The sequence below is a fragment of the Hymenobacter citatus genome, from assembly GCF_014333615.1.
GTDB lineage: Bacteria > Bacteroidota > Bacteroidia > Cytophagales > Hymenobacteraceae > Hymenobacter > Hymenobacter citatus.
Genome location: NZ_JACSCY010000010.1, coordinates 1 through 57,671, shown reverse-complemented (window position 1 = coordinate 57,671; position 57,671 = coordinate 1). Strand labels below are relative to the sequence as shown.

Sequence of the window (57,671 nt, the reverse complement as noted above, 5' to 3'; positions counted from 1 at the left end):
CACGCAGTGAGGGTAGCAACGGCGGCGGCCAGCTCCTCGTGCGAGGCTTTGCGGGCGGTGCAAACAATAGCTACCCGGTTGCCGGGGCGTAAGGCAGGAGGTAGGGTAGACATGGCATAGTGGCTGATTCGGCACAAACCTACTCAACAAACCAGGGATGCGGTCCGAAAAGTTAGTTGAAATTCTACGCCAGTAGCCCGACGTTCATCTCGTAAAGCTGCTCCAACAGGCTCACCTCCACCTGTTGGTTGAGCGCTATAAATTCTACATCGGCTACCAAGCCTTTGTTGAAAATGGACTGTTGAGCGGCTTGCTTTCTGGCTGCTGTCAACTCATCATGCTGGGCATATTCTTTCCGTAGCCGCTGGGTAAACTCTGTTCGGTTGATGGGCAGCGGTGCACCAGGCTGCTGACGGATTTCTTCCAGCAGCAACAACAGCTGAAAGGCCTGCAGCTGGCAAGTAACCGGAAAGAGAAACAGTTTCGGCAACGTACTGGTCACTGGCTGCCCATCCGGAGCTTGCGTGTTGTTGCGGACCAGCGCGCACAATTGACTGTGCTGCACCCGCGCCCTGCTATTAAACCGCTTGATCTGACGCGGTGCCATACCCAGGCGCTTCTGCATCTGTTGGTGCGCTTCGAGTTTGAGAAGTGCGTTCAGTATCTCCGATTCTATCACCTGAGGAACCGGCGCTTTGTCGGGTTCGTGGCGGTACTGCCACCAAGCGCTACCACCGGCCGTTAGGGCGGCGGTTAGCGTAACAAGCAGCAGGGCCTGCCACACTGGCCGGCTAAGGCTCGAGGCTAGGGTAGGCACAGGGCCGGCCAGCTGTGTCAGGCGGGTTGGTTCCGGGCGGGCAGTAGGAGCAGGCGAGGCTTGCTTCGGTGACATTTCGGTGGGCGTTGACTCAGGAGTGGCAGGCAAGGTTTGGACAGCAGGGGTAGAAGTCAGGGTGAGCAGCTCTTTTTGCAGTCGGGCTTCTGTAACTTGCTGCGTCAGCTCAGCAATTCGCTCGTCGGCCTGTTCCTTTTTCTGCCGCCTTACCACTTCCTGCGCGTGCTGCGCAACGCGCTGCTGGATGCCGGGTTGAAGGCCAGCGTAAAAAATAACAGCCAGCATGGCCCCCGCCAGCAAACCAGCCAGACACTTCCTGTATCGGCCAAGAAATAGCGCACCGGCACGCAGCGCATCCAGCAGCCTTTTCAAGGCTGCTTTTCTTGTCTTAAGAAGCAGAAGTAGCTGTTTCATACAAGGAATTGATATTGCGGCCCTGCAGACTAGGAATATTTACCGTCAGATCAACCAGCTTGGATAAGTAGTTGGCGGCCAGCAGTTGAGCCACGGCGGGAGCCAGCTGCTGGGTAGGGTCGAGGGCGGGGCCGAGCACCCGCACCACTTCAGGCACATTCATGGCCAGCACGAAGTAAAGTTTCGCGCCTGACGCGCCACCGTTGCGGTAGTCCACGGCGCTGGTGACAATAAAATTGAGGGTTTCAAGCAACTCCAGCACCCGCGAGCCGGAAATCCGGTCAATGTCATCCACAAAAATGAGTAGTGTTTCATCGGCCGCATCCTGGATGATGGTTCTAAAATCCCGCTGATAGCGCTGCCGCAAGCCTGCCGGACCTTGAGCCATTTCGTACTGCTGCTTGTACGGAACGAGTTGCAACAGCGGCTTCATTAGCTCGGGCATACTGCGTAGAGCCGCCACCACCGAGCCCACTACCGTGAAGATGGCAAACAACCCGGCCGGGTCGCCCCAGGATTTGCTCGTGCTTTGCTTGTCGCTGGGCAGTGCGTCGGGTAGGTGGCGGAGCACGTAAAAAGGGGCGTGCAGCGCCGCCGCCAAACTTTGTCCAATTCCCGATTGCCGAAAAGCCAGCAGCAGCGCATCAAGCCCCAGATACTGGCTGGCGTCGCGTACCAATACCCACAGCGTGAGTAGCAATACGGGTAGGGCAAGGCCCAGCAAACCGGCTCGGTAGAAGGTAGTCCAGAAGCCTATTCCGCGCAGGTTTTTTCGAATTTGCTTCCACCGGAAGCGCCAATCATTAAGCTCTTCCAAAATCTTCTGCAAAAACGCAGTCAGCAGCTGGTCCTCCTGCTGGAAGTGCCACACATTGATATCCACGGCTTTGAACCGGACCTTCTTTATCCGCAGCTCTTCTTCGATCTGCTGCATCACGGAGCTTTTGCCTGAGCCCCACCCGCCCGACAGCGCAATCGTATAGGGCTCTTTGGTGCGGGGGTGCGTGAGTAAGTTCACCAGCACCGGGGCTATACCTAGTTGCAGGCTGTCTATTTTCGAGGGCTGGTCAGGCTGGCCGGCAGCGGCCTCAACCGCCGCCGCGTCCTGTTGCTCAGATAGGGCGTTGCTTTGTCGGCGCACGCGGCGCAGCTGCCGTGCCAGCCATGTCGCGTAGCCAGCCCACACCAGTAGGGCGACCACCAGGCAATAGAGGAGCAAAGGCGGTGAAGGCGCTTCGATCTGAAAAACGGGTAGAGCAACCATAAGCTTATTTACATAGCTGTGGTGGAGCGCCCAGTGTCTTGCCTGCTACTGCGGCGCGGCTTTTTGGAAACGGGCTGTTGACTTACCGGATTGGTTTCTTGTTGCGCCTGCTTTACAGGCAGCTGTTGACTTGCTGGAGTATCGCGCCGTTGCCGCTGACTGCCGGGTACTGTATCCGCTGTCGTCTGGTTGGGTCGTTTAGTTGGTAGCGCTTCTGGCAACTTCGTGGGGCGCGAGTTGGTATCCGCCGTTTTTTTGCCGGCCGCCGGATTCTTTGCCGCCCCGCGTGGGGTGACACCTACCTCACTGGACTTGCTAGTAGGGGGCTTTATGGCCGATTTTGGCAATAATTCCAACTTCGGAGTAACCGATTTGCCGGTACTGCTGCCAGCGAACGGGCGTGCGGCGGCAGCCAGCAGCTTTACGCTCTGCTGAAACAGTTGCGTTGGGCTAACGCCCAGGAAGGCGCCTGTGCTATCGAGCTGCGCCGCTGACGTGATGTTGCGGAAGAAAGCCCGCGCTCCTATATCAGTGCCAGAGGTATCATGGCCTACCCAGTTGCCAAGCCGGTCTACTGCCAGCAAACTCCCGGTAGCCCCCAGGCCGCACCAAACCGCGGATGCTCGCAAAGGAGTATGCCACGGATAAAAAAAGCCGTTCTGCGCCGACTCATCTATAAACTCCCTGTTTGTGGTATCTGCAGTAGGAATAAAGATATGATACGCCCCCTGGCGCGTAACGAAGCGAAACTGGGCAAATGCGCTGTCTGAGCTAACATATACTCCCGTCTCAATGGGCTCCCTGGCAATGGATAGGGCAGATGCCGGAAAAGACGCTGGCAGCACGGGCAACGGCCTTCGTACCCAGTCCCGGCCGCCGTTGTTGGTACGGTATACCTGCCCAGCTTCTGTAATAACAACCGCAACCTGGCCCCGCTTGTCGACTACCACGCTAGGCCGCTGCCTCGATACTAGCTGGGGTTGCTGCGCCGGGTCGGTGGGCGGCGGGGGTAGCGCGCGCGGCAGCGCCTCCACCGGCCGTAGCAGCGAGTCGTAGACCTGTACTGTGCCGTTGTCGCCCACCAGCAGGACCTTGCCGCCCCAGTCCAGGGCAATAGCGCGGGCGCGGGCCGAGTCTACGCCCAGCGCGTGGTGCTGCCAGCCGTGGCTGGTGTCGGCAGGCTGAAACAGCAACTCCGCTTGGCCGTCGGCGGGGCGGTAGGCCAATATCCAGCGCAGGGTGCCGGGCCGCACGCCTACCTGCCGAAAGCGGTAGCCAACTAGGGGTGCGCGCCGAGCTTGGGGCCGTCGTAGCTCTTGGTACAGCAGCGCCGGTAGTAGCAGCACCAGCAGCAAGGTACCTACGCCCAGCAGCCAAGGCACCCGCCGCCGTAGGCGGTCGTGTTCTATTACTAATTCCCCAACAGTTTTTGAGGTGGGAGCATATTCAGAGACGGGAGCAGCGGCCATACAACGTGATACTAAAGCAGACGCAAAGCAGCAGTTAGCCCCACCATTCTTCCAGAAACTGCCGTCCGTTGGCGTAGAAGAGCTGTTCCAGCACCAGCTCCACATCGGGTACACCATTGGAGCGGGGTAGTAGCTCGCCTACCTGGGGGCGCAGCTTGCGGTAGGCTTTTTCGGCTTTCGGGAAATACTCGTGCAATTCCTGCCGGAAGCCCGGTAGCTGCTCCACGGTGCGAGCGGCTTTGATGGAGTCGATGAGCCCGTCGTAGTCAGAACCCAGGCACACGTAGTCCCAGGCCGGACGCGGCGCGGCCGGGCGCATGGCCTGCACCACGGCTACTACGTGCAGCACGTTGAGACAAAACAGGTACAGCTCACGAGTGCGGCGGCTGGCCTGCCCCAGTACTTCCTGCCCCGATAGCGCTACTTCCACGCCGGGGGGCGTGGCCGCTTCTTCCACCTCCGGCAAGGGGGGTAGTGCTGGGCTCAGGTCGGGAAAGTAAGCCGCAAAGTCCTCCCGTGAGAAGTAGTCGTAGTCGCGGTCGGGGCCGGCGGCATTGCGCTGTGTTAAGCTTTGGTAGCCTAGAATGCGGGCATCTAGGCTGATACCTATCAGGCCGTCGCTCCCAGCAATTTCTTCAATGTCCTCATCAAACAGACCAATACTGGCGGCGTTAAAAAACACGTTTTCCTTGAGCAACCCTTCCTTGAACTGCCCGGCCCTCACCCGGTTGAAGCGTAGCCGGACACTGAATGGATTAGCCGCCTCTACCCCATACTCAACCAACTGGCCGCGCAGCTGCCGCCGCCGGAAGCCCGTTACGCCCATGTGCGTTGCCACAATGGGCCAGGTAGTGGGCGGCGCGAATTCCGCGGCGGGTGGCTGGGCCAGCAGCTCACGGCGGTAGGCGTAGAACTGCTCCCGGCCACGGGCGCTCATGTGCTTTATGTCGATAAGAATAGGAAAGTCATTGGTTTTTAAGTTTATGCAGGCTCGCACCACGTCTTTGCCCAACTGGGTGAGGCCCCCAAACTGAGGCCGCGCCGCGGGCATGTTCTTCACTAGCTTAAAGCCGAAGGCGTGGCTGCACAGCGGCTGCTCCGGAATGTGGGAGAGATGCGTTAGAGTGAGATAGAGGAAATCGAGGGTAGGGTCTTGGCGGTATTTTTCCACCTGCGCCACCGGGCTAAGCGAGCCCACCAGTTGCCGAATGCGGCGCTGGCTCAGCGAATGGCCGCCCTCAATGGCCAGCACCAGATTCAGCTTGTTGGGGTCCAGTTGGTTGGCTACCGGCTGCTGCGCTTTACGGGTTAGCAGGTGGATGGGGTGGCGCAGCCCCGGTTCTTGTACCACCCACTGATAGAAAGCAATTTCTTTATCGAGTAGCTGGGCGTAGCTGCCCTCACCTTTGTTGACAAACTCCACGAAGCGGCTGTCGAGCATGGCCACTACGTCGCGGTGCAGCACTTCCAACTCCAGCAGCTTCAGCAGGCCCTGGCGACTAGCAAATACGTACTCCATAGCCAGCACGGCCGCCACGCCCAGCCGGATGGCCTGGGCAGGCTTGCCGGCCAGCGTCTGCGCCACGCTAGCCTGATTTTCCAGAATGTGACCCACCAGCGCGTCCAGCACACGGCCAGGCCCCGGCAGCCGCACCGGCAGCGTACAATTGCTATTGTGCCGGGCTGCATCGTCAAATTGAGTCACGTACCGCTTAAAAAGCGGATGAAAGTGAAAGTCGAATGTATGCATGGGAAACAGAATGAGACTTTCTGAGGCGAACGTGAGGTCATCTTACCTGCTTAGCGCATGACTGCCTATTTGCGGCTTTGAGCATAGCTTAGCGGGACTTTAGCTAATAATTGGGTTTTGGGCGCTGCTGCATCTCCTGCAGGGCACACAGGCGGGTGTAGGCCGCGTTGGGGGTAGGGTCGGGACCGGAGGCGGTTTCTAAGGCACTGGTAGCCCGGTGCAGCCCGCTATAGCTTTCCAACGTTTGGGCCCACTGTTGGGCTGGGGCGCTAAGTGTAGGCAGGCTAGCCGCTGCTACCTCTTGCGACCGGCCGGCTACACTGGGGCCAGCCGTGGGCAGCTCGAGCGTACTGCCTAGCCACTGCTGCCAGTCCCGGTATTCCAACTCTCTTACAGCTAGTGGCTGCTTCACAGTGGCTTTTTCCAGACCCGGTGCCCCTGTGTAGGCGTGGCGTAGCTCGCCCGGATCGGGCAGACGCAGTTTGAGGAGCGCTCCAATATGGAGAATGCCCGCCCCGAACTGCCCAGCCGGTAGGTTGGGTGCAGGCCGGGCCGAGCGCTGCACACTTAGCCGGAACGCCTCTACCCGCTGCCAGGCCTGAGGATATTTTTCCCCAATCTCCTGTTCGTTTTTGGCCAGCCACAACATAGCTGCGGCGGCCACATGCGGGGTGGCGTAGCTGGTACCGTTGCCGTAGCCCATGTCTTCGCGGCCGTCGCCGGTGAGGATGGGCACGTACACGTCGCCGCCCGGCGCGGTGATGTCTACTGCTGGCCCGCGGCAGCTACCGGGCCAGGGGGCATCGGCGGGGTTGGAGGCGGCTACGCAAATGACGCCGGGGTACTGGCCGGGTGCTACAACCAGCTTTACTTGGTTGCCGGCAGCACAAGTCCAGATAATGCCCCGCTCGTACACTGTGCGAGCTAAGTCAGCCAGGATGGCGTTGCCCAGCGTGCCCATGCTCATGGTTAGCACGTGGCAGCCATGGTCGAGAGCGAGTTGCACAGCTCGCGCCACCCGCTTCACGCTGCCCAACAAGATAACCGACCGTGCTACCCGGAAGGGAATTAGGCGCACACGGGTTGTGTAGCCGCCAGCACACAGTTCATGCAATAACCCAAAATTGCCTTCGTGGGCGGCGTCTACCTGGCTATCGGCGGCGCCTATTAGCAGGCTACCCGTGCGGGTGCCGTGGCCCGGAAAGTCGGCAAAACCGCGCTGGAGTGGGTCGCGGGCGTCGTTATCGTCGTCGATGGCGTCGTAATCGGCGTCGAGATTGTAGCCAGTTCGCACCTTAGAGTGGTCGGAGTAGCCGGTGTCGAGCTGCACCAGTCGCAGGCCGGCCAGGGCCCGCAGCCCTTCTGCCTTGAGCTGCGCAGCCACCGAGCTGACATCGTAGCCCGCAGCCCGCTGGCTCCAGCGGCGGATTTCGAGCAAGTCGGCGGGTTGGCTGGGGTTTAAGTTTTTCAGCCATACGCTCTTTTTCAGCCAGGTAGCCAGAAACCGACTTTCATCCCACTCACTTCGGCCGCTGCTGCTTTCCCAGGTTTTTAGCCCCTGCGTCGTGCGTAGGTCAGCGGCTACATCGGTGGGACTGGCGGCCAGGTAGCGCGGCAGGTCAGGTACGGCTTCTTCTACGCCATCGAGCCCTTCCAATTGCGCTGCTATCGTCCAGGGTTGCTGCATGCCCGGCACGGTCACTACCAAGTAGGCACGCAGGCGCGACGCCGTTTCTTCCGCTACCAGCTCTTCTATCTGCGCCCCCGGCAGTCGTTGCTGGAGCGCGGCCCGCACGTGCGCCCGTACCGGTTGCTGGCTGCTTACCCGTACCAGGAAATCCACGGTTTCGCCGGCCGCAGCTGGCCGGCTGGTCGGGGGAATGGTCCCGCCAACCAGAGGTGGGAGCGTAACAGGTAGTACTCCACTGTCAGCCGGCAGGGTAGGCAGCTGGGCGGTCTGGCGCTGTATGGCGGCTACCAACTGGTTTTTGCGGCCACTCATAGCAGGCGGCACCGAAGCCTGGGTGATGAAATCGACCAGCCGGCTGACGCGTACGCCCTGATTGGCAATCCAGTCTACGGCATCGTCGCCGTCGGCCTCCTGCCAGGGCTGACCGTCGCGGCGTAGCACCCGGCCCTGCTCGTTGAGACGGGGCACGCTGGCGCGGTGTAGAGCAATGGCCTCACCAGTGCCCAAGCCAATCACCAGTCCACCGCTGGAGCCTTCGAGCGTATCGCTTTCGTAAAATAGGTGCTTGTCGGCGTCGGGCTGGTTGGTGACGAGCAGCAGCCGGGTGTCGCGCAGGGTTATCTTTTTGTAGTCGCCGCGCGGGTGTTGTATCACTAAGCAGTTTTCTGACTCTATCACTTTGCCGCCACCTCCATCCAGTGGCACAAAGCCGTAGTCGCTCAACGGCTTGCCTTCCTCACTTACGCTTTCCACGGCCACTACGGCAAAGTCCAGTTCCACTTCCTCTTCTGCAGAGGTAGTTTCGCGCGGAGTCAGGTAGAAGAGGTCGGGGCGCAGGCCAAACGTCTGGCCATTTTGAGGTTTGCCCTCAGCGCTACGCTCGTAGCCCAGCATCAGGCTGCTCCCCTGGGCCACGGCGGCATTGGGCAATACGTGGTGGTTGGTTAGTAGTAGTCCATCGCCAATCAGCCAGCCAGTGCCCAGGCCCTGCCCAGCTGGCAGCACCACGCGCCCCACAGCTTTGGAAAACTTCACCAGCTTTTCCAGCAGACAGGCTTCCTGCAAATCCAGCTGACTACCCATCATGCGCTCCTGGGCGCGGCTAAAAGCGGCGGTCCGTCCGCCGGGCAGCCACGCTTCGTGGGCTATTTCCCGGCTCAGGCGGGCCCGCAGCCGTGCTGGGTCGGGCGATACTTCCTCCAAGGATGCCAACCCCTGCCGATGCAGCCGAGCCATATGCCGGACCTGATCGATTTCTGGAGCAAAACGCTGGTATTCCGCGGCGGCCGACTGCGCAATAGCCCAGCTAGAACGAATGATTGCCATAGAAAAAGAAATAGAGCCTAAACCATCAAGCTAGTAGTGTGTAATGTGTAAGAGCATAGTGCCACTTGCTCGCATTGGGGTATTATGCGTCTTTTGTCACAACTCAGAGCAGCCATCAGAAGCATAATAGGTAGCGTAAGATTCGCTATTTGAAAGAGATATGAATGCGTGCCAGCACTGAATCTAGTGCCTCCTTTCGGCCGGCAGCGTACGCACAAAAGCGGGCGCACCCGCACCTATGTTGTTTTGAGAATAAGCCATTCCGAAACAACATAGGTGCGGGTGCGCCCGCTTTTGTGCGTACGCTGCCGGCCTTTTAGCTCGCTAATGCAGTAGCGTAAAACTGCGCCAGGTGATGCGCAATCTGCCCTACCTCAATCAAAAAACCATCGTGCCCGTAGCGGGATTCCATTTCGGCGTAGGTAGCGCCCGGAATATGCTGCGCCAGAAATTGCTGTTCGCTGGGCGGAAACAGCACATCGGACGAAATGCCTAACACCAGCGTATGTGCCCGAATACGGGCCAGCGCCGCTGCTGCCCCGCCCCGGCCGCGCCCTACGTTGTGCGAGTCCATGGCTCTTGATAGCGTCACGTACGAATACGCATCGAAACGAGCTGCGAGCTTTTGGCCCTGGTAGCGTTGGTAGGCGCTGGCGCGGAAATCGGTGAGCTTGTCGTCGGTGTCTTCCTGTTGGGTCTGGCCGTAGGCATTGTAGGTGCGGTAGCTGAGCAGGGCCACGGCCCGGGCCGCTTGCAGACCCGCCTGGCCGCCATCGGGTGTAGCCGCGTGGTAGGTAGGGTCGGCCAGGATGGCCATGCGTTGGGCCTCGTTGAATGCAATGCCCCAGGGAGAATGCCGGGCGCTAGTAGCCAGTATTACCAGGTGCTCAAACAAATGGGGTTGCTGCACGGCCCATTCCAGCGCTTGCTGCCCACCCAGCGAGCCACCAATCAGCGTGTGTATGTGCTTGATGCCCAAGTGCCGGTACAGTAGCTCGTGAGCCGCTACCTGGTCGCGAATGGTAACTAGCGGAAAGGCCTGGTAGGGCGCCGGGGCGCCGGGTGCGGCCGGCGTAAGCGGGCCCGTAGAGCCGTAGCAGGAGCCCAGCACATTGGCGCACACGATAAACCAATCGGCCGGATCATAGTAGAAACCCGCACCAAACAAGCCGGGCCACCACGTCAACACGTCGGCGTTTGCCGTGAGGGCGTGGCACACCCACACAACGTTCGTACCCGCATCATTCAGCGTGCCATAGGTGCTATACGACACCTGCACCTGGGGTAGGGAGGTACCGCTTTCCAGCGGGAAAGGCTCAGGTGATACAAAAAGGTGGGTCGACTCCTCCATAAAACGCGAAAAGCAGGCAGCGGCACCGGCGCACAAAGCGTCCGGCACGCGCTTCCTGCGCATCAAAAAATAGATACTCAAATTGGAGCCGGTGCCGGGGTAGCGTTTAAAAGTCCCACCCCAAAAACAAAACCCAGCCGGCACCGGACCAATTCGTTGTTGAGGCCAGTTGAAGCCCCTTGTTTGTCATGCTGAGCGCAGCGGAGCGGAGTCGAAGCATCTCTCCTGATAGTATCTCAACGAAGCGGCAGAGATGCTTCGACTCCGCTCCGCTGCGCTCAGCATAACGTTCTACAGTTCAACTTACACTTCCAGCGGTTGCAGGTGCTCCTTAGCGGGCTTCTGCAACGCATCCTCCGACTCGTCGGGGGTAGCCAGGTTTTTTACCGCGTCGAAGGCTTGTTGCAGGTCGCCTTTGATGTCCTCGAAATGCTCGATGCCCACCGACAGGCGTAGGGAGGTAGGCGTTACGCCCGAAGCCAGCTGCTCCGCTTCCGACAACTGCTGGTGCGTGGTAGCTGATGGTTGAATGATGAGGGTTTTGGCATCGCCTACGTTGGCCAAGTGGCTCACCAGCTTTAGGTTGTCGATAAACTGGGTGGCCGTTTCCTTCGAGCCACGGATGCTAAAGGTGAGTACGCCGCCTGCGCCTTTGGGCAGGTATTTCTGCGCCAGTGGGTAGTAGGGGCTGCTCTTGAGGCCGGGGTAATTCACCGATTCCACCTGCGGGTGCTGCTCCAGCCACTGGGCAATTTTCAGGGTGTTTTCTACAGTGCGCTCCACGCGCAGGCTCAGGGTTTCCAGGCCAATCAGCAGCTGCCAGGAGTTGAAGGGGCTGATGGCCGGACCGAAGTCGCGCAAGCCTTCTACCCGTGCACGAATGGCAAACGCAATGTTGCCGAACGGCCCGCCTACCCCAAATACATCGTTGAATACCAAGCCGTGGTAACCATCGGATGGCTCCGTGAACTGCGGGAATTTGCCGTTCCCGAAGTCGTACTTGCCGCCATCCACAATCACGCCGCCCACGCTGGTGCCGTGGCCGCCAATCCACTTCGTAGCCGATTCTACCACGATGTGCGCGCCGTGCTCCAAGGGGCGGAACAGGTAGCCGCCCGCCCCAAACGTGTTGTCTACCACCACCGGCAGGTCGTGCTTCTCGGCAATGGCCGTAATCTTCTCGAAATCTGGAATGCTGAAGCTGGGGTTGCCAATGGTTTCCAAGTAGATAGCCTTGGTTTTCTCGTCAATCAGCTTCTCAAATTCCTCGGGCTTGTCGCCATCGGCGAAGCGCACTTCAATGCCCAGACGTTTGAACGCTACCTTAAACTGGTTGTAGGTGCCACCGTAGAGGTAGGTGGTGCTCACAAAGTTGTCGCCGGCCTGCAGGATGTTGTTGAGGGCGATGAACTGTGCTGCCTGACCCGAACCCACGGCCACGGCCGCCACGCCGCCTTCCAAGGTCGCCACGCGCTGCTCAAACACGTCGGTGGTAGGGTTCATTAGGCGGGTATAGATGTTGCCAAACTCCTTCAGGGCGAACAGATTAGCGCCATGTTCGGCGTTTTTGAACACGTAGGAAGTGGTCTGATACAACGGTACAGCACGAGCGCCCGTGGTGGGGTCGGGTTGTTGGCCGGCGTGGAGTTGGAGGGTTTCGAAGTGGAGGTTCTGCGTAGACATATGGAAAACGAAAAAACGATTCAGAGAAAAAAAGAGAAGAAGCAGGGTAGGGAACTCCAGGGGCTGTCGGAGCCGGGCCAGAGACGCAGCAGGGCGTGCGTCGGAGGAAAGAGCCGCTTGTGCATAGGGCAACAAGTGGCGTGCTGGCAAGGGAAAAAGGAACGATGCGCGCTACGGCAGCATCAAGAAGCTACATCCGACAACCCCAACACATTCGCATTCGCGTCGGCGCGGCGGCCAGCGAAACGCAAGAACCCGCAAAGCCTTCGGGGCGCGACGAAGCGGCCGGAGCGTGCGGGTGGGTAGGGATGAAGTCGGAAGAAGGTAGCATGGGTACTCAAACTTATAGTTCCCACTGGCAATACGCCAAGCGGGCAGGAATTGGCACCTGTCGCGCTTTCGCGGATGGTTGCCAGTGGGTCACGGAGCCTGTTCTCTCGCCACTTCTGTATAAATCTCAAAAAAACTACCCCAGCGTGTTGGGGGAGTACCGGGTTGGTGGTTGCAAATGTAAAGGCAGGATTTTAAAATCCAAACCTTCGCTGAAATATTTTTTTGGCGGGGCTAAGAAATTATTTGTGTCTCGTTGTTGAACAACCAGCATCAGCAACGACGAGACGCAAGTATGCGTCTCCACACCGTTTCGGCTCAAACAGCCTTTAAGGGAAAGTAACCCTGCCAGGAGCACCTAAGAACGTAAAAAGCCGCTTTCTGCAATAGAAAGCGGCTTTTTAAGGAGGTGAGATAGTCTCCTACAGCTTGGGTAGCTGGAGCACTTGGCCTACCTCAATTTTATCGGGGTTGCTGCCGATGGTGCCTTTGTTGGCATCGTAGATCTGGTGCCATTTGCTGGCGTCGCCGTAGTGGTTTTTAGCAATTTTGGAGAGCGAGTCGCCGCTTACTACTGTGTACGTTTCGCCGGCTGTGGCGGCAGCAGTAGTGGTGTCGACTTTGCTGTTGCCGAAGAAATCGGTGTCGGCATTGGCGTTGGGCGTGCCGGCGGCAGGAGCAACGGGTTTCTTGTCGCCTTCGTTGGAGAGGAAATCAAATAGTCCCATGATGGTGCGTGTGTTAATGGAAGAGGAGAAAACAGCTCTTGCAGACCCGCACAAAGCAGGCCCGGGAGATAAGCTGATATGCTTACGCCCGCCCTATCAATAAGTTGCAGGTAGCGCCTAGTTGTGGTACAAGGGCTGTTTTTAAGGCAATAGCTTAACTCTTTCTGAAGGTGACCGTAAGAACCGCAACAACTTCCACTATAGCCGGCGCTGGTCTGCGCTTCGCAGCTGACAAAGGCTACATCTCTCACTCCCAAACATCTTTTTTCATGCAGACTCAACTTTCTCCCCTGCGTTACATCACCAGCCTGATGGCACTGCTCGTGCTCCTAATGGCGGCTTCCTGTGGCAACAAGGAAGGCAAAGTAGAAGGCGTAAACATGCTGTACGGCGAAAACAGCAAAACCTGGAAAACCGACAAGCAAACCAATGCTGCCGGCGACAAGGTGAAGCAATCTGACGCCGATGAAGACCAGCGCATTACGTTTTATGCCAATGGCCAGTACAACATGATGTCGGGCGCCCAGACCATGAACGGCAAGTATGATTTCGATCAAGCTGGCAAAACCATCACCATGACTCAAGATGGCGCTTCGCAATCGAACACATTCAACGTAGTAACCCTCACGGACGATAAGCTGACGCTGAAAGGCACCAGTGGTGCTGAGCTACACCTAGAAAAGGAATAGACTCATCAAATGTCTTATTAAAAAGGCGTTCTGCACCATGCAGAACGCCTTTTTTGTTGGGCTTGTGCGCAGTTAGGTGAGGCGTAGAACCGCAAGGAGGAGGCTCGTCATCGAGCGTCCACGGCTTGCATCGTTCAACGTAGCGCTATAAGGATACGGCTCTATATTGGTTAAGGATTATGCGGCTACTGCCGCAGCCTGAGGCCGGCCAAACACTCGCCCTACCCACCGCGGCAGGAAGATGGCCCCGAAGATCAGATACAGATAATAGGTAGTGATGCGGTAGATCAGTACAATGAAGTTGGTCATGGTGGGCGTGCCGATGAACTTACCAAAGAAGGTAGGGAAGGCACCTTCGGCTATGCCCGATCCGCCGGGTGTGATGGCTAGCAGCAGAATGACTTTGTAGGTGAGGTTGCGGGCGAAAATCATGGCGAAATCGTGGCCCGTGACGTGGATGAACGCCGCAATGATGCAGCCGATAACAGCGTAGCGGGCCGTCCAGACGAAGATGGTGGAGAAGATGGCCCGCAGCCAGTAGCCCGCACCGTTGCCGCGCAGCTGGGCCGAGGCCGCCACCATCTCGGCGCCGTGCTGGTAGGCGTTGCCGCGCCACCGTCGCAGCATCCGCCACGAAAAGAACCGCACCAGAAACCGCCGCACCGATACAGGGTTGATAAACAGCGCGTACAGCATCAGCCCCGAATAGAGCGACACCATAATGTAGCTCAGGATGAAGGCAATTTGCAGGGTTGTGATGAGGCCGCTGTGCAGGGTTTCGTCAGGGTAGAGGCCCTCGCCGGCCAGCAGCACCACCAGCGGCACCAGCACCACGTAGTACATATTGTCCAGCAGGGCCGTCACCATCACATAAGCCAAGGACTTGCCTAATGTGATGCCTTCCTTATTGAGCAGAAACGGGGCTACCGAGGTGCCACCCACCGCCGAGGGTAGCACGCAGGAGGCAAATTCCCAGATCATAATCACCTCCATGCTGGCCCGCCAGCTCAACACCTTTTCCGAAATGTGCCGGATGCGGTACATGTAGCCCGCATCACGAGCAATGAGTACGAGCAAGGTGATAAACAGCCAGTGCAGCTTGGCGTCGGCCAGCGGGGCCAGGTCGCCGGGCTTGTAGCTGCGCCAGAACATAAAACCCACCACGCTCAAGCCCAACAGTACCGGCAGCACGATGCGCGAAGGGCGCAGTTTGTGAAGCAGTTGCTGTTCCTGGGAGTCTTGGATGGTAGGCATAGGAAAGGAAGATAGGGAAAACGTAAAAGTAAAGATTCTGAGAAGCCGACGGGGGTACAGCGCCCGGGCCGGGTATTGTACAACCGGCCGTTCGGAAAAATCGTACCTTTGACTGTTGTACGTGCTACAGCGTGTGAGTTGGGTTGTTTCACTAAACCCGGCCCGCGGGCCCGCGCTTCTTCTCGCCTATTCTGCTCCCCTACGATGATTGTTGAACCTGGTACTCTGCTGGCGGCGATAGACTCGCCCGACGACTTAAAGAAGCTCAGCCCCGAGCAGCTCGTGCAGCTCAGCCAGGAACTCCGACAATTCATTATTGATTCCGTTTCCATCTACGGTGGTCATTTTGGGGCCTCGTTGGGCGTGGTAGAGCTGACGGTGGCGCTGCACTACGTTTTCAATACTCCCTACGACCAATTGGTGTGGGATGTGGGCCACCAAGCGTATGGTCACAAAATCTTAACGGGCCGCCGCAACCAGTTTCCTACTAACCGCCGCTACCACGGCATGTCGGGCTTCCCGAAGCGCACCGAGAGCGTATACGATGCCTTTGGGGTAGGGCACAGCAGCACCAGCATTGGGGCTGCGCTGGGCATGGCCGTGGCCAGTGAGTACAAGGGTGAGCACGACCGCCAGCACATTGCCGTGATTGGCGACGGCGCCATGACGGCCGGTATGGCCTTCGAAGCCCTCAACCACGCGGGGGTAGAGAAATCCAACCTGCTGGTAGTGCTCAACGACAACTGCATGAGCATCGACCCCAACGTGGGCGCGCTCAAAGAATACCTCACCGACATCACCACCTCGCGCACTTACAACAAGGTGCGCGACGAGCTGTGGAACGTGCTGGGCAAGCTCTCCAAGTTTGGCCCCAATCCCCAGCAAATTGCCCGCCGGGTAGAGCAAGCCATGAAGGCTACCCTGCTGAAGCAAGGCAATCTGTTTGAGGCGCTGAAGTTCCGTTACTTCGGCCCCGTGGATGGGCATGATGTGCAGCATCTGGTCAGCATTATGCGCGACCTGAAGAGCATTCCTGGCCCCAAGCTGCTGCACTGCGTGACGGTGAAGGGCAAGGGCTACGCGCTGGCTGAGAAAGACCAAACGCTGTGGCACGCGCCGGGCCTGTTCGACAAGATTACGGGCGAGATCTACAAGAAAATTCCCGACAAGCCCCAGCCGCCCAAGTACCAGGACGTATTCGGGCACACGCTAGTAGAGCTGGCCGAGCAGAACGACAAGGTGATGGGCGTGACGCCTGCCATGCCGTCGGGCTCGTCGATGAACATTATGATGAAGGCCCTACCCGATCGGGCCTTCGACGTGGGCATTGCCGAGCAGCACGCCGTGACGTTCTCGGCTGGATTGGCCACGCAGGGGTTGGTGCCGTTCTGCAACATCTACTCGTCGTTTATGCAGCGCGCCTACGACCAGGTGGTGCACGACGTAGCCCTGCAAAACCTACACGTGGTGTTCTGCCTCGACCGCGCCGGCTTTGCCGGTGCCGACGGCCCTACCCATCACGGCGCCTACGACCTGTCGTACATGCGCTCCATCCCAAATATGGTGGTGGCCGCCCCTATGAACGAGGAGGAGCTACGCAACCTAATGTATACGGCCCAACTGCCTGAAAATGCGGGCCCGTTCACCATTCGCTACCCCCGCGGTGAGGGTGTGATGCCGGAGTGGCGCACGCCGCTGAAAAAGGTAACCGTAGGCACCGGCCGCGTAGTGCGCGAGGGCGAAGGCGTGGCTATCCTGACTATCGGCCACATCGGCAACTACGCCGTGCGCGCCACCAAAGAGCTGGCTGCCGAGGGCCTCAGCACCGGCCACTACGACATGCGTTTCTGCAAGCCCCTGGATGAAGAAATGCTGCACGACGTGCTGCGCCGCTACCGCGCCATCGTGACGGTAGAAGACGGCTGCCTGCCCGGCGGCTTCGGCTCGGCGGTGCTGGAGTTTATGGCCGACCACGGCTACTCCCTACCCGTCCGCCGCCTCGGCATCCCGGACAGGGTGGTAGAGCACGGCACCCAGGACGAACTATACAAAGAGTGCGGCTTCGACGCCGCCGGCATCGCCGCCGCCGTGCGCGAGATGAGCGGCAAGGTGGAAGCCCTGGCCCCGGTGGAAACGGTGTTGCTGTAAAGAGAAATCATCTGTCATCCTGAGCTTGCGAAGGACCTTCTCACGGTAGAACGATTGGCATGACAATGACTCGTGCTCACGTAAGAAGGTCCTTCGCTCCGCTCAGGATGACAGATAGGAAAAAGAAAACCCCGCCGGATGCTGCGTCCGGCGGGTTTTCTTTCAGATTGCTGGCGTCTCGCACCTTTTCCGAATGACAGTTAGAATTCGTTCTTGAATGTCACCCATAATATAATCTGTCCAGAGGCCAGCGTAGAAATTGAGACGCGTACTGAGGCGCTGTTGGCTGTAGAGAACAAGGCGAGTTTGGGTAGGCGATACTGCGTGCAACTCGTATGTACCGTGCAGCACATCAAAAAAACGTCCGCCGATAGTTACGTGCTCATCAAAGGTAGTGGGTGGAATAGTGGCCGTGTTGGGTTTGATGCTGAAGGATAAGCGCCGCTGCGGTTCCCACACGTCCACCGTTTCGATAAATTCTACGCCGCGTTCGAAGGTAGCATGCCGCACGCCGCCTACCCCCTCGTAAGTGAGAGTGGCCTTCACAGGACGCGGAAAGCCGAGCTTGTCCACTAGGCTAGGAGCTAACTCAGCGGTAGAAATAGCAGGCACGCGGGTGATGTGCTGCCAGACAACAGAGGCAGGAGCCTGAATCAAAATTGTGTTTTCGACGCGGCGGAAATCGGTAGGGGCTGCGTACCACGTCTCGAAAGTGCCTGCCAGAAAAGGGGCTATAATGAAGACAGCAACGGTAAATGACCTGTCGCGAGGCGGGCGTTTGGCAGCCCACATATCGTATAACTTAGCTCCAATAGTGGCCGTGAAGATGAATAACGGCAGAATCATGAGGATGCAGATCATTCCTTCCAAATGGAATGCTAAGGCAGATGCTATAAATAGCAGAACTGTCAATAGCGGATTCCAGAGAAGCCGCCAAGTGCTAGAGGCGGTAGTCGGGGTAAAATGCGCTGACAATGCTCCAAGAGAGGTAGGCATTACAACCAAAAAACCTAGTGTAAGCAGACCGCCAGCGCCGTTGAAAATGCTTGTGGTGAATACAAAGCGAGAAAATAGAGCGAAAAATAGTCCGATGCCACTAGCAATAAAATAAGGCGTATGTCGGCGCGCGATGGAGAACATATCAGGAAATAGGTAGGTAGAAGTGGAAAGTCAGTAAGTACGACGTATAGAATTCCAAACCCAATAATAATGCCCCAACACCCTACCCTCGTCTTCCTCCACGGCTTTATCGAAAGCCGCGAAATCTGGACGAACTTCACCCGCGACTTTCCTGCCGCCTACCCCGTTTTCGCGCCCGATCTGCTGGGCCACGGCGCCAATACCGCGCCCGTAGCCAACTACTCCATGCGCGCCCAGGCCGAATACGTGGCGGAGCAGCTGCAACAACAGCAAATCGAGAAAGCCGTGTTGATTGGCCACAGCATGGGCGGCTATGTGGCCCTGGCCCTGGCCGAGCAGCGGCCGGAACTGGTAGCGGGATTGTGCCTGCTCAACTCCTCCGCCCTGGCCGATACGGACGAGAAAAAGCAAAACCGCGAGAAGAACATTGACTTTATTGAGCGGCACGGGGTAGAGAAGTTCATGAACTCCTTCGTGCGCCCCCTGTTTGCGCCCGCCCACCGCGACACGATGCCCGAGCAGCTGCGGATGCTGGAGGATATTGGCAAGGCCACACCCAAGGAAACCTTCATCGGCGGGCTGCGGGCCATGGCCGCCCGCGCCGACCGTACGCAGGTGCTACGTGAGGCGCAGTTTCCGGTGCTTGTTATTGCCGGCAAAGACGACTTAGCAGTGCCCTTTGAGCAATCGGTGGAGGTGGTGCAGTTGGCTCCGGTTACGTACGCGCTGTTTCTGGCGGAGGTAGGGCACCTGGCCTACCTAGAAGCGCCGGAACGCACGCGGCGGGCATTGCTGGATTTTGCGGGGGTAGCGTTTGGGTAGGAAGTAAGCGGCGATAGAAACAACCTGTCATCCTGAACGCAGTGAAGGACCTTATCACGTGAGAACGATGGTCGTAACAACGACTTGCTCTCACGTGATAAGATCCTTCACTGCGTTCAGGATGACAGGTTTGTTATCTGTCAGCTAAAAACTTACCCAATCAGCCCCATTTTCATCATGGCCTCGGCAATCTGCACGGCGTTGGTGGCGGCACCTTTGCGCAGATTGTCGGCTACTACCCACATGTTGAGGGTGCGGGGCTGGGTTTCGTCGCGGCGGAGGCGGCCTACCAGCACCGCGTCTTTGCCGTGGGCGTCTTTGGGCATGGGATAGACGTTATTCTTTACATCATCTACCACTTCTACACCTTCAGTCTGGCGAAGTAGTTCGCGCACCTCGTCGAGGTCAAACTCCTCGGCAAACTCCACGTTCACCGACTCCGAGTGGCCGCCCATCACGGGAATGCGCACGGTGGTGGCCGTCACGCGGATGGAGTCGTCGCCGAAGATTTTCTTGGTTTCCTTCACCATTTTCATCTCCTCCTTAGTGTAGCCGTTATCCTCGAACACGTCGATGTGGGGCAGCACGTTCAGGTCGATGCGGTGGGGGTAGGCGGGGTTGCTAGGCGCCTGGCCGGCGCGCTCTTCCAGGAGCTGGTCCACGGCTTTTTTGCCGGTGCCCGTCACGCTTTGGTAGGTGCTCACCACAATGCGCTGCGCCTTGTATTTTTCGTGTAGCTTATTGAGAGCCACCACCATCTGAATGGTAGAGCAGTTGGGATTGGCAATGATTTTATCATCAGCCGTCAGCTCCTTGGCGTTGATTTCGGGCACCACCAATTTTTTGGTATGGTCCATGCGCCAGGCCGAGGAGTTGTCGATTACCACGGTGCCTACCTCGGCAAAGCGCGGGGCCTCTTCCTTGCTGGTGGTGCCACCGGCCGAGAAAATAGCCACGTCGGGGCGGGCGGCCACGGCGTCGTCCATGCTCACCACCTTGTATTTTTTACCCTGAAACTCAATTTCCTGGCCCACCGATTTGGCAGAGGCCACGGGTAGAAGCTCGGTGACCGGGAAATTCCGCTCGGCCAGCACTTTCAGCATTTCGCCCCCGACCAGGCCGGTGGCACCTACTACGGCTACTTTCATGGTTGTTTAAAAAATGAGTAGAACAGTAAAGGTACACGCTGCTATTCTTTTTTGCAGCAGGATTTGAATTTCCTGATACAGAGCGCAAAGGTTGGCGCGCATTGTGCGTGAAGATGCGCCGCGCCGGAAATTATCATCTCTATCCTCGTGAAAATCTACCTATTACTGGCAGCTCTGTTGCTCACGTTGTCCGCGCACGCCCAACTCAGCGAGTCCTTCGCCGACGGCGACTTCACCCAAAACCCAACCTGGACCGGCGACGTGACCGGCTTCGCCATCAACGCGCAGAAGCAGCTGCAAACCAATGGCCCGGCCACAACGGGCACCCAGCTGCAACTCGCTACGCCCTGCCAAGCCGTGACCGGCACCACCTGGGAGTTTTGGGTGAACATCAAAAACGCCGTGAGCAGCGGCAACTACGCCGACGTGTGGCTGCTGGCCGACCGCGCTGACCTGAAAACCAGCGGCACCCAGGGCTACTTCGTGCGCGTAGGCGGCACGCCGAAAGAAGTGGCGCTGTTTCGCAAAAACGCCACCGGCAGCCCCGCCTACGTGGTAGACGGGCAGGATAACACGCTGACGTCGAGCACCAACAACCTGGTGCGGGTGCGCGTGACGCGCTCTGTGCAAAACGTCTGGACCCTGGAGCGCGACCTGACTGGCGGTACCACTTTCACCACGGAAGGCACCGGGACCGACGCCACCCACCAGCGCGGCGGCTACGTGGGGGTAGTCGTCACGTACTCATCGGCCAACAGCCAGAAGTATTTCTTCACCGATTTCCGGGTGACGGATACCACGCCGCCTACCCCGATAAAAGCAACGGCTACGGCTGCCCGGCAATTCGACGTGACGTTCAATGAGCCTGTGGCGCCCAGCGTGGGTGCTGCTAGTTTCCGGCTGATGGGGGGCGGTGCGCCGGCCATTGTTAGTGTTGAGCGTGATGCCACGGACCCCGCCGTGGTGCACCTCACGTGTGCGGCCAATCTACCGCTGGGTAGCAACGTGGTAGAGGTGCGCCAGGTAGCCGACCTGTACGGCAACGCATCGGCCGGACCGCTTACGATAGGCTTCGTCAATAATGGCTTTGCTGTGGCACCTACGTTCAACCAACTGCTCATCACCGAAATCCTGGCCAACGAGACGCCGGTGGTCGGGCTGCCGGCTTCGGAATACGTGGAGGTGCACAATCCCAGCGCCACGGCCGTGCTGGATTTGGCGGGCGTGCGCCTGCTGAAACCGGGCAGCACCAGCAATCCGGCGGTATTTCCGGCCGGGGCGGTGCTGCTGCCTGGCGAGTACGCGGTGGTGTGCGGCAGCACGCGGGTAGGGCAGTTTGCCGGCCTGGGCAAGGTATTCGGGCTGACGAACTTCCCCAGCCTCACCAACGCCGGCGACCAGCTGGTGCTGCGCGCCCGCACGGGCCAGACGCTGTTCGAAATCAGCTACTCCGATACGTGGTACAAAGACAGCAAAAAGAAGAACGGCGGCTGGGCGCTGGAAATGGTGGATACGGCCAACCCCTGCGCCGGCTCCGGCAACTGGACCGCCAGTCAGGACCCCAGCGGCGGCACGCCCAGCCGCGCTAATTCCGTGCGCGCCACCAACCCCGACCAGACGCCGCCCGCGCTGCTGCGCGCCCTGGCTACTGGCCCTACCACCGTGCGGCTGTTTTTCGGGGAAAAGCTGGATAGCGCCGCCGTGGCCAACGTGGCGCTGTACACGCTGAGCGCAGGGGCTACCGTCACGCGGGCCGCCGCCGTAGCGCCCGATTTCCGAGCGGTGGACCTTACGCTGGGCGCGACGCTGCAAGCCAACCAGCCCCGCACGGTGAGCGTGCAGCGCACCGTAGACTGCGTGGGCAATGCCACCGGCGCGGCGGCCACCGCCACGTTTGCCCTACCCGGCACGGCCGCGCCCGGCGACGTGGTTATCAACGAAATCCTCTTCAACCCACGCACCTACGCGGTGGATTTTGTAGAGCTGCTGAACCGCTCCGATAAGTACCTGGATGTGCAGGGCTGGACCCTGAGCAACCAAAAGCCCGACGGCACCTTGGACACCAAACCCGTAACGGCCGCGCCCTACGTGCTGGCCCCGCGCCAGCTGGTGGTCCTCACCGAACGCCCCGACATTGTGCAGGCCCAGTACCCCACCTCGCACAATGCAGCGGCCTTTCTGCAAGTTGCCGCCCTGCCTACTTACCCTGATGACGCCGGAACAGTAAGCGCCAGCTCGGCGGCTGGGGTATTGCTCGACCGGTATGCCTACGATAAAAGTCAGCATTTGGCCCTGCTCGGCGACCTAAACGGGGTGTCGCTGGAGCGCATCCGGGCTGATGGGCCGAGTGTGGCGGGCAACTTCCACTCGGCGGCCAGCACGGTAGGCTATGCCACGCCGGGTAGGCCCAACTCGCAATACCAGGACGACCCCGGCGGCGACAAGCTGTTTCGGTTGGAGCCTGAAGTCTTCACGCCCGACGAAGACGGGCAGCAGGATTTCACTACCCTCAACTACCAGTTAGATCGGCCAGGCTACGCCGCCACCGTGACCATCTACGACGCCCAGGGCCGACTGATACGCCGCCTCGTGCGCAACGAAACCCTACCCCTCAGCGGGTTTGTGCAGTGGGATGGCCTCACCGACCAGGGCCGCGAAGCATCGGTGGGGACCTACGTACTGCTGATTGAGCTGCTGCACCCAGCTAGCGGCGAGCAGCGGCAGTATAAGAAAACGGTAGTAGTAGGCGCCCGGTTCTAGGTAGGGTTTCGGGCGGAGTAGGTAGATAATCAAATAAAACCGTCATGCTCAGTACCGTTGTGGCCTCACTGCCGCTTCATTCGGGTGCATCCGATGAAGTGGTAGTGAGGCCACAACGGTACTGAGCATGACGGGCTACGCGTACTTTTTGATAACCAGTTGCTTAGTTGCTGCCGGTAGTGCTCATGCTACCCCCTGTGCTGCCGGTAGTGCTACCGCCTGTGGTACCCATGCTGCTAGTAGTGCCACCTGTGGTACCAGTAGTGCTACCCCCTGTGGTGCCAGCGCCACTGGCATTACCAGCGCTATCGGCCATGCCGGCGTTGTTGGGCGCATCTACGCGGGGCGAGAGTTGCTCTTGCTGGGCAGTGGTTTCGGGGTTGCCGTTACCACCAGCCTGGTAGGTCTCGTCGGTGGTATGGCTACGGCAAGAGCCCAGTGTGGCAGTGAGGAGTGCAGCAGCGGCAACTGTGGAAAGAAGACGTTTCATCGCGGGAAGAATAAGAAAGGTGTGGTTTTGTGATGTTACCGCGGAAAGTCGGACAAGGTTGTGTCCTGGCTGAAAATCAAAGGACAGCAGCGTCCTGGGTAAGTAAGCCTCTGGAGAAGGTAGGCGCCCAATGGCCGTCACGTGGCAGCGGTGTTATGGCGCAGCAGCAAGTCCAGCATGTATGCTGGCGTGCCGGTTTTGGCCGACGCCCCCATGACGTGGCCGCCGGCCAGACCCTGGGCAGGTTTGGCGACTTGCTGCTGGCTGTAAGCCAAGAGTCGGCTATACTGCAATTCCTGAACAGCCAGCAAAATAGAAAGCAGCATCAGCATCCCAACGAAAACTTTGTCTGCGAGGTGATGGAGCTATTTACGAGGGGCCGCAGCCACTACGCCGAGCAGCATATGAAAGCGGCTGCTTGTGTCTTCATGGGGTAGTGTAAGCTGCGCCGCAAGCCATGTAGCCAAGCTGAAGGGTAGAAAATCGAGGCGGGTGAAAAAGTAATAGCTCGACAATATCCATTGATTATCAAGGCCGTAGAAGGAGATACACGCTGTTTTTATCACCAAAACGCTTCACCTTATGAAAATTCTGTCACCGACCGCACACGGTATACTCGACTACCTCACGGTTGCCTTTTTTGCTTTGGCCCCTACCATGTTTGGGTTCACTGGCACCTATGCCACGGTTTGCTATGTGCTGGCCGCCGGCTACCTGCTCATCACGCTGCTCACGGCCTTCCCCATGGGTGTGCTCAAAATGATTCCGTTTCTGGTGCACGGCCGGTTGGAGCTGGTGAGCGGCCTGGTTTTCCTGGTTTCGCCCTGGCTGTTTGGCTTTGCCGACGACAACCTGACTGCCCGCAACCTCTTCATGGCCTCGGGGGTGGTCTTTCTGCTGGTGTGGTTCATCACCGACTGGCACGCCGAAACCCGTAGCGTAGCTACCGATACGCCCCGCGTATAGCGCCTGATACAACGAAAAGCTATAGAAAAAGCCCCGTCAGTATTCACCGGCGGGGCTTTCTTGTGCACTTAAACAGGGTTTTTCGTCAGAAGCTGAAGAAAAAGCAGGAGTGCTAAATCCGCTTAAAGCTGCGGCTTCTTCGATACGTACAGCATCCCGTTTGACTTGTTGCAGTATTGAAAAGTCTCCCGCCCGCCGCACAGCGGCGCCGAGGCCGTGACGTAGAGCCGGGACTTGGTATCGAAGGCAATACTGGTAATCTGATGATCCTGTGGCAGCGTCAGGTGCTGACCCGTAGACGTTTGGATGCCGATGTAGTCGACGCGCGAACTGCTGGAGTTGGGCGAAAGGGGCGTCAGCAGATACTCGATGCTATACACTGTGCCCGAAGAGGCGGTGGCCTGATTACGAGGCACGCGCGGTTCAAAATTAGCACGGCGCCAGTTGCGGTAGGGCCGCCACGTCGCGCCCTGATCTAGGCTAAAGTGGGAGGGAGAAGTAGCGTATTCTGTGTTATCGCCTCCCCTTGTGTACCCCGCACTCATTGTAAACAGGGTATCCTGTTGCTGTAAAAAGCCAAACAGGCCCGCGTTACTCTTGTAATCAGCTTGCTGCCAGGTTTTGCCGCGGTCTTTTGTGCAATAAATAGTGAAGCGGGTGGTAATGACCAATGTCCCGTCGATGTCGCCGGCTACGGCTTCAATGGCGCGGTCGTCGGGAGCACGCAGGACGTACCAGTCGGCGGTTTCGGTAGGCGCTAGCTCGGGGGTAGCATCTTTTTCTTTCTGGCAGGCAGCCAGGGATAGGGCCAGCAGCGTGGCGGGTAGAAGTAGCTTCATTTCGAAAAAGGATAAGGATAAAATCAGATGCCTTAAAGGTAGGGCATAATAGTATCCGTATCTAATCAACACGCTGCCTTTCCTACCCTATCTCCGCACCACAAACCCCACGAAATACTCCCGGTCGGCCTCACGGGTGAGGGCAAAATGACGACCGAAGTCAAACTGAATGTTTTTGCCCACGAAGAATACCGGCCCCACGTTCACGGCCTCTTCCCAGCGGGCGGTGCGAAAGTCGTGCGTGGCTACTAGCTCCACAAAACCTGTGAGCCAGGGCTTAAACGAGTGGTCGAGGTTGATAGAAGGTGCTGTTTCGACATAGTGCCGGCCAGCGTCGCGGTCGAAGACGAGGCGAGCGGGTAGCTGGGCACTTAGGTTCCAGTTGTCGTTGAGGACGTAGGTAGCGGGTAGGAGCACGCCATACTCGAAACCGCCCGCGCCCTGTGGGCCGCCAGTAGGCAAGCGCACATAGCCAATCAGCCCCACCGACAGCGGTCCGCTAGCGCTATCATTGCCAATAAAGTTATGCTTCACGCGCAGCGTGATGTCGCCGAAACCACGGTGGCGCTGGGTGGCGCTGGTGTCGGTAGCAAAGGTGCGGTCCCACTCGTAGGCATCGAGAAACAGCTGCACATCGGTGCGGTTGGTGAGGCCCATCTTCAGCACAAAGGCATCGGCCCGAATAGTGCGGTGGCGTGGTACCACGCTCGGTTTGCTATCAATCAGCCGGCCCAGGTCGGTTTCAAATTGCACGTGGCCCGCATCTACCGTAATAGGGCTTTCCGTCACGCCGGGGCGGTCGGGCGTGAGGGGGCGCATCAAGGAGCGCGGCACCGGCCGGGAAAGCGAGTACCGGCTTTTCACTACCGTAATAGAGTCGGTGGTCTGGGCCTGGGCCGCGGGCAGGCACGCCAGCAGGAGCCACGCGGCTGATAGGAGGGAGTAGAGTCGGGTCATAGGCAGCCCTACTACGGGGAATAATGCGCTTAGTTGATTTTTGGGTGCTCTGCCCTGTCTCTATGGCCATGCGGCAGGCGCAAATGCAGTTGCTCGCGGAGAATTTGAGCAATTTGCAGGCAACTGGCGGCAAAGCAGACAGTCTTTGTCCCTTCTGCCGTTGCCGGTGCTGTTCATTTCCCACTCCTACCCCATGCGTAACATTCTTTTATCGCTGCTGGCTGTTGGTGCGCTAAGCGCGCACAGTGCCACTGCTCAAAAAGCCACCAAGTCGGCCCCCGCACCGGCTCCCAAAACCTACTCCGCTGCTAGCAAAAAGGTGCAGGTATACACCACCGCCGCCGATACCCAACTGCGCCTCACCAAGGCCGACAATGACCTCAGCTTTCAGCCCATGGGTCAGCCGCTGGAAACCCAGGTGTGCCTGTTCGTGGATCCTACCCACACGTTTCAGTCGCTCACCGGCATCGGCGGCGCCCTCACCGACGCCTCAGCCGAGGTGTTTGCCAAGCTGCCCAAAGCCCAGCAAAAGGAGCTGTTGGAGGCTTACTACAGCCCTACCAAAGGCATTGGCTACACCCTGGCCCGCACCAACATTGCCAGCTGCGACTTCTCCACGGAAAGCTACACCTACGTGGCCGACAACGACAAGGAGCTGAAAACCTTCAGCGTGAAGCACGACGAGCAGTACCGGATTCCGTTCATCAAGCAGGCCACGGCGGCGGCTGGCGGCAAGCTGCCCCTGTTTGTGAGCCCCTGGAGCCCGCCCGCCTGGATGAAGGACAACCACAGCCTGGTGAAGGGCGGCAAGCTGCTGCCTGAGTACCGCCAGGCCTGGGCCAACCACTACGTGAAGTTTATCAAAGAATATGAACGTCAGGGTATTCCAATTTGGGGCCTCACGGTGCAAAACGAGCCCATGGCCAGGCAAACCTGGGAGTCGTGCGTGTACTCGGCCGAGGAAGAGCGCGACTTCGTGAAGAACTTCCTGGGGCCTACCCTCAAGAAAAACGGCTTGGGTGACAAGAAGCTCATCGGTTGGGACCACAACCGCGACCAGATATTCCAGCGGGCCAGCACCTTGTTTGATGACCCCGAGGCCAGCCAGTATTTCTGGGGCCTGGGCTTTCACTGGTACGAAACCTGGACCGGCAGCGGCCAGCTGTTCGACAACCTGCGCCGCGTGCACGAAACCTACCCCAGCAAAAACCTGGTGTTCACGGAGGGTTGCGTAGAGCAGTTCAAGCTCGACAACATCGGCGACTGGAAACTAGGCGAGCGGTACGGTCGCTCCATGATCAACGACTTCAACGCCGGCACCGTGGCCTGGACCGATTGGAACATCCTGCTCGACGAAAAAGGCGGCCCCAACCACGTAGGCAACTTCTGCTACGCCCCCGTGCACGCCGACACGCGCACCGGCAAGCTCACCTACACCAACTCGTTCTACTACATCGGGCACATCTCCAAGTTTGTGCGCCCCGGCGCCAAGCGCATTGCCGTGGCCTCCACCCGCGACTGGCTCTCGGCCACGGCCTTCGTAAACCCCGACGGCAAAGTAGTCGTGGTCGTGATGAACGACAGCGACAAAAAGCAGGAGTTCAGCCTCTGGATCAAAGGTCAGGCCGCGCCCACCGTCAGCCTGCCGCACTCCATGATGACGCTGGTAGTGAATTAGATAATAGGTGTTGACACTAATATAGAACGTCATTCTGAGCGGAGCGAAGAATCTCGCGTGCATCGCTACTCCCAATCAGCAGGGGATTACCAAAGCACGCGAGATTCTTCGCTCTGCTCAGAATGACGTTCTTTGAATATTTTCTACCCTACCCCAACCCATGAAAACCCTTCTGCTCGCTACCCTTTCGCTCTTTCTGGCTTTCACGGCTACGGCTCAATCCTTCTCCAACATGCGCTGGCTAAACGCTCCCAAAAAATCGACCGTAGCGGCCAACAAAATACAAGTACAGGTAGACGGCGGCACCGATTTCTGGCGCGTAACGCATTACGGCTTCATCCGCGACAACGGCCACTTCTTCTACCAGGAGCAGGAAGGTGATTTTCTGGCGAAAGTGAAGGTAGTGGGTCAGTACAAAGAGCTGTATGACCAGGCCGGCCTCATGATTCGGCTGGATGAAAAGAACTGGATTAAGACGGGCATTGAGTACGTGAAGGGCGTGCAGAACGTCAGCGCCGTGGTCACCCGCGAGGTGTCCGACTGGTCGGTGGTGCCGCGGCAGGACAGCCCCAAGGCCATGTGGCTCACACTGCTACGCAAAGGCGACTACGTGGAAATTCAGTACTCCTTCGACAACAAGGAGTTTAAGATGCTGCGCCTGGCCTACTTCCCGCCCACGCCAGGTAAGAAAGTACAGATTGGCCTCATGTGCGCCGCCCCCGACGGCAAAGGCTTCCCGGTGACGTTTGAGGAGTTTTCGGTGACGTCGGTAACGGGCGGGAAGTAAATAGCCCTGCGCAATGCTACCGCCCCTCGCACTCGCTCGGCTATGCCGAGTGAGCCCTACGTCTGAGGGGCTGTGCCCCGAATCCGGCCGCGCCGTTTGGATAAGGTCGTGCTAACATCAGACAGACGCGCGCAGCAGAGCTGCTTGAGCGTTGAATCTCACTCGGTATAGCCGAGCGAGTGCGGGAGTAGGGGAATTACCGAAGCACGTGAGATTCTTCACTCCGCTCAGAATGACGTTCTTTTCAATTTAATGCGGTATCCTCAAAAAGGCACCACCACCTTCACGCTCACATTCCTACCCTGATTATAAATGCCTGAGCGGCCATTGGGCGACGCGCTGTAGTACTCGAAGTATTTCAGCCGGTTTAGGTGCGACTGGTACGCCACATTTAGCACATTATCCACCTGCACAAATAGCTGCGCTACCTCGCGTTGCCCGCTGCGGAAGGTAGTGCCCGCGCCCAGACCCAGCAGCGTGTAGCCGGCCGTGCGGGTTTCGGTGTTGTCTACGGCGTAGAAGCGGTTTTGGGCGGCGTTGAAGTCCAGGGTGGCACGCACGTAGGTGGCGTGCAGCGGGCCGAGCGGGCGGGGCGTGGTGTAGCGCGCCTCGGAACGCACGTGCAGGGGCGGAATGAAGGGCAGATACTTGGCCGCGTTGCCTTCCAGGGCGCGTAAGGCGCTGTTTTGGTTGAGGCCCACCACATAGGCCAGGCTGTTATTGAGCACGAAGCCGGGTAGGGCCGTGGGGTGCAGATTGGCCGTGAGTTCGGCGCCGTAGAGGCGGGCGCCGCTCTGCTGATATTGGTAGGTGGCGTTGCCGGGCACCAGCTCCACGGGCTGGCCGTTGGCGTCGGTGAGGCGGGCCTGGTAGATGTAGCCCGTGATGCGGTTGTGGAAAGCGTCCACGCTCAGGTCGGCCCAGGGCAGGCGGGCGGCCAGGCCCAGGTCTTGTTGCAGGCTGAATTCGGGGTCGAAGGTGCGGTTGCCGAGGTACACGATGTGGGCGCCGGGGTCAAGGCCGTTGGAGCCTACCTCCGTGATGTTGGGCGCCCGGTAGCCCCGCGCCACGTTGGCGCGCAGCACGTACCGCTCGCCCAGCGCATAGGTACCCCCCACGCTGGCCGACACGCCCCGGTACCAGCGCCCAAACGCCGCAAACTGCGGCTCCCTACCCGGCGCGGCCGGCACCCGTTGCGCAAAGCCCGTGGCGGGGTTCGGCCCCACGTAGAAGTCGTTCCAGGTGAGGTGGCGCGTGTCGTAGCGCAGGCCGCCGGCCAGGTCGAGGCGGCCAAAGGTTTTCTTCAGATGCAGGTAGCCGCCGATGTCAAACAACTGATAATCAGGAATAGGAAAATCGGTGGCGTCCTGGTTGCGGTTGCGCTGGGCCATGCCGTTCAGGCCGGCCGTGGCCTCCACGCCCAGCAGGGTAGGGGCGGCGTAGCGCAGGTCGTAATTGTAGGTGGTGAGCTGCACGCTCAGGCCCGGCTGCTGGGGTAGGGTAGGGTGATTATACTCGCGGCGGCGGTTTTGCTGCACGCCCAGCAGCGCGTGCACCTCGCCCGCCCCCACCCGGAAGCGGTTGCGCGTGAGCAGGCGGTAGTGCTGAATGCGCTGGTACAGCGGATTCAGCCGATAAGTGGAAAGCTCATCCTCAGGCACCACCGGCCGGTTGCGGATGTCGTCGCCCTCGTCCAGCACCTGCCGCGTGAAGCGCCGACTCAGAGAGTCGCGGCTACCGTCGGGAATTTCCTGGTGGTTGTCGTAGAGCGTCACCGACCAATCGGAACTGCCCCAGGTTTTATCTACCCCGGCCGTGGCCGTCGCGTTCAGCTCCCGGAAGGCGGTGCCATACACGCGGTCGTCCACCGGGTTGCGGTAGTTCTGGGCCAGGCGGTAGGAAGCGCGGCCACCATAGTGCCAGCCGGCGCGGTGGTAGCGCAACCCCACCGACGCACCCAGCAGGTGGTTATTGGTTTGATATTCCGTGAGGGCGTCGCCGTGGAGCTGGCCCTCGGGGCCGTCGTCGGGGCGGCGGGGTAGGAGGTTTACCACCCCGGCCACGGCATCGGAGCCGTAGATGAGGCTGGCGGGGCCTTTCACCACTTCAATACGCTCAATGTCATACTGATCTACCTCGATACCGTGTTCGTCGCCCCACTGCTGGCCCTCCTGGCGCAGGCCATTGTACATCGTCAGCACGCGGTTGTAGCCCAGCCCCCGGATGAACGGCTTGCTGATGTTGGGGCCGGTGGTAACGGCATTCAGGCCGGGTACGCCCCGCACGGCCGCGTCAATCACGTTGCCGTTGGCGTTCAGGTTGATGTCGCGGCGGTTGAGGGCCGCTACCGGCACGGGGCTGCGGCGCAGCTCCGTTGCGCGCGATACGCCCGTCACAATCACCTCATCCAAGGCCGCGAGAGTGGCAGTCAGGGTAGCATCCAGTACCAAGGTTTGGCCGGGGGATATCGTCACGCGCCGCCGCACCGGCTGGTAGCCCACAAACGAAAACACGATTTCGGCGGCGCCGGCCGGTGCCTGGCGCAGCTCGTAGCGCCCCTGGGCATTGGTGGTGCTGCCCGCCGTGGTTCCCACCAGCGCCACCGTCACTTGCTCCAAGGGCTGCCCCGCCGCCCGCACCTGCCCTCGGATAGTAGCCGTGGCCAGTTGCGCCAGCGCCTCGCTCCCCATCATCAATACCCAAAGCAGAAGGAAAAGCTGTTTCATATTTAAAGCCTGTGAAAAATATATTTAGATTAACCTAAATTTTAAAACCAAAAAAAACGTCGTGGTGAGCCAGCCCACCACGACGCCGTATGGATTACCCTATAAACGTCTGCACCAATAGGTACACGTTCAGAACCACGATGATGGCCGACACGGCCCAGGCCGTGGCTTGCAGCCACGGCTTGTTCACGAACACGCCCATTTTGAGCTTGCTACCCGTGAAGAGCACCAAGGGTATCACGGCAAAGCTGAGCTGGAATGACAGGATGACTTGGCTGAGCACCAGCAATTCGCTGGTGCCGTGTTCCCCGTACAGCACCGTGACCACAAAGGCCGGTACCACGGCAATGCTGCGCGTAATGAGGCGGCGCATCCAGGGTTTCAGCTTCAGATCCAGGAAGCCTTCCATCACAATCTGGCCCGCCAGCGTGCCCGTGAGAGTAGAGTTTTGACCCGAAGCCAGCAGCGCCACCGCAAACAGCACGCTGGCCGCACCCGCGCCCAGAACCGGCGCCAGCAGCTGATGCGCGTCCGTAATGTCGGCCACGTCGCGGTAGCCGTTGTAGTGGAAGGCCGCGGCCGACGTCACCAGGATAGCCCCGTTCACGAAAAACGCCAGCAGCAGCGACACCGTGCTGTCGATGGTAGCAAACTTGATGGCCATGCGCTTGCCGGGTTCCGTTTGCTCGATCTGCCGCGTTTGCACAATGCTGGAGTGCAGGTAGAGGTTGTGCGGCATCACGGTGGCGCCCAGAATACCAATGGCAATGTAGAGCATGTGCGGATTGGTCACGATCTGGGGCTGAGGCACTAGGCCTTGCGCTAGCGCAAAGTAGTCGGGGTGCGACACCACCACTTCGTAGATAAAGCACACGAAAATCACCACCATCAGGCCCGCCACAATGCTTTCCAGCGCCCGGAAGCCTTTGTTCTGGAACAGCAGCACTACCATCACATCGAGGATGGTGAGGGCCACGCCCCAGGTGAGGGGTAGGCCGAAGAGCAGGTTGAGGGCAATGGCCGAGCCAATGACCTCAGCCAAATCGCAGGCGGCAATGGCAATTTCGCAGAGTACCCACAGCACCAACGACACCGGCCGGGAGTAATGGTCGCGGCAGGCCTGGGCCAGGTCGCGCCCGGTTACGATGCCGAGCTTGGCCGCCAGGTGCTGCAAGAGCATGGCGAAGAAGTTGGAAATCAGAATCACCGATAGCAGCGTGTAGCCGTAGCGGGCGCCGCCCTCAATGTCGGTGGCCCAGTTGCCGGGGTCCATGTAGCCCACGGCCACCATCAGGCCCGGCCCGCCAAAGGCCAGCAGCTTGCGCCAGAACGAAGCGTTGGCGCCGGGCACTTTAATGGTGCCGTGTACCTCGGGTAGAGAATTGGCACGCCGGGCGTGCCGCCAGCCGGCCTCGGGGGCGTCGGTGGGGGTAGGGGCAGGCGCGAAGGAAGCAGGAGAATCCTGTAAGCGTGGAGGCATAAACGACTTGAAACAGATGCGTTACGAAAGCTAGCTATCTTTTTTAGATAAACCTAAAAATTAATTTAAGCGTCTATAAATACGTGGAAAAGTAGGATAAAAGTTTCGCTGAAAGCAGAAGTGGTTTTTTTCGCGGAATTTTGTGGCCCTTTTTGCCGTTGCTCCCCTCCCTATGCTTGATAAGAAAACCAAAAACCGTCTGGGCCTGCTGTCGTTGGTGGTGAGCGTGGCGCTGGTGGCGCTCAAGTTCTACGCCTACTTTGCCACTGGCTCGCAGGTGGTGCTGACGGACGCGCTGGAGTCGATTATCAACGTCTTTACCAGCGGGTTTGCCTTCTACAGCATCTACCTGGCTAGCCTACCCAAAGACGAAAACCATCCCTACGGCCACGGCAAAATCGAGCACCTATCAGTAGGCTTCGAGGGCGGACTGATCTTGTTTGCCGGCCTCTATATTTTCTACAGTGCCACGCGCACGCTCTTCGAGCCGCACGCCGTAGCCGCGCCCGACCTGGGCGTATGGCTGCTGGCCGCGGCGGGCATCATCAATCTGGGGGTAGGCTACCTGCTGGTGCGCGAGGGCAAGCGTCTGAAATCGGCCGCGCTGGTCGGCGACGGACAGCACTTGTATATTGACGCGCTGACCTCGCTGGTGTCGTGCGCAGCGCTGCTGCTGGTGTTTTTCACCGGCATTGTGCTGTTTGATACGCTGGCGGCGCTGCTGCTGGGCGTGGTGATTGTGGTGAACGGCTACAAGATGCTGCGCAGCTCTGCTTCGGCGCTGATGGATGAGTCGGACGCGGCCACGGTGGCCGAAGTAGTGGCCGAGCTACAGCGCCACCGCCAGCCCGCCTGGATAGACGTGCACAACCTGCGCGTGCAGCGCTACGGCGCCAACCTGCACATCGACTGCCACATGCAGATGCCGTATTATTTCAGCCTCGAAGCCATTCACAACGAGCTGAATAAGATTGAAACCCTCATGCGCCAGCACGCCGACGCGGAGGTGGAAATGTTCGTGCACGCCGACCCCTGCACCTTCCGCGCCTGCTCGCTCTGCCACATGCCCGAGTGCCCCGTGCGCCAGCACGCCTTCGCGCACGAGGTAGAGTGGAACCTCGCCAACGCCGTCCGCAACGAGCGGCATCAATTGGGGGAGGGGTAGGGATTTTGTTGAAAAATCTGTCATCCTGAGCGCAGCGAAGGACCTTATCACGTTTGAACGACCGACGTATTAACGACTCGTTCAAACGTGATAAGGTCCTTCGCTGCGCTCAGGATGACAAATGAAAACCTACTTCTGCCGATCCTGACCGGTCATGTCCAGCATCCAACCGGGGTACTCAGCAGGCAACTTGCTAGCGTCGGTCAGCTTCTTCAATTCTTCCTCGGAGAACTGCACGTCCACCGATTTCAGGTTGTCTTCGAGCTGCGACATTTTGCTGGCGCCGATGATGATGCTGGTGACCACCGGCTGGTGCAGCAGCCACGCCAGCGACAGTTGCGCCACGGAAGCGCCTTTTTGCTCGGCCATGGGGTGCAGCAGGTCCAGAATGTCGAAGGCCCGGTCGCGGTTCACGGGCGGGAAATCGAAGTTGGCGCGGCGGCCGTCTTCGCCTTCTTGCTTCTCGCGGCTATACTTGCCGCTGAGCAGGCCGCCGGCCAGCGGGCTCCACACCATCAGCCCTACCTTTTGGTCTTGCAGCAGCGGCACCAGCTCCCGCTCCAGGTCGCGCCCGGCCACGGTGTAGTAGGCTTGCAGCGACACGAACTTCTCCAGGTGCAGGCGCTCGGAGGTGCCCAGGGCTTTCATGAGCTGCCAGGCGGCCACGTTACTGGCCCCGATGTAGCGCACCTTGCCGCTGCGCACCAGGTCGTCGAAGGCCCGCAGGGTTTCCTCGAAGGGCGTCAGCGGGTCATAGCTGTGCATCTGGTAGAGGTCGATGTAGTCGGTACCGAGGCGCTTGAGGCTGGCTTCGGCCTGATCTAGGATGTGCTTGCGGGTGAGGCCTACCTGGTTAGGTCCGTCGCCCATTTTGCCGCGCACTTTGGTGGCTACCACCAGCTCGCTGCGGCTCAGGCCCAGGTTGCGGATGGCCTGCCCGGTCATCTCCTCCGACTGGCCTTCGGAGTACACATTGGCCGTGTCGAGGAAGTTGATGCCCGCGTCTACGGAGCGTTTCAGCAGCTCGTCGGCGCCGTTCTGGTCTACCTTGGCAATGGCCTTGAAGCGGCCTTCGGTCTGACCAAAGGTCATGGTGCCCAGGCACAGCTCCGATACTTTCAGGCCGGTGTTGCCTAACAGGTTGTATTTCATGTTGAGGAGGGGTAGTTGGTTGTGGAAAGGGTATACTTACCTTAACTACAGGGTAGTTGCACTTGATGTTTTCTCCTGCCTCTTACTTCCATAAGAGTTGAATGGCTACCCGAACGATGTAGAGACGCATATTTGCGTCTCATCGTTAAACGATTTCGTTGGCCGCCAAGCGGGTGCAAAAGCTTTTTGCTTACGTCTCGTTGTTGAACGATTTTGGCCATTTGGTGCGGACGATGAGACGCTTGCTTGTTTCGTTCAACGACGAGACGCAAGTATGCGTCTCTACATCGTTCGGGTAGCCCGGAAAATCAACGCTAACAATCTGGCTTTTTCGCTGCGGTCAGAATAACAAGGAGTTGCTTGCGCAAGTCAGCGCCGCGAGTAGCTTTGCTACTACACGCCCTCACTCCTCCGCTATCCATATGATGAAAGCCTTACCCTACCTCGCTGTGGGCCTGACCTGCTTTGGTGCGGGTGCCTTCGCCACGCGCCCGGCCGAGCTGCCGCCCATCACGCTGGCTACCGTGCAAGCCGCCCAAGACCTGCTGGGCCTGCACTTCTCCGATGCCCAGCTCGACTCTACCCTCAGCAACCTCCGGCAGAATCGCGCTAGCTACGAAGCTCTGCGTCAGCTGAATATGCCCAATAGCGTAGCCCCCGCTGAAACCTTCGACCCGCGCCCACTCCGCATCCGCCAGGCTATGCAGCCCGTTCGCGTACCGGATGCCGGCAAGCTGCCCAAAATGGACAGGATGAAGCTACCTGCCAACCGCGACGACCTGGCCTACTATTCCGTGCGCCAGTTGGGCGAACTGCTGCGCACCCGGCAGCTGTCGTCGGAAGAGCTGACGCAGTTCTGCCTGGCCCGCCTCAAAAAGTATGACCCGCAGCTGCACTGCGTCATTAGCCTCACCGAGGAGCTGGCCTTGCAGCAAGCCCGCCAGGCCGACCAGGAAATACGGGCCGGCAAGTACCGCGGGCCGCTGCACGGCATTCCGTTCGGGGTGAAGGATCTGTTCAGCGCCAAGGGCTACAAAACTACCTGGGGCGCCATGCCCTACAAAGACCAGACGCTGGACGAAAACTCGGCCGTGGTGGAACGCCTGGCGCAGGCCGGGGCGGTGCTGGTGGCCAAGTTCACGCTGGGTGCGCTGGCCCAGGGCGACGTCTGGTTTGGGGGCAAAACCCGCTCGCCGTGGAAGCTGAGCGAGGGCAGCAGCGGCTCGTCGGCGGGGTCGGCATCGGCGGTGGCGGCGGGGCTGGTGCCGTTTGCTATTGGTACCGAAACGTTGGGTTCCATTGTGAGCCCGAGCACGGCTTGCGGTACCACGGGCCTGCGCCCTACCTACGGGCGCATCAGTAGGGCTGGCGCTATGGCCCTTAGCTGGACGATGGACAAGGCCGGTCCGCTTACCCGCTCGGCCGAGGACTGCGCCCTGGTACTGGCCGCCCTGGCCGGCCCCGATCCCCGCGACCCGGCCACCCTGCAAGCGCCCGCGCCCTTCCGCTACGCCTTCGATATCGATGTGAAAAAGCTGCGCGTAGGCTACCTGAAAGCCGATTTCGACCGCGACTACCCTACCAAAGCCAACGACCAGGCCAGCCTGGAAGTGCTGCGTAAGCTGGGCGTGGAGCTGGTGCCGTTGGAGCTGCCTACCCTACCGGCCGGCGCCATGCGCTTCGGCCTCTCCGTGGAGGGGGCCGCCGCCTTCGACGACCTCACCCGCTCGGGCCGCGACGGGCTGTTGGTGCAGCAACACCGCTACGCCTGGCCCAACACGTTCCGGTCGTCGCGCTTTGTGCCGGCGGTGGAGTACATCCAGGCTCAGCGCGCCCGCACTTTGCTCATCGAGGCCATGGACCAGAAGCTGCAAGGCCTGGACCTCTACCTGGCGCCGACCAGCAGCGCCAGCCTTACCATCACCAACCTCACCGGCCACCCCGCCGTGGCCGTGCCCAACGGCTTCCGGCAAAATGGCCTACCCAGCACAATCACCTTCACTGGCCAGCTCTACGAGGAAGGCAAGCTGCTGGCCCTGGCAAAAGCCTACCAGGACGCCACGGACTTCGACGAAAAGCACCCGCCGCTGTTTCAGTAACGCGAAGCTCTGCTTCGCGCGTCGTTGCTGATGTTGCAGCCGAAACAACGACTACCATTCACCGAAACGCGAAGCAGAGCTTCGCGCTACATCTTATGCACTCCCACACCAACCCCGACGGCTTCCGCATCAGCACTGACCCTACCGAGCTGGACGTAGCCGCCATTCATCACTACCTGACCGAAGACTCGTACTGGGCCACCAATATGCCGCTGGAAACGCTGGAGCGCGCCATTGCCAACTCGCTCAACTTCGGGCTGTTTGCGCCCGATGGCCGGCAGGCAGGCTTTGCCCGCGTCATAACAGACCGGGCCACCTTTGCCTGGCTCTGCGACGTATTTGTACTGCCCGAGTTCCGGGGTAGGGGCTTGTCGAAATGGCTGATGGAGGTGATATGGACGCACCCGGAGCTGAAAGACCAGCGCCGGCACATGCTGGCTACTGTGGATGCGCATGGGCTGTACCAGCAGTTTGGCTTCACGCCGCTGTCGGCGCCCGAACGCTTTTTGGAAAAACGCCGAGTAAATCCCTACGGCGTGCCTACTAAGAACTAATCAGGCATCATTTTTTGTAGGGAGTAGACTGCTTACTGACGTTGATTGATGTGACGAATTCTACCCTATCCAACCGCTGGCACCAGCTGACAGCACCTCTACTGCCTGATGAAGCGACCCGCACCGCTACCTACGAGCAGCTGAGCGCCGCCTATTCTGCTTCCGACCGGCACTATCATACCTTACACCATGTGCGGGCGTTGCTAGATGTTGCTGAGCGCCACACTTCTACCTTGCAAGACCCCATGGTGGTGCAGCTTGCCATCTGGTTTCATGATGCCGTGTACAGTGCCCGTCGCTCCGACAATGAGGAACGCAGTGCCCGGCTGGCGCTGGACTTTCTAGAGAAAACCAGCTTGTCTACCAAACAGCGGCAGCGAGTGGCCTACCTTATCGAGCGCACCAAAGACCACACCCAACCGATTTCCGCCCCAGATGCCGATCTGGCGTTTTTCCTGGATGCCGATCTGCAAATCCTGGGTGCACCCGAGGCTGATTATTGGCAGTACGCCCGCCAGATCCGGCAGGAATACCGTTTGATTCCGGACATGCTCTACCGCCCCGGTCGGCGCAAGGTGCTGGAAAAGATGTTGGCCGCGCCTACCCTCTACCGCACGCCCGAGTTTCGGCAGCGGTTAGAAGATACTGCCCGCCGCAATTTGCGCCTGGAGCTGGCTGATTTATAGCGCGAAGCCGTTCCCCTATAGGAGAGTGTCTGGAGGTGGGGCTGCTAGCATAGCCGTTGCAACGCCCGGCCGGCGGTTGGCGTCCTTGGGAGGAACTGCGTAAGTTGCGGTTCTTTCTTGTGCCTGTCTATGCAAAAACTCTCCGCTCTGCTTGCTTTTGCCAGCGTGTTGCCCCTGGCTGCGTCTGCGCAAACCGCTTCCTCCACTTCTGCTCTGGCTCCGCTGACGGTGGAGAAAATTATGCGCGACCCTACCCAGTGGCTGGGTACGTCGCCCAGCAACGTGTTTTGGAGCGAGGATGGCAAGCGCATCTACTTCAATTGGAACCCCGATAAAAACCGCCAGGACTCGCTGTATTATGTAGCGCCCAGCGGCGGCCCGGTGCGCAAAGTCGGCTTTCGGGAGCAGCAGGCCCTACCCGCCGGCAGCGGCACCTACGACGAGCGGTACACCCGCAAGGTATATGAGAAGGACGGCGACATTTTCCTACTCGACCTGAAATCGGGCAAGATTCGACAGGTGACGAACACGGCCGAGCGCGAATCCAACCCCGATTTTGCCCTGCAAGGTCAGCTCATCAGCTACGCCCGCGGCGGCAACCTGTTCACCTGGAACCCCACCACCGGCGAAACGGTCCAGCGTACCGACTTCCGCCGCGGCACCAAGCCGAAAAACGGCCTCACCGACCCCAGTGAAAAATTCCTGAAGGCCCAGCAGCTGGCGCTGTTTGACATTATCCGGCAGCGCGACCAAGACGCCAAGGCCCGCGAGCGGGTACAGAAGGCGCTCAGCAAGCTACGGCCCAAGCCTATTTACCTGGGCCAGCAAACGGTGCGCAGCCTCCAACTTTCCCCAGATGGTCGCTACGTGACTTACTCCCTGGCGCAAGAGCCCGCTAGCGAGAAGGTGGCCGTAGTGCCGGCCTTCGTCACGGCCTCGGGCTTCACCGAAGACATTTCGACCCGCACCAAGGTAGGCGCCCCGCAAACGGCTTTGCAGCTGGGCATCTACGATGTGGGTAGGGACACTACGTTTGTGCTGGGCTACAAGGAATTGCAGGGACTCGACGAGCAACCGGCCTACCGCAAGGAGTACCAGCTGAAGGCCAAAGCGCCTACCCCCGCCGACTCGGTCAAAGCCGCCACGGCCGCCAAAAAGGAGAAGCCCGCCACCGAGCTGCGCCGCGTGCAGCCCTACGGCCCTGTGTGGAGCCCCGACGGCAAGCACGCTTTCGTGGTCATCCGCTCGGCCGACAACAAGGACCGCTGGATTGTGGGCCTCGACCCGGCTACCCAGAAAATAAAACTGCTCGACCGTCAGCACGACGACGCCTGGATCAACGGCCCCGGCATTGGCTACGGCACTGGCAACGTGGGCTGGCTGCCCGACAACCGGCGCATGTGGTTCCAGAGCGAAGCCACCGGCTACTCCCACCTCTACACCATCGACGTCACGAACGGTCAGAGAAAGGCCCTTACCAGCGGCAAGTTTGAAATTCTGAACGCCCAGCTCAGCCGCGACAAAAAGACGTGGTACCTCACCGCCAACAAGCCCGAGCCCGGCCAGCAGCAGTTCTACCGTATGCCGGTAGAAGGCGGCGCCATGACGCAGCTAACCACCAAGGTAGGCGCCAACGAAGTCACGCTCTCGCCCGACGAGAAAACGCTGGCCGTGCGCTACAGCTATTCCAACAAGCCCTGGGAGCTATACGTGATGGACAACAAGCCCGGCGCCAAGATGCGCCAGCTTACGCACTCTACTACCCCCGAGTTTGAAAGCTACCCCTGGCGCGAGCCGGAAATCGTGACCTTCAAAGCCCGCGACGGCGCCGATGTGTACGCCCGCCTCTACCGCCCCGCTACCCCCGCGGCGCAAGGTCCGGCCGTAATTTTTGTGCACGGTGCGGGCTACCTCCAAAACGCGCACAAGTGGTGGAGCAGCTACTTCCGCGAGTACATGTTCCATAATCTGCTGGTAGAGAAAGGCTACACGGTGCTGGATATGGACTACCGCGGCTCGGCTGGCTACGGCCGCGACGTGCGCACAGGCATCTACCGCTACATGGGCGGCAAGGACCTTACCGACCACGTAGACGGCGCCAAAATGCTGGCCGACAAATACGGCGTCAGTCCCCAGCGCATCGGCATTTACGGTGGCAGCTACGGCGGTTTCATCACGCTCATGGCCATGTTCACCCAGCCCGACGTGTTCAAGGCCGGCGCGGCCCTGCGCTCCGTTACGGACTGGGCGCACTACAATCACGGCTACACCGACAACATCCTTAACGAACCCTACAACGACAGCATTGCCTACGCCCGCTCCTCGCCCATCTACTACGCCGATGGCTTGAAGGGCGCCCTACTCATGTGCCACGGCATGGTGGATACCAACGTGCACTTCCAGGATATTGTGCGCCTCACCCAGCGCCTCATCGAGCTGCACAAAGAAAACTGGGAACTGGCCGTCTACCCGGTCGAGAATCACGGCTTCGAGGAACCCGCCTCGTGGACGGATGAGTACAAGCGGATTCTGAAGCTATTTGAGACGAATCTGAAGCCAAGTGGGGTAGGGAGTGGTAGCAGCGGCGGTACCGGGCAGTAGGACTGCTTGCTTCGTAAAATACCATGGCCTCGCTACGCAATTATGTAGCGAGGCCATGAGACTGTGTTCAGTAAGTTGTTACAGCAGCTTCGTAATCGCCAAGCCGCTGTATCCATACCCATTGATGTTAATCCCCTGCACCGGCGCCAGTGAAAGACCCGTACGGTCGGCGGTTTTGTGCAACTGGGGCACTACAATGCCTGTAGCGGCACCTATCACATACCCTACAATATTGTCAGATAGGAAATGCTTGCCGGCTTTAATACGCGTATAGGCCTGGGCGGCCGGTACTAAGGCCGCCGCCGTCCACACCAGCGGCTCGGCCGCCGAGCCAGGGTTGAAATCGTGGTACACCTTGGCCGCAAAGAAGGTAGCCACCGCTGTGTTAGCCGTATGGCCAGCGTAGAAGGAGTTGGTGGAGATGTGACTGTTTCGGGAGCCGCCGCCCTCGGTGCCGTACAGAAACGGACGGTAGCGGGTAGTAGTCCCTATGGTCATCGTGAAAATGGCATTCTGGGCTGCCAGGGTTTGCAAATAGAGGCCAAGCACCTGCCCATAGCGTCCGCGCACATTGGTATTCAGTGCCAGCAAGCCTGGTGCAATGAGTAAGCTAGGATAGACAATGAAGTCACCAGCAGTCAGAGCGCTTTTGCTGTAGTAACCAGCCGAAAACCGATCAAACTTGGGAATATCGTTCCTATTCAAGGCCGACAGCTGGGCGTCGCTCAGGCCATCTTTCCGCGAAGACAAGTACAATCCCAAGCCGCTCACGGCTCCCAGGCCCACCGAAATGGGAGCGTCTACGGCAAAGCGGGTTTTATAGGGCGAAGGCGCTTGTTGAGCCGTTGCGGTGGGTAGTGTAACGGTTGCCAACGAAGCAGTCAGCAATAGGGTAAGAATGTATTTCATGGAGGAAAATTGAAGTATAAGAATACAACGCATACTAAATGGTAGAGGTTAAGGCCGATCTGCTATTCATTCTATGCCGTACAAGTGAGTAGCCACACATAAAACTCGTAGCTTTGCGGCCCAACCTAGCCATACTGCCAGTGTTGGGCAGGGGCTGCCGGCCCCTTGCGCACCTTATATGCTTCTACGCTGATGCCGTACTTGTTCACCTCCGAATCGGTTTCGGAAGGCCACCCCGATAAAATCGCCGACCAGATTTCGGATGCTATCCTCGACGAATTCCTGCGCCAGGACCCTACCTCTAAAGTAGCCTGCGAAACCCTCGTCACCACCGACTACGTGCTGCTGGCCGGCGAAATCAAGTCAGCCGCCCAGGTAGACGTAGAGCAGATCGCCCGCGATGTGATTCGCCGCATCGGCTACAACAACCCCGAGTATAAGTTCGATGGCAACACCTGCCAGGTGGAAAACCGCCTGCATGCGCAGTCGCCTGATATCAACCAGGGCGTAGAGCGCCAGAATCCCGAAGACCAAGGTGCCGGCGACCAGGGCATGATGTTCGGCTACGCTACCCGCGAGACGGACAACTACATGCCCCTGGCCCTCGACCTCTCGCACCGCCTGTTGCGCGAGCTGGCTGCCATCCGCAAGGAGGGTAAGGAAATGACCTACCTGCGCCCCGATGCCAAGGCTCAGGTAACCATTCGCTACGCCGATGACAACACCCCCGAAGCCATCGAAACCATTGTGGTGAGCACCCAGCACGATGAGTTCGACGAGTCGGAAGAGAAGATGCTGGCGCAGATTGCCACCGACATCAAAACCATCCTGATTCCGCGCGTGAAGGCCAGCCTCAGCGCCGACGTGCAAAACCTCTTCACAGATCAGATCACCTACCACATCAACCCTACCGGCAAGTTCGTAATCGGTGGTCCGCACGGTGACTCCGGTCTTACGGGCCGCAAAATAATTGTAGATACCTACGGCGGCAAGGGCGCCCACGGCGGCGGTGCCTTCTCCGGTAAAGACTCCTCCAAGGTAGACCGCTCGGCGGCCTACGCGGCACGTCACATCGCCAAAAACCTGGTAGCCGCCGGCGTGGCCGACCAGGTGCTGGTGCAGGTAGCCTACGCCATAGGCGTAGCCAAACCAGTAGGCGTGTACGTAACCACCTACGGCACCACCAAAGCCACCAATGCCAGCGGCCAGCTGCTCACCGATGGCGAAATATCTGCCAAGGTACAGGAGCTGTTTGATATGCGCCCCTATGCTATTGTGCAACGCCTGGGTCTGCAAAAGCCCATCTTCGGCGCTACTGCGGCCTATGGCCACATGGGCCGTCAGCCTGGTCAGGTTTCAGTGAATGGCAACGGTCAGACCGCCGAAACCTTCACTTGGGAAAAGCTCGACTATGTAGAGCAAATCAAGGCTGCTTTTGAATTATAGAATGGAAATTCTTTCCATAGAAAAGGCCCTACCCACAGCATGTGGGTAGGGCCTTTCTTGTATCTATAAGCAAAGGCAGAAACCTTAGTGTGACATGTGTTTTTCCTTGTATTTCACAATCTGCCGGCGCAGGCATTCATACGCTGCATCTGCTGCCGACTCGAAGGTAGGCGCTTCTTCCTGACAAAAGATAGTGGAGCCGGGGACCAGTAGTTTCACTTCCAAGGTTTTATTGCTAATGCCGTCCTTGTTGTTCAGCTTCAAAATAACTTCGCCTTCTGTCACGCGGTCGTAGAAGGTTTCCAGTTTGTCGAGGCGCTTCTGGATGAAGTCGAGCAAGGATTGGTCGGCAGTGAAGTGCACCGAATGCATCTGTACTTTCATCGGAAATGGGGTTAAGGGTAAGAGAAATAGCTTAGGCTTTGGGATGAGCCTGCTCGAAAACCGCTTTCAGCTTGTCAATCGACAGGTGAGTGTACACTTGGGTAGCAGCTAGATTAGCGTGTCCCAACAGCTCCTTAATGGCGTTGAGGTCGGCCCCTTTGCCAAGCAGGTGCGTGGCAAAGGAGTGCCGCAACACGTGCGGATGCTGCTGCGACGAGGCGGTGGTTATCTGGCTCAAATAGTGCTTCACGGTGCGATACACAAACTTTTCGTAGAGCGGGTCTCCCTTATCCGTAACGAGGAGCGCCCGCCGGACGTTGTCGGCCGGCCCGAATTCCTGCTGCTTGCGTGCTAAGTACTTGTCCAGCACACCCAATAATGTGGGGTTGAGCGGCACAATGCGCTGCTTGTTGCCTTTGCCCGTTACGCGCACCGTACGGCCGGGTAGGCTCACATCGTCGGGCCGTATACCAATCAGCTCCGACAAACGGATGCCGGTGCCGTAAAGTAATTCGAGTACCAATTGGTCGCGCACGCCGGCAAAGGTCTCCGGAAACTCAAAAGAATTCAGCAGCCCGTTCAATGAATCTTCGGGCACAAAGTCGGGTAGCTTCTTCGCTACCTTCGGCGACTTGATGCGCAGCATGGGGTTGCGCGTGGCAGCACCCGTTTGTAGCAGAAACTTATAATAGGAGCGTAGGCAAGCAATTTTTCGGTTCACGGTGCGCGGGTCCAGCTCCTGTTGCATCAAACTCACTACCCAGCCACGAATAAGCGTGTGGTCGGCTTGGTCCGGTTCTGCCAGCTCATACTCAACCTGCAAATACTCAGCAAACTGCCGCAAATCGGTTTGATACGACAGCAAGGTGTGCGGACTGTAGCGCTTCTCAAAGCGCAGGTACTCAAAAAACAATTCCATACAAAAGCACCGGCCAGGTAGGGGCTGGGTTGCCAATGTATGGAATTCCACAGAAAAGTATGCACGCGAAAAACCGGCTGACTTACTTCTGAAAGTAAATCAGCCGGTTTTCTCAACTCAAAGAGCGGTCAGACTAGTCGTTGCCTGTGCCGTAGGTGGCTTGCTTGTAGATAGCCTTCTCTTTCTGCTTGCGGTTGGTTACCGACGGCTTCTGGAAGAACGTGCGACGACGCAGTTCTTTCAGCACACCCGTGCGCTCAAATTTCTTCTTGAAGCGCTTCAGCGCGCGGTCTACCGACTCGTTCTCCTTGATTTGGACGATGATCATATGTTCAGTTAGCTTGAAAACTTCTGCTTTGGTAAAGGGCTGCAAAGATAACCATAGTTTCTGATGATTTCAAAGCAAGGCTACTAGGTTTCAGCCCATAAAGTGTTCTACAGCCTGTCAAATCGATTATCGGAGCACAATAAATCGATTTGACAATGGAAGTATCTGTTTTAGGCATTGAGCAAACTGCGGGCGATAACCAGTTTCTGAATCTCAGAAGTACCCTCCCCAATAGTGCAGAGCTTGGCGTCGCGGTAATATTTCTCCGCAGGGTAGTCTTTGGTGTAACCGTAGCCGCCAAAAATTTGCACCCCCTCGTTGGCCACGCGCACTGCCACTTCCGAGGCGTAGAGCTTCGCCATGGCTGACTCGCGATTCACGTTCAGACCACGTTGCTTCATATCAGCTGCGCGGTAGGTGAGTAGCGAGGCAGCCTCAATTTCAGTTGCCATATCTGCCAGTTTAAAGGAAATTCCTTGGAAGCTGCTGATGGGCTGATTGAATTGATGGCGTTCCTGCGAATAATTCAGTGCAGCCTCCAGCGCGCCCTGCGCGATACCCAGGCTCAGTGCCGCAATGCTAATGCGGCCGCCATCCAGCACCTTCAACGACTGAATAAAGCCGTCGCCTACCTTGCCAATCACGTTTTCCTGCGGCACACGACAGTCTGTGAAAATCATTTCGGTGGTTTCAGACGCGCGCATGCCCAGCTTATCTTCCTTGCGGCCACCTGCAAAACCGGGCGTACCACGCTCCACAATAAAGGCCGTCATGCCGTGCGAGTCGCCTACCTCGCCAGTACGCGCAATGACTACCGCCACATGACCGGACTTGCCATGGGTGATAAAATTCTTAGCGCCGTTGAGCACGTACTCGTTGCCATCCAGTACGGCAGTCGTACGCATGTTGCCAGCATCCGAGCCGGTATTCGGTTCAGTGAGTCCCCAGGCCCCAATCCATTCACCGGAAGCCAGCCTGGGAAGATATTTTTGTTTTTGCTCCTCAGAAGCGTGCTGGAGAATATGGCCGGTACAGAGTGAATTATGCGCCGCCATAGAAAGGCCGATGCTACCATCAATTTTGGCCAGCTCAGCAATGGCTGTCACGTATTCAGGGTAGCCAAAGCCCGAACCTCCGTATTGCTGCGGCACTAATACGCCCATTAGACCTAATTCGCCTAGCTTATGAAAAATATCAATGGGAAATTCTTGGCTTTCGTCCCAGCGCATCATATGCGGCTTGATATGAGTGGCGCCAAAATCGCGCACCATCTGCGCAATCAGGGTTTGATTTTCAACTTCTTCTACTAGCATGGGTGGGGTGGGAGAGAGTTTTTACTAACAAACGTAAGTTATTAGTTCTGTGTTGATATTAAAAATAATGTGGCTAATGATCTGATGAGGGGCCAGGCCATACTGGTGCGAATTTTGAAAGCGACGGCCAATTTGGTTACTTTGAAGGTTTCCAGATAGGCAAACCAGTGCTAAGGCGCTGTTGGTCTGTATCCTAGCTCTGATCCGGCTTGCCCGGCCTGCATGCAACAACTACCCACTACTCGTCGTCTGCTGCGTTTTTGGCTTCTCTACCTGCCTTTTTCGCTGATAGCACTGCTTTCTTCCTGCACCACTTCCCGCGTGCGGCAACAGAATACCATGTTCCGCCTCGATGGTACGATGGCCGATACATCTAAACTGCGTCGTGCTCTGAATCGTGCCGAGCGCAACTATGTTATTCAGCCCAACGACTACCTGGCTATTCGGGTGTATACGAATGAGGGTGAGTCCATTATTGATCCAAACGGCGAATTATCATTTGGTTCCCCTACTGGAAGTGGCAGTCGTCAGTCCGCAGGTGCTGGTCGGCAGGGCGCTAGCCGCGGAGGTAGTGCCCAGAACGGTGGTGCCGAGTTTCTGGTGCAAAATGACGGTGTCGTGCGTCTACCCATGGTAGGCGACGTAAAGCTGAGTGGGTATACCTTACTAGAAGCAGATAGCGTGCTCAAAGGCAGATACAACGAATTTTATCAGCAGCCTTTCGTCACAACGCAAGTCAGCAACAACCGCATTATTATACTAGGAGCCGTAGGTGGTAGCAGTGGTCAGGTCATTCCGCTGGTCAACGACAATATGAACCTAATTGAAGTGTTAGCTTTAGCTGGCGGCATTGATGGTGGGGCCATTACCGGAACAGGAACTGGACGTATAGGCCGAGCAGACAATATTCGCCTGATTCGGGGTGACCTGAAAAATCCAAGAGTGCAAGTTATTGACCTCACATCCTTTGCTGGTATGCGCCAAGCCAATTTGCAGGTGGAACCCAATGATATAATTTATGTTGAGCCAGTAAGGCGGCCTTTCTTTGAGGCAATAGGGGATATTGCTCCTTTGTTTGGTATCGTTAGTGGGTTAGCAGGACTGGCTACTACTATAATTTATTTAACGGTTAACCTGCGAAGTAACAATTAATACGCATCCCTATCACTGTCGTCAAACAGTGCTAATCAAACTCAACAGTAAAGCGCCCCTATGGCTGCGAAAGAAGAAGTTGAATTGGAAGAGTTGATCCGCAATGCGGGTGGTGGCGAAGCCGAGTCGGAAGAAGACGAAGGCTCTGGCTTAGATTTAACCACGCTCCTTATGGTAGCGCGCAAGAGCCTACCATGGGTATTACTACTAATTGGTTTAGGTTTAACAGCCTCTTGGCTGTTCTTGCGTTATACCCCTCCCATCTATCGCTCATCCTCGGTGTTAAAAATAGATGAGAAGACAGAGGCCGGAGTGCTGGGATTTGATATAGTTGGAGGTGATAAACAAAGTATAAGTAAACTGTCCGGTGAGGTAGAGTTAATTAAATCCGATCTTATTTATCGGCGTTTAAAAGATTCATTGATGCTAGACGTAAATTATTATGTAGAAGGTACAGTGCTCGAGCGAGAGCTGTACCGTATTTCGCCGTTTATAGTTAGTTACACAGTGCAGGATGGATCTCAGTTCAACGTCCGCTTTGCGGTTGATTTTCTAGACAAACAGCGCTTCATTCTTTCTTATGAATTGGGTGGACAGGAACAGAGCCAAGAATATCGTATTGGCCAACCTATCAAAACACCTGGTTTTCTGTTAACTATATCAAATACTGGTTTTTTTAATTCGGAAACGTTAGAGAATAATTACTATTTTTTAATTAATGATAGTGGAGCAATAAATAATTATTTAAATGCTAATCTAAGTGTGGCTATTGAGAATCCGGATGCGAACACCATCAATATTTCTTTCACAGATAAGACACCGCTTAAGGCTCAGGATATTGTCAACAAGGTAGATACAGTTTATTTAATTGAAAAAGTACTGAAAAAACAGGAGGTAGAAAGAAGGCAGCTTCAGTTTATTGATTCTGAGTTATATAAAAGCAAAGAGGGGTTAAGTAAAGCGGAGGAGGATATGCAGTCGTTTGCTGAGCGTAATAAGGCATTCGATGTGAAAAGTGAATTGACTGCCATTGCTTCAGCTATTGCTGAACAGGAAATGGAGCGTCAGAGGCTACTAGATAAGGTAAAACTGCTTATAGAACTACGTAATACTGTAGACAGTGACCGAATAGTTGGACAGGAAGATGTAGATGTAATGCAGGCTATTCCCGCATTGGGGGATATTGGTGATCCACAATTGCCACAACTCTTGCAACAGTTCAATAACCAACAACTTGCTTTGCAGCAGTTATTGAAATCGTATAAGCCGACTACTACTACTGTACAATTGCGACAAGAAGCACTGGCTTTCACGAAAAAAACAGTGCAAGATCTGTTGTCCCAAAATCAGGCTGTTTTACAAAAACAGCTTGCACTTATGACCCAGCAACGACAGCAAATGGAGGCTAGACTTCAGACCATCCCTCAGAAAGTTACTGAGCAGGGGCGTCTACGCCGGCCATTTGAGTTATTGGAACGCTATAATGGCATGCTGATGGATCGGAAAATGTCATACGGCATTGCAATGGCAGGCACTATTCCCGACTTCCAAATTTTGTCCCCTGCATCGGTTCCGACTACCCCCATCTCACCTGTGCGTACTATGGTGTATGCTATTGGGCTGGCGGGTGGCATTGTGCTGGGTATTGGGCTGATTGCGGTGCGCTACCTCATGCACAACACCGTAACAAACATTCGGGAGTTGGAACGGAATAGCTCGGCCACAGTATTGGGTGTAATCCCTACCTACGATCGGGAGAAGATGGCTGTGTCGAAATTGGTGGTGGATAAGAATCCGAAGTCGGCTATTTCGGAGGCTATTCGCTCTATTCGAACTAATCTGGAGTTTATGGCTTCTTCCAAAAAGAAGCGTTTGATTTCGGTGACGTCTACTATTAGCGGTGAGGGTAAAACCTTTGTAACGGTGAATCTAGCCGCTATTATTGCTTCTTCGGAGCAGCGTGTGGTGGTGCTGGATCTAGATATGCGCAAGCCGAAGGTGAACTTGGCATTTGATTCGCCTAACATAAAGGGTATCAGTACTATCCTGATTGAGCGTCATACTTGGGAAGAATGCATTCAGCATACTTCTATCCCTACCCTCGATTTCATTTCAGCTGGTCCTACGCCGCCTAACCCGTCGGAACTGATTCTAAATCCGAAGTTCGACGAATTGCTGGCCGAGCTATATCAGCATTATGACGTCGTGATGATTGATACGCCGCCGGTAGGACTAGTGACGGATGGGATTTTGATTATGCGTAAAGCCGACGTGCCGATTTATATCGTACGGGCAAACTATTCGAAAAAAGCCTTCCTGAAAAACATCAATAAACTGATCCGTGCCAATGGCTTCACGAAGCTAACCACCATCCTGAACGATGCCAAAGCAAATGGTATGTATGGTTACGGCTACGGCTACGGCTACGGCTACGGCTACGGACAAGGATACTACGAGGAGCCAACAGCACCACAAGGGCTGGTTGGACGTCTGCGTAAACGTATGTCCTCGTAGCTTTTAATACGGAATGGCTTCTTTTCTGCAAAGAATATTTGGTAGTATGGCGCCGGCTGCGGCTCCCGCTTCGTTGCAGGAGCTGGTGGTAGACATGCACTCGCATTTATTGCCAGGTATTGATGATGGAGCGGCCACGGTGGAGCATTCGGTAGAGCTGCTGCGCGAACTGCAAGGTTTAGGCTACCGCAAGCTCATTATGACGCCCCACGTGATGGGGGATTTCTTTCGGAATACGCCCGCTACTATTAAGGGCGCACTGGCACAGTTACAAACAGCCGCTTCGGCAGCGGGCATTACGGGCATAGAGCTAGAATGCGCCGCCGAATATTACCTGGACGAGTGGTTTGGACGGAAGCTGGAAACGAACGAGGAGCTGCTAACCTTTGGTGGCGACCGGCACTACCTACTCTTCGAAACCTCCTACATCAACGAGCCTTTCAACCTGGCTGAAACTGTATTTAATCTACGGGCAGCAGGCTACCAGCCGGTGTTGGCGCATCCTGAGCGCTATACCTACCTCTACGGGCGGTTTGAAGAACTGGAACGCATCCGTGAAAGTGGCGTGCTGTTGCAGGTCAACCTGAATTCCTTGGCAGGTTACTACTCATCAGGAGCGCAGCGCGTAGCCGAAAAGTTAATTGATGCAGGCTTGGTAGATATGCTGGGTACCGATGCGCACAACGTAAAGCATACCGCTACCTTGCGTAATAAGGTGCTCACGACCAGCTATCTGCGGAAGGCGCTGGAATTGCCTTTGCTGAATAACAGCCTGTAAGCGGCTGCGGACCCGCAAATTTTCCTATATTCGATTACGGACGGTCCGCCTTCTTTACGCTTACTTCTTTCGTATGATTTTCGTCACCGGTGGTAGCGGCCTGCTGGGCAGTTTCCTGATTGATGCGCTGGTGACGCGTGGGCACGCGGTACGAGCTTTATATAGACAAACTATTCCGGCTGGTGTGGTAGCCCAGCAAGTGGAGTGGGTACAGGGCGACATCCGGGACGCGGACTTGCTGCATGCCTCTCTTGCCGATGTCACGCACGTGTTTCACTGCGCGGGGTTGGTTTCCTATGCTCCTCAGGATGAAACGGCTCTGCTCCAGGTGAATGTAGAAGGAACGGCGGCCGTAGTAGACGCTTGCCTGCAATACCCCGGTGTACGGCTGTGCCACGTGTCGTCGGTGGCGGCGCTGGGCGGCGCAGCTGCAACGCCGGAAGCACCCGCTGCCCCGCTGACGCTGGACGAAACTGCAAAGTGGGATCTGGGCGCTGAACACCCGGCCTACGCTACATCGAAATATCTGGCTGAGCTGGAAGTATGGCGTGGCGTAGCCGAAGGGCTACATGCTGTGATAGTAAATCCCTCCGTGATATTGGGACCGGCCGACTGGGACCGGAGCAGCACCCGCTTGTTTCGCTATGCCTACCAGCAGCACGCTTTTTACACGGCTGGCAGTATCAACCTAGTGGATGTGCGTGATGTAGTGGTCATGATGCTGCATCTGGCTTTCGAAACCAGCCTGACGGGCCAGCGCTACGTGCTGAACGGGGGAGCCATGCCCCTGCGTGAATTTCTGGCGGAGGCGGCGCGGTATTTTCAAAAGAAGCCGCCTACCCTACAAGTACCGGAGTGGGCCGCCGAGGCAATCTGGCGGTTGGAGCATGTACGCTCCGTGGTAACGGGAGCACGGCCGCTTATCACTAAAGACACGGCCCGCGCCGGCCGCCGTGCCACTACCTACCGCACCAAAAAGGTGCAACAGGCCACAGGTATAGCCTTCCGGCCGCTGGCTGAAACCATTGCCTGGTGCTGCGCAGGCCTGCAACAGAACTTGCCGGCATCCGGTGCGGTTGTTGTATCTTAGAAACCGTAGTGTCATACTAGTGGCCTACCCTACCATAGTCGGCAGAGTCTGCCTTTTTGACGGTCCTTTGCTTTTTGCAGTATGAGAATGAACGAGAATTTTGAGGAGCGGGACGAAGTGCAGGCTACCGTACGCCGTTTTGAACAGATGATGGCCAGCAATGAGTCCGCCTTTTTTGATTTGGCCGAGTTCGAGAATATCATCGACCACTATACCACGAACACTCAGTACGCCAAAGCCTTGCAGGCTTGCGAAGCCGCCATTGCACAATATCCATTTAGCACGGAGCTGTTGATTGACCGGGCGCAGGTGCTGGCTATGAAGGGCGAGTATACCGAAGCGGCTACCCAAATAGAAGCCGTAGCCCTACTCGACCCTGACAACCCCGACGTGGCCGTAACGCGTGGCATTATCGCTACCCAGCGCGGCGACTTCTCGACGGCTGTGGAGTTTTTTCTGGGCGCTGTGGAGCGCGCGCCTGACCGCGACGACATCTTTTTCAATCTGGGGCTGGCGTATCAGAGCTGGCAGAAATACAAAAGTGCTGCCAAGTACTACAAGCAGAGCCTTCGCCTGAATGCGGACAATGATGTGGCTGTGCAGGAACTGCTGTATTGCCTGGAAGTGAGCGAACGGCTGGAAGCCAATCTGGAATTCTTCCGCCGCTTCACCGACGAAGACCCCTACTCTGCCATTGCCTGGTACAACCTGGGGCAGGCCTACTACCGCCTGGGCGACTACGAGAAAGCGGTTAGCGCGTTTGAGTACGCGATTCTCATCGACAACAAATTCTATGATGCTCACGGCTACCTGGCCAGCACTTATGTGAGCCAGGAGAAATACCAGGAAGCTATTGAAGAATTCACGTTGAGCTACGAGAAAGATCAGCCCACGGCTGAGGCCTTGTGTAATATCGGGGAGTGCTACGAAAAGCTGGAAAACTGGGCCGAAGCTCGCCGTAACTATCAGCGTTCCATTGATATTAACCCGGAGATGGACGAGGCGTGGTTTGGCATCGGCATTGTGCTGAATGCGCAGGAGCGGTGGATGGAGGCCATCCATTTCTTTCGCAAAGCCACGGCGTTGTATGATGAAAGCGTAGAATATTGGCTGGCGTTGGCCGCAGCAGAATATCAGCTAGGCAACGTAGTGTCGGCGGTAGAAGCCTACGACCGCGCCACGCAGGTAGCCCCCGACAACAAGGAAGGCTGGCTGAACTGGAGTATCATCCTCTATGAGCAGGGCAATTTTGATGGGGCCATCGACCTGATGCGCAACGCTGTGGAGGTGCAGCCCGCCGAGGCGGAGCTATACTACCGCCTGTGCGCCTACCTGCTGGCCGCCGGGCGCTACCGCGAGGCATACGAGGTGCTGGAAAACGCCCTCACGCTGGATTTCAGTAAGCATCGGCTACTGTTTGATTACTTCCCGGAGCTGGAGTCGCAGCGTGCCCTGGCCCGCCTGATTGATCAGTACCGGAAATAGATGATAAGGACTGGGTTGACGTTTAACAATTGGTTTTCAACATCAACCCGGTTCCTCAGTCTCTCTGCTTCCAATTTCCTCACATCTACTTATAAAATTCGGGCGTACTTTTACGCCCGTTCTTTTTTCGGGGTAGTCGCTGGTGCGCAAACCAAGACCCTAATCCCCTAAGCTCCCAAGACCCTCATATGAATTACCACCTCGATCAACTTCCCGAACGCACCCAGAAACCCCGTGAGCAAGGCTATACCATGGTGATGGACAAAGGCCTGAGCGTACGCGAAACGGAAGACTTTCTGGAAGTAGGCGCGCCGTATACCGATATTGTGAAGCTAGGCTGGGCCACGTCTTTTGTGACGCCCAACCTGAAGCGTAAGCTGGCCGTGTACAAAGAAGCGGGCATCCCGGTGTATTTCGGTGGCACGTTGTTCGAGGCATTTATCATTCGCAACCAGTTCGACGACTACCGGCGATTGTTGAGCGAGTTCGATATGGAGTACGCCGAGGTATCGGATGGCTCGCTGGACATGCCTCACGATCAGAAATGCGAATACATTCGCACGCTGTCGAAAGAGGTGAAGGTGCTATCGGAGGTGGGTTCCAAGGACGCAGAGAAGATTATTCCGCCCTACAAGTGGATTTCGCAGATGCAAACTGAGCTGGAAGCTGGTTCCATCAAAGTAATCGGCGAAGCTCGCGAGGCTGGCAACGTGGGCTTGTTCCGGAGCACCGGGGAGGTGCGCTCGGGTCTGGTAGAAGAAATCCTGACCAAAGTGCCGGTAGAGAAAATCCTGTGGGAGGCCCCACAGAAGGCGCAGCAGGTATGGTTTATCAAGCTGCTGGGCGCCAACGTGAACCTGGGCAACATCGCTCCCAACGAAATTGTGAGCTTGGAAACCATCCGTCTGGGCCTGCGCGGCGACACGTTCACGCACTTCCTCGACATGGACAACGTGGATGAGATGTTTAAGCCGGCCAAGCCTACCGGTCGTCCTGGTACTTCCATGCCGCGCGGGTAGTTTCTAGCGTTTCGCATAAGAAGGAACGTCCTTTCGAGCTTGTCGAGAAATCTCGTGCGCTGATGGTGAATACAATCTCACATCAGCACGCGAGATTTCTCGACAAGCTCGAAAGGACGTTCTGTTTTTCTTACCTATTCTTCTTTCAGGGGTAGGAACATTGCTTGAGGCTGATGCGTAAGCGAATATCCATTTTGTATTACCCATCATGAATCGTCAACATCTTTCTATATTCCTGACTTCTTTGCTGTTAGCAGGCGCGTGCAGCGGCCCTTCGAAAGAAGAAAAGCAGGAAGCCCAGGCTACTACCCCCACCGATACGGTAGCCACTGCCGTGCAGCCTCTGAAACTGCCGGCCCCCTACAAAACGGAGTCGGTGACGCACCGCGTGAAGGTGATTGGCTGGCCGGCTGGCAAAACGCCGGTGGTGCCCGCGGGCTTCACCATCACTGAGTATGCCGGCAATTTTGACAGCCCGCGCTGGGCCTATGTGCTACCCAACGGCGACGTGCTGGTAGCCGAAGCCAATACAGTGCCCAACAAGACCATCAAAAAGAAGGTAACGGCCGCGCTGGACCTGGACCCCTCCAAATCGTTGCAGGCTACCAGCGCCAACCGCATCACGCTGCTGCGCGACACCAACAAAGACGGGAAGCCTGATGTGCGCGAAACGTTTTTGAGTGACCTAAACCAGCCTTTCGGGATGTTGGTGCTGGACGATAATTTCTATGTAGCCAATACCGACGGCGTAGTACGCTATGCCTATAAGCCGGGTCAAACCAAGATTACCGGGCAGGGGCAGAAAATCCTGAGCCTACCTAAAGGCGGCTATAACAACCACTGGACGCGCAACCTGCTAGCCTCGCCCGATGGCTCCAAGATTTACGTGACGGTAGGCTCGGGCTCCAACGTGATGGAGCACGGACCTGAAAACGAGGAGCGCCGCGCCAACATTCTGCAAATCAACCCCGACGGCTCCGGCGAGAAGGTATATGCCAGCGGCTTGCGTAACCCCGTGGGCATGGATTGGCAGCCAACCTCCGGCAAGCTCTGGACCGCCGTGAACGAGCGCGACGAGCTAGGCGATGAGCTGGTGCCCGACTACCTGACCAGCGTGCAGGAAGGCGGCTTCTATGGCTGGCCCTACTCGTATTATGGTCAGAACGTGGACCCGCGCCGCAAAGACGAGCGGCCCGATCTGGTGAAGAAAGCCATTATGCCCGAAGTGCCGCTGGGTCCGCACACGGCTTCGCTGGGCCTCGCGTTCTACGATCAGCAAGCCTTTCCGGCGCGCTATCAGAACGGCGCTTTCATCGGGCAGCATGGCTCGTGGAACCGCTCTACCTTCTCGGGGTATAAAGTGGTGTTTGTGCCGTTTGAAGGCGGTAAGCCTACGGGTAAGTTCGAAGATTTTGTGACGGGTTTCCTGGTAGGCAACGGCGACGACGCGTATGGCCGGCCGGTGGGCGTGACGGTGATGCCCGATGGCTCGATGCTGGTAACCGACGATGCCGGCAATAAAGTATGGCGTGTGGCCGCTACCTCGGCTGAGGCGCGGGGAGTAGCCAAACTATAGAATTGGTAGTCAGTGAAGCCGAAAATCTGACAGCGAAAACTTGCCGGATTTTTGGCTTCACTCGGAATGACGGCTGCACGTGCTTTCTTTGTGGTCTAAACCCCGCTTCATGGAAATCCTACACCAAGCGCTGGACTTCGTTCTGCACCTCGACAAGCACCTCACCGCCATCATTGCCGACTACGGCACGTGGACCTATGCTATCCTGTTCCTGATTATTTTCGTGGAAACGGGCGTGGTGGTGCTACCCTTCCTGCCCGGCGACTCCCTGCTGTTTGCGGCCGGCTCGCTGGCCGCGCTGGATGGCAGCCCGCTGAACGTGGCCGTGCTCATGGTGCTGCTAATTGCCGCGGCGGTGCTAGGCGACACGCTCAACTACCACATCGGCGACTACCTGGGGCCGCGGGTGTTTACGGATAAATCCCGCTTTTTGAAACGAGAACACCTACTGAAAACGCAGGAGTTCTATGTGAAACACGGTGCTAAGACGCTGATTCTGGCCCGCTTCATTCCTATCATTCGCACGTTTGCGCCCTTTGTGGCGGGCATGGGCACCATGAGCTACGCCCGGTTCCTGGCCTACAATGTTATTGGCGGTATTCTGTGGGTGATTTTGCTGGTAGGCGTGGGTTTCTTGTTTGGGCAAGTGCCCATCGTGCAGAAGAACTTTTCGCTGGTAGTAGTAGCCATTATTGTGCTGTCTATTTTGCCGGCGGTATTCGAGTTCTTCCGGTCACGCGGCCAGAAGTCGGCCGTATAGCTTAAGGGGCTGGTTGCACATAAGAAAATACGGCTGTCATCCTGAGCTTGCGAAGGACCTTATCACGTGAGAACGACCATCGTAGCAACGACTCGTTTAACTGGCAGAAGGTCCTTCGCAAGCTCAGGATGACAGCCGTATTTCACTGACAACTCACAACTGATAACCCGCAACTCACAATGAGAGAGTTTGGATTGATTGGCCGCACGCTGAAACACTCGTTTTCGCAGACCTACTTCACCCAAAAGTTTCACAACCTGGGCCTCGAAGACCATCAGTACGAGTTGTTTGAGCTGCCTCAGGCCGCCGATCTGGCGCAGTTGCTGGCGGCGCATCCACACTTGGCGGGCCTCAACGTTACGATTCCGTACAAGGAGCAGATCTGGCCTTTTCTCGACGAGCTGGCTTCATCGGCAGCTAGGGTAGGGGCCGTGAACGTGGTGGAGTTTACGGCCGATGGTCGCCGTGTGGGCCACAATACCGATGTCACGGGCTTTCAAGAGTCGCTACGGCGCTTCTACCCCCGCCGCGACACACCCGACCGCGCCCTGGTGCTGGGAACCGGTGGCGCCTCTAAAGCTGTGGAGGTAGCCCTGCGCGACCTGGGCATCGGCTATTGGTTGGTATCACGCAATCCGCTGGCGCACGGACTCACCTACGACGACCTCACGCCTGAGCTGGTAGCGGCACATCCGCTCATTATCAACGCCACGCCCTTGGGTACTTTCCCCAACGTGGACGACTGCCCGCTACTGCCCTACCATGCTCTCACGCCCCAGCACTACCTCTTCGACCTCATCTACAACCCCGCCGAAACGAAGTTTATGCAACACGGCCTCGCCGCCGGTGCCCGCGTCCTCAACGGCTTCGAAATGCTCTGCTTGCAAGCTGAAGCTGCCTGGGAGATTTGGAATAGGTGAAGTGGTGAGATGGTGAAGTTGTGAAATGGTGAGATAGTGAAGTGGTGAGATGGTGAGTTAAAAAAGTGCTGTCATCCTGAGCGGAGCGAAGGACCTT

Annotated in this window: 48 protein-coding genes and 1 riboswitch (1 of these 49 running past the window's edge); of the genes, 23 read left to right on the top strand and 25 right to left on the bottom strand. The window is 57.6% G+C overall.

Going from position 1 to position 57,671, the window contains the following annotated elements; translation table 11 throughout:
* The 10 genes from H8B15_RS13310 to H8B15_RS13265 form a co-directional block, all read right to left on the bottom strand.
* Positions 1-113 carry the 5' end (the start) of a S66 peptidase family protein gene (locus tag H8B15_RS13310; RefSeq protein ID WP_187320182.1) on the bottom strand. Its footprint begins 790 nt before the window's first position, so only the first 113 of its 903 coding nucleotides appear in the window; it begins with the start codon at positions 111-113; its stop codon lies beyond the left edge, outside the window.
* Between the two features lie 71 nt (positions 114-184).
* Positions 185-1,120, bottom strand: a complete 936-nt coding sequence (locus H8B15_RS13305) for a hypothetical protein (RefSeq protein ID WP_187320181.1) — start codon at positions 1,118-1,120, stop codon at positions 185-187.
* Between the two features lie 103 nt (positions 1,121-1,223).
* Positions 1,224-2,513 (bottom strand): P-loop NTPase fold protein, encoded by a 1,290-nt coding sequence (locus H8B15_RS13300; RefSeq protein ID WP_187320180.1) that lies wholly within the window; start codon positions 2,511-2,513, stop codon positions 1,224-1,226.
* Between the two features lie 8 nt (positions 2,514-2,521).
* Positions 2,522-3,982, bottom strand: coding sequence for a hypothetical protein (locus H8B15_RS13295; RefSeq protein ID WP_187320179.1), 1,461 nt, complete (start codon positions 3,980-3,982; stop codon positions 2,522-2,524).
* Between the two features lie 34 nt (positions 3,983-4,016).
* Positions 4,017-5,732, bottom strand: a complete 1,716-nt coding sequence (locus H8B15_RS13290) for an amidohydrolase family protein (protein ID WP_187320178.1) — start codon at positions 5,730-5,732, stop codon at positions 4,017-4,019.
* 103 nt (positions 5,733-5,835) lie between these two features.
* On the bottom strand, positions 5,836-8,748 hold the full coding sequence (locus H8B15_RS13285; RefSeq protein WP_187320177.1) for a S8 family serine peptidase: 2,913 nt from the start codon (positions 8,746-8,748) through the stop codon (positions 5,836-5,838).
* 316 nt (positions 8,749-9,064) lie between these two features.
* Complete coding sequence (locus tag H8B15_RS13280; RefSeq protein ID WP_246455465.1) at positions 9,065-10,162, bottom strand: homoserine O-acetyltransferase family protein; 1,098 nt, start codon at positions 10,160-10,162, stop codon at positions 9,065-9,067.
* Positions 10,163-10,402: 240 nt separating this feature from the next.
* Positions 10,403-11,782, bottom strand: coding sequence for an O-acetylhomoserine aminocarboxypropyltransferase/cysteine synthase family protein (locus H8B15_RS13275; protein ID WP_187320176.1), 1,380 nt, complete (start codon positions 11,780-11,782; stop codon positions 10,403-10,405).
* Between the two features lie 190 nt (positions 11,783-11,972).
* Positions 11,973-12,113 carry a hypothetical protein gene (locus tag H8B15_RS13270; RefSeq protein WP_187320175.1) on the bottom strand — a complete coding sequence of 47 codons (141 nt, stop codon included), beginning with the start codon at positions 12,111-12,113 and terminating at the stop codon, positions 11,973-11,975.
* Between the two features lie 9 nt (positions 12,114-12,122).
* A riboswitch (SAM riboswitch) is annotated at positions 12,123-12,239 on the bottom strand.
* Between the two features lie 295 nt (positions 12,240-12,534).
* On the bottom strand, positions 12,535-12,840 hold the full coding sequence (locus tag H8B15_RS13265) for a LysM peptidoglycan-binding domain-containing protein (protein WP_187320174.1): 306 nt from the start codon (positions 12,838-12,840) through the stop codon (positions 12,535-12,537).
* A gap of 269 nt (positions 12,841-13,109) precedes the next feature.
* Between H8B15_RS13265 and H8B15_RS13260 the strand changes: the two genes are divergently transcribed.
* Complete coding sequence (locus tag H8B15_RS13260) at positions 13,110-13,529, top strand: lipocalin family protein (protein WP_187320173.1); 420 nt, start codon at positions 13,110-13,112, stop codon at positions 13,527-13,529.
* Between the two features lie 177 nt (positions 13,530-13,706).
* Here H8B15_RS13260 and H8B15_RS13255 read toward each other — a convergent pair whose 3' ends face one another.
* Complete coding sequence (locus tag H8B15_RS13255; RefSeq protein ID WP_187320172.1) at positions 13,707-14,783, bottom strand: lysylphosphatidylglycerol synthase transmembrane domain-containing protein; 1,077 nt, start codon at positions 14,781-14,783, stop codon at positions 13,707-13,709.
* A 204-nt stretch (positions 14,784-14,987) separates the two neighbouring features.
* Between H8B15_RS13255 and dxs the strand changes: the two genes are divergently transcribed.
* On the top strand, positions 14,988-16,931 hold the full coding sequence (gene dxs / locus H8B15_RS13250) for a 1-deoxy-D-xylulose-5-phosphate synthase (RefSeq protein WP_187320171.1): 1,944 nt from the start codon (positions 14,988-14,990) through the stop codon (positions 16,929-16,931).
* A gap of 162 nt (positions 16,932-17,093) precedes the next feature.
* Here dxs and H8B15_RS13245 read toward each other — a convergent pair whose 3' ends face one another.
* Positions 17,094-17,777 carry an SRPBCC family protein gene (locus tag H8B15_RS13245; RefSeq protein ID WP_187320170.1) on the bottom strand — a complete coding sequence of 228 codons (684 nt, stop codon included), beginning with the start codon at positions 17,775-17,777 and terminating at the stop codon, positions 17,094-17,096.
* Between the two features lie 363 nt (positions 17,778-18,140).
* Here H8B15_RS13245 and H8B15_RS13240 point away from each other — a divergent pair, with 363 nt between their 5' ends.
* On the top strand, positions 18,141-18,893 hold the full coding sequence (locus H8B15_RS13240; RefSeq protein WP_187320169.1) for an alpha/beta fold hydrolase: 753 nt from the start codon (positions 18,141-18,143) through the stop codon (positions 18,891-18,893).
* Between the two features lie 152 nt (positions 18,894-19,045).
* On the opposite strand, the gene H8B15_RS13235 is transcribed toward H8B15_RS13240, so the two are convergent.
* A complete protein-coding gene (locus tag H8B15_RS13235; protein ID WP_187320168.1) occupies positions 19,046-20,041 on the bottom strand; it encodes an aspartate-semialdehyde dehydrogenase in 996 nt (331 codons plus the stop codon).
* A 147-nt stretch (positions 20,042-20,188) separates the two neighbouring features.
* On the opposite strand from H8B15_RS13235, the gene H8B15_RS13230 reads away from it, so the two are divergent.
* Positions 20,189-22,801 (top strand): lamin tail domain-containing protein, encoded by a 2,613-nt coding sequence (locus H8B15_RS13230; protein WP_187320167.1) that lies wholly within the window; start codon positions 20,189-20,191, stop codon positions 22,799-22,801.
* 163 nt (positions 22,802-22,964) lie between these two features.
* On the opposite strand, the gene H8B15_RS13225 is transcribed toward H8B15_RS13230, so the two are convergent.
* Positions 22,965-23,291, bottom strand: coding sequence for a hypothetical protein (locus H8B15_RS13225; protein ID WP_187320166.1), 327 nt, complete (start codon positions 23,289-23,291; stop codon positions 22,965-22,967).
* 137 nt (positions 23,292-23,428) lie between these two features.
* Positions 23,429-23,617 carry a hypothetical protein gene (locus tag H8B15_RS21045; protein ID WP_246455484.1) on the bottom strand — a complete coding sequence of 63 codons (189 nt, stop codon included), beginning with the start codon at positions 23,615-23,617 and terminating at the stop codon, positions 23,429-23,431.
* Between H8B15_RS21045 and H8B15_RS21040 the strand changes: the two genes are divergently transcribed.
* Both H8B15_RS21040 and H8B15_RS13215 read left to right on the top strand, forming a co-directional pair.
* On the top strand, positions 23,528-23,728 hold the full coding sequence (locus H8B15_RS21040; RefSeq protein WP_246455470.1) for a DUF1800 family protein: 201 nt from the start codon (positions 23,528-23,530) through the stop codon (positions 23,726-23,728). The two genes, H8B15_RS21045 and H8B15_RS21040, sit on opposite strands and share 90 nt — an antisense overlap.
* A gap of 145 nt (positions 23,729-23,873) precedes the next feature.
* On the top strand, positions 23,874-24,257 hold the full coding sequence (locus tag H8B15_RS13215; protein WP_187320164.1) for an SPW repeat domain-containing protein: 384 nt from the start codon (positions 23,874-23,876) through the stop codon (positions 24,255-24,257).
* A gap of 122 nt (positions 24,258-24,379) precedes the next feature.
* Here H8B15_RS13215 and H8B15_RS13210 read toward each other — a convergent pair whose 3' ends face one another.
* On the bottom strand, positions 24,380-25,096 hold the full coding sequence (locus H8B15_RS13210; RefSeq protein WP_187320163.1) for a hypothetical protein: 717 nt from the start codon (positions 25,094-25,096) through the stop codon (positions 24,380-24,382).
* Positions 25,097-25,183: 87 nt separating this feature from the next.
* A complete protein-coding gene (locus tag H8B15_RS13205; protein ID WP_187320162.1) occupies positions 25,184-26,053 on the bottom strand; it encodes a transporter in 870 nt (289 codons plus the stop codon).
* 193 nt (positions 26,054-26,246) lie between these two features.
* Here H8B15_RS13205 and H8B15_RS13200 point away from each other — a divergent pair, with 193 nt between their 5' ends.
* Both H8B15_RS13200 and H8B15_RS13195 read left to right on the top strand, forming a co-directional pair.
* Entirely contained in the window at positions 26,247-27,731 is a 1,485-nt protein-coding gene (locus H8B15_RS13200; RefSeq protein WP_187320161.1) for a glycoside hydrolase family 30 protein, read from the top strand.
* Between the two features lie 160 nt (positions 27,732-27,891).
* Entirely contained in the window at positions 27,892-28,518 is a 627-nt protein-coding gene (locus H8B15_RS13195; protein ID WP_246455463.1) for a DUF1349 domain-containing protein, read from the top strand.
* Positions 28,519-28,781: 263 nt separating this feature from the next.
* On the opposite strand, the gene H8B15_RS13190 is transcribed toward H8B15_RS13195, so the two are convergent.
* Together H8B15_RS13190 and H8B15_RS13185 are read right to left on the bottom strand one after the other, a co-directional pair.
* Complete coding sequence (locus H8B15_RS13190) at positions 28,782-31,244, bottom strand: TonB-dependent receptor (RefSeq protein WP_187320160.1); 2,463 nt, start codon at positions 31,242-31,244, stop codon at positions 28,782-28,784.
* 94 nt (positions 31,245-31,338) lie between these two features.
* Entirely contained in the window at positions 31,339-32,724 is a 1,386-nt protein-coding gene (locus tag H8B15_RS13185; protein WP_187320159.1) for an Nramp family divalent metal transporter, read from the bottom strand.
* A gap of 172 nt (positions 32,725-32,896) precedes the next feature.
* Between H8B15_RS13185 and H8B15_RS13180 the strand changes: the two genes are divergently transcribed.
* On the top strand, positions 32,897-33,889 hold the full coding sequence (locus H8B15_RS13180) for a cation diffusion facilitator family transporter (protein ID WP_187320158.1): 993 nt from the start codon (positions 32,897-32,899) through the stop codon (positions 33,887-33,889).
* Positions 33,890-34,018: 129 nt separating this feature from the next.
* On the opposite strand, the gene H8B15_RS13175 is transcribed toward H8B15_RS13180, so the two are convergent.
* On the bottom strand, positions 34,019-35,041 hold the full coding sequence (locus H8B15_RS13175; RefSeq protein WP_187320157.1) for an aldo/keto reductase: 1,023 nt from the start codon (positions 35,039-35,041) through the stop codon (positions 34,019-34,021).
* 422 nt (positions 35,042-35,463) lie between these two features.
* Between H8B15_RS13175 and H8B15_RS13170 the strand changes: the two genes are divergently transcribed.
* From H8B15_RS13170 to H8B15_RS13155, 4 genes are all read left to right on the top strand, one after another.
* A complete protein-coding gene (locus tag H8B15_RS13170) occupies positions 35,464-37,140 on the top strand; it encodes an amidase (protein ID WP_187320156.1) in 1,677 nt (558 codons plus the stop codon).
* Positions 37,141-37,235: 95 nt separating this feature from the next.
* A complete protein-coding gene (locus H8B15_RS13165; RefSeq protein ID WP_187320155.1) occupies positions 37,236-37,694 on the top strand; it encodes a GNAT family N-acetyltransferase in 459 nt (152 codons plus the stop codon).
* A 50-nt stretch (positions 37,695-37,744) separates the two neighbouring features.
* A complete protein-coding gene (locus tag H8B15_RS13160; RefSeq protein ID WP_187320154.1) occupies positions 37,745-38,380 on the top strand; it encodes an HD domain-containing protein in 636 nt (211 codons plus the stop codon).
* Between the two features lie 129 nt (positions 38,381-38,509).
* On the top strand, positions 38,510-40,981 hold the full coding sequence (locus H8B15_RS13155) for a S9 family peptidase (RefSeq protein WP_187320153.1): 2,472 nt from the start codon (positions 38,510-38,512) through the stop codon (positions 40,979-40,981).
* Between the two features lie 78 nt (positions 40,982-41,059).
* Here H8B15_RS13155 and H8B15_RS13150 read toward each other — a convergent pair whose 3' ends face one another.
* The gene (locus H8B15_RS13150) at positions 41,060-41,890 is read right to left on the bottom strand and encodes a phosphatase PAP2 family protein (RefSeq protein WP_187320152.1); all 831 of its coding nucleotides are present in this window, start codon (positions 41,888-41,890) and stop codon (positions 41,060-41,062) included.
* A gap of 192 nt (positions 41,891-42,082) precedes the next feature.
* Between H8B15_RS13150 and metK the strand changes: the two genes are divergently transcribed.
* Positions 42,083-43,336, top strand: coding sequence for a methionine adenosyltransferase (gene metK, locus H8B15_RS13145; RefSeq protein WP_187320151.1), 1,254 nt, complete (start codon positions 42,083-42,085; stop codon positions 43,334-43,336).
* An 84-nt stretch (positions 43,337-43,420) separates the two neighbouring features.
* On the opposite strand, the gene hpf is transcribed toward metK, so the two are convergent.
* The 4 genes from hpf to H8B15_RS13125 form a co-directional block, all read right to left on the bottom strand.
* The gene (gene hpf / locus H8B15_RS13140) at positions 43,421-43,720 is read right to left on the bottom strand and encodes a ribosome hibernation-promoting factor, HPF/YfiA family (protein WP_185281437.1); all 300 of its coding nucleotides are present in this window, start codon (positions 43,718-43,720) and stop codon (positions 43,421-43,423) included.
* Between the two features lie 31 nt (positions 43,721-43,751).
* Entirely contained in the window at positions 43,752-44,639 is an 888-nt protein-coding gene (locus H8B15_RS13135) for a tyrosine-type recombinase/integrase (protein WP_187320150.1), read from the bottom strand.
* Positions 44,640-44,772: 133 nt separating this feature from the next.
* Positions 44,773-44,967: a 30S ribosomal protein S21 gene (gene rpsU, locus H8B15_RS13130; RefSeq protein ID WP_185281435.1), complete on the bottom strand. Its 195-nt coding sequence runs from the start codon at positions 44,965-44,967 to the stop codon at positions 44,773-44,775.
* Between the two features lie 170 nt (positions 44,968-45,137).
* On the bottom strand, positions 45,138-46,280 hold the full coding sequence (locus H8B15_RS13125; protein WP_187320149.1) for an acyl-CoA dehydrogenase family protein: 1,143 nt from the start codon (positions 46,278-46,280) through the stop codon (positions 45,138-45,140).
* Between the two features lie 222 nt (positions 46,281-46,502).
* Between H8B15_RS13125 and H8B15_RS13120 the strand changes: the two genes are divergently transcribed.
* From H8B15_RS13120 to H8B15_RS13080, 9 genes are all read left to right on the top strand, one after another.
* A complete protein-coding gene (locus tag H8B15_RS13120; protein ID WP_187320148.1) occupies positions 46,503-47,432 on the top strand; it encodes a polysaccharide biosynthesis/export family protein in 930 nt (309 codons plus the stop codon).
* Between the two features lie 60 nt (positions 47,433-47,492).
* Entirely contained in the window at positions 47,493-49,946 is a 2,454-nt protein-coding gene (locus tag H8B15_RS13115; protein ID WP_187320147.1) for a polysaccharide biosynthesis tyrosine autokinase, read from the top strand.
* 13 nt (positions 49,947-49,959) lie between these two features.
* Positions 49,960-50,724 (top strand): tyrosine-protein phosphatase, encoded by a 765-nt coding sequence (locus H8B15_RS13110; protein ID WP_187320146.1) that lies wholly within the window; start codon positions 49,960-49,962, stop codon positions 50,722-50,724.
* 73 nt (positions 50,725-50,797) lie between these two features.
* On the top strand, positions 50,798-51,814 hold the full coding sequence (locus H8B15_RS13105; RefSeq protein ID WP_187320145.1) for an NAD-dependent epimerase/dehydratase family protein: 1,017 nt from the start codon (positions 50,798-50,800) through the stop codon (positions 51,812-51,814).
* 87 nt (positions 51,815-51,901) lie between these two features.
* A complete protein-coding gene (locus H8B15_RS13100) occupies positions 51,902-53,299 on the top strand; it encodes a tetratricopeptide repeat protein (RefSeq protein ID WP_187320144.1) in 1,398 nt (465 codons plus the stop codon).
* A 188-nt stretch (positions 53,300-53,487) separates the two neighbouring features.
* Complete coding sequence (locus H8B15_RS13095; protein WP_187320143.1) at positions 53,488-54,318, top strand: phosphosulfolactate synthase; 831 nt, start codon at positions 53,488-53,490, stop codon at positions 54,316-54,318.
* A 208-nt stretch (positions 54,319-54,526) separates the two neighbouring features.
* Positions 54,527-55,894, top strand: coding sequence for a PQQ-dependent sugar dehydrogenase (locus tag H8B15_RS13090; protein WP_187320142.1), 1,368 nt, complete (start codon positions 54,527-54,529; stop codon positions 55,892-55,894).
* Between the two features lie 109 nt (positions 55,895-56,003).
* The gene (locus H8B15_RS13085) at positions 56,004-56,654 is read left to right on the top strand and encodes a DedA family protein (RefSeq protein ID WP_187320141.1); all 651 of its coding nucleotides are present in this window, start codon (positions 56,004-56,006) and stop codon (positions 56,652-56,654) included.
* Positions 56,655-56,833: 179 nt separating this feature from the next.
* The gene (locus H8B15_RS13080) at positions 56,834-57,574 is read left to right on the top strand and encodes a shikimate dehydrogenase family protein (protein ID WP_187320140.1); all 741 of its coding nucleotides are present in this window, start codon (positions 56,834-56,836) and stop codon (positions 57,572-57,574) included.
* The last annotated feature ends 97 nt before the right edge of the window (positions 57,575-57,671 follow it).

Excerpts from the sequence above, each read along its gene's own strand:
- H8B15_RS13305 (WP_187320181.1), bottom strand. The coding sequence starts at position 1,120 with ATGCTGGCTGTTATTTTTTACGCTGGCCTTCAACCCGGCATCCAGCAG.
- H8B15_RS13300 (WP_187320180.1), bottom strand. The coding sequence starts at position 2,513 with ATGGTTGCTCTACCCGTTTTTCAGATCGAAGCGCCTTCACCGCCTTTG.
- H8B15_RS13295 (WP_187320179.1), bottom strand. The coding sequence starts at position 3,982 with ATGGCCGCTGCTCCCGTCTCTGAATATGCTCCCACCTCAAAAACTGTT.
- H8B15_RS13290 (WP_187320178.1), bottom strand. The coding sequence starts at position 5,732 with ATGCATACATTCGACTTTCACTTTCATCCGCTTTTTAAGCGGTACGTG.
- H8B15_RS13285 (WP_187320177.1), bottom strand. The coding sequence starts at position 8,748 with ATGGCAATCATTCGTTCTAGCTGGGCTATTGCGCAGTCGGCCGCCGCG.
- H8B15_RS13280 (WP_246455465.1), bottom strand. The coding sequence starts at position 10,162 with ATGCGCAGGAAGCGCGTGCCGGACGCTTTGTGCGCCGGTGCCGCTGCC.
- H8B15_RS13275 (WP_187320176.1), bottom strand. The coding sequence starts at position 11,782 with ATGTCTACGCAGAACCTCCACTTCGAAACCCTCCAACTCCACGCCGGC.
- H8B15_RS13270 (WP_187320175.1), bottom strand. The coding sequence starts at position 12,113 with ATGCTACCTTCTTCCGACTTCATCCCTACCCACCCGCACGCTCCGGCC.
- H8B15_RS13265 (WP_187320174.1), bottom strand. The coding sequence starts at position 12,840 with ATGGGACTATTTGATTTCCTCTCCAACGAAGGCGACAAGAAACCCGTT.
- H8B15_RS13260 (WP_187320173.1), top strand. The coding sequence starts at position 13,110 with ATGCAGACTCAACTTTCTCCCCTGCGTTACATCACCAGCCTGATGGCA.
- H8B15_RS13255 (WP_187320172.1), bottom strand. The coding sequence starts at position 14,783 with ATGCCTACCATCCAAGACTCCCAGGAACAGCAACTGCTTCACAAACTG.
- dxs (WP_187320171.1), top strand. The coding sequence starts at position 14,988 with ATGATTGTTGAACCTGGTACTCTGCTGGCGGCGATAGACTCGCCCGAC.
- H8B15_RS13245 (WP_187320170.1), bottom strand. The coding sequence starts at position 17,777 with ATGATTCTGCCGTTATTCATCTTCACGGCCACTATTGGAGCTAAGTTA.
- H8B15_RS13240 (WP_187320169.1), top strand. The coding sequence starts at position 18,141 with ATGCCCCAACACCCTACCCTCGTCTTCCTCCACGGCTTTATCGAAAGC.
- H8B15_RS13235 (WP_187320168.1), bottom strand. The coding sequence starts at position 20,041 with ATGAAAGTAGCCGTAGTAGGTGCCACCGGCCTGGTCGGGGGCGAAATG.
- H8B15_RS13225 (WP_187320166.1), bottom strand. The coding sequence starts at position 23,291 with ATGAAACGTCTTCTTTCCACAGTTGCCGCTGCTGCACTCCTCACTGCC.
- H8B15_RS21045 (WP_246455484.1), bottom strand. The coding sequence starts at position 23,617 with ATGCTGCTTTCTATTTTGCTGGCTGTTCAGGAATTGCAGTATAGCCGA.
- H8B15_RS13215 (WP_187320164.1), top strand. The coding sequence starts at position 23,874 with ATGAAAATTCTGTCACCGACCGCACACGGTATACTCGACTACCTCACG.
- H8B15_RS13210 (WP_187320163.1), bottom strand. The coding sequence starts at position 25,096 with ATGAAGCTACTTCTACCCGCCACGCTGCTGGCCCTATCCCTGGCTGCC.
- H8B15_RS13205 (WP_187320162.1), bottom strand. The coding sequence starts at position 26,053 with ATGACCCGACTCTACTCCCTCCTATCAGCCGCGTGGCTCCTGCTGGCG.
- H8B15_RS13200 (WP_187320161.1), top strand. The coding sequence starts at position 26,247 with ATGCGTAACATTCTTTTATCGCTGCTGGCTGTTGGTGCGCTAAGCGCG.
- H8B15_RS13195 (WP_246455463.1), top strand. The coding sequence starts at position 27,892 with ATGAAAACCCTTCTGCTCGCTACCCTTTCGCTCTTTCTGGCTTTCACG.
- H8B15_RS13190 (WP_187320160.1), bottom strand. The coding sequence starts at position 31,244 with ATGAAACAGCTTTTCCTTCTGCTTTGGGTATTGATGATGGGGAGCGAG.
- H8B15_RS13185 (WP_187320159.1), bottom strand. The coding sequence starts at position 32,724 with ATGCCTCCACGCTTACAGGATTCTCCTGCTTCCTTCGCGCCTGCCCCT.
- H8B15_RS13180 (WP_187320158.1), top strand. The coding sequence starts at position 32,897 with ATGCTTGATAAGAAAACCAAAAACCGTCTGGGCCTGCTGTCGTTGGTG.
- H8B15_RS13175 (WP_187320157.1), bottom strand. The coding sequence starts at position 35,041 with ATGAAATACAACCTGTTAGGCAACACCGGCCTGAAAGTATCGGAGCTG.
- H8B15_RS13170 (WP_187320156.1), top strand. The coding sequence starts at position 35,464 with ATGATGAAAGCCTTACCCTACCTCGCTGTGGGCCTGACCTGCTTTGGT.
- H8B15_RS13165 (WP_187320155.1), top strand. The coding sequence starts at position 37,236 with ATGCACTCCCACACCAACCCCGACGGCTTCCGCATCAGCACTGACCCT.
- H8B15_RS13155 (WP_187320153.1), top strand. The coding sequence starts at position 38,510 with ATGCAAAAACTCTCCGCTCTGCTTGCTTTTGCCAGCGTGTTGCCCCTG.
- H8B15_RS13150 (WP_187320152.1), bottom strand. The coding sequence starts at position 41,890 with ATGAAATACATTCTTACCCTATTGCTGACTGCTTCGTTGGCAACCGTT.
- metK (WP_187320151.1), top strand. The coding sequence starts at position 42,083 with ATGCCGTACTTGTTCACCTCCGAATCGGTTTCGGAAGGCCACCCCGAT.
- hpf (WP_185281437.1), bottom strand. The coding sequence starts at position 43,720 with ATGAAAGTACAGATGCATTCGGTGCACTTCACTGCCGACCAATCCTTG.
- H8B15_RS13135 (WP_187320150.1), bottom strand. The coding sequence starts at position 44,639 with ATGGAATTGTTTTTTGAGTACCTGCGCTTTGAGAAGCGCTACAGTCCG.
- rpsU (WP_185281435.1), bottom strand. The coding sequence starts at position 44,967 with ATGATCATCGTCCAAATCAAGGAGAACGAGTCGGTAGACCGCGCGCTG.
- H8B15_RS13125 (WP_187320149.1), bottom strand. The coding sequence starts at position 46,280 with ATGCTAGTAGAAGAAGTTGAAAATCAAACCCTGATTGCGCAGATGGTG.
- H8B15_RS13120 (WP_187320148.1), top strand. The coding sequence starts at position 46,503 with ATGCAACAACTACCCACTACTCGTCGTCTGCTGCGTTTTTGGCTTCTC.
- H8B15_RS13115 (WP_187320147.1), top strand. The coding sequence starts at position 47,493 with ATGGCTGCGAAAGAAGAAGTTGAATTGGAAGAGTTGATCCGCAATGCG.
- H8B15_RS13110 (WP_187320146.1), top strand. The coding sequence starts at position 49,960 with ATGGCTTCTTTTCTGCAAAGAATATTTGGTAGTATGGCGCCGGCTGCG.
- H8B15_RS13105 (WP_187320145.1), top strand. The coding sequence starts at position 50,798 with ATGATTTTCGTCACCGGTGGTAGCGGCCTGCTGGGCAGTTTCCTGATT.
- H8B15_RS13100 (WP_187320144.1), top strand. The coding sequence starts at position 51,902 with ATGAACGAGAATTTTGAGGAGCGGGACGAAGTGCAGGCTACCGTACGC.
- H8B15_RS13095 (WP_187320143.1), top strand. The coding sequence starts at position 53,488 with ATGAATTACCACCTCGATCAACTTCCCGAACGCACCCAGAAACCCCGT.
- H8B15_RS13090 (WP_187320142.1), top strand. The coding sequence starts at position 54,527 with ATGAATCGTCAACATCTTTCTATATTCCTGACTTCTTTGCTGTTAGCA.
- H8B15_RS13085 (WP_187320141.1), top strand. The coding sequence starts at position 56,004 with ATGGAAATCCTACACCAAGCGCTGGACTTCGTTCTGCACCTCGACAAG.
- H8B15_RS13080 (WP_187320140.1), top strand. The coding sequence starts at position 56,834 with ATGAGAGAGTTTGGATTGATTGGCCGCACGCTGAAACACTCGTTTTCG.